The organism is Paraburkholderia sp. 31.1 (assembly GCF_014397645.1).
Lineage (GTDB): Bacteria > Pseudomonadota > Gammaproteobacteria > Burkholderiales > Burkholderiaceae > Paraburkholderia > Paraburkholderia tuberum.
Genome location: NZ_VZQN01000048.1, coordinates 1 through 54,402, shown reverse-complemented (window position 1 = coordinate 54,402; position 54,402 = coordinate 1). Strand labels below are relative to the sequence as shown.

Sequence of the window (54,402 nt, the reverse complement as noted above, 5' to 3'; positions counted from 1 at the left end):
GATCAGGATCGATGCGCATGCTGCCGCCAGTGCGATCGCGCAATCCGCGAGGGTCTAAAGGTGTCGCGGCGATAACACTCATTGCCGCATCGGCTCTTGCCATAATCATGTTCATGTTGTCCTTCGGGCGGAGGCGCCGGCCGAAAGCCGACTACGCTCATAGCTCGCTACACATGGCCGACCACCAATGTGCAGACCTGTGACCACTGGCCCACCCTCGCGCAGTTCTGCAAGCTCGAACACGTAATCGTGTCGCCCGATGGCGGCGGCTTTTTCGGCGTCACCGACGAGACGCTCGCGAAGGTGGGTCTCGCGCGCAAGGTCGTGCTGTCGGTGCCGCACTTTCTGTTCATGCAGTCGGTGCTCGCGAGCACGGATCTCGTGGGGATGCTGCCCGCGCGTCTCGTGCGCGGCACGGACGCGCTGCGGATGGTCGAGCCGCCCGTCGAGGTGCCGGGCTACGAGATGGCGATGCTATGGCACGAGCGGGTGTATCGCGATCCCGCGCATCAATGGTTGCGGGAGTTCATCGCGGCATCGGTGTAATCAGCCCTTTTCAGCGCCGATCGCATTCAGTTGATCGAGCACCTCGTCGCTGAGCTTCAACTGCGCCGACTGCAGGTTTTCACGCAGATGAGTCACCGAAGACGTGCCCGGAATCAGCAGAATGTTAGGTGCCCGATGCAATAGCCAGGCAAGAGCGACCTGCATCGGCGTCGCCTCGAGCTTGCGCGCAAGCTCCGACAGCTCCGACGATTGAATCGGCGTGAAGCCACCCAGCGGGAAAAACGGCACGTAGGCGATGCCCTGTTCCGCGAGCGCATCGATCAACGCATCGTCGTCGCGATGCACGAGGTTGTAGTGATTCTGCACGCACACGACCTTCGTGATGCGCTGAGCCTCGGCAATCTGCGCGGCCGTCACGTTGCTCAGGCCGACATGACGCACGAGCCCGCGCTGCTGCAGCTCGGCAAGCGCCGTGACCTGCTTTTCGATCGAGCCCTCGCTCGGCTCGTGCACGTTGCCCATCACGCGCATGTTGACCACGTCGAGCGCGTCGAGCCCGAGGTTGCGCAGATTGTCATGCACCGCGCGCTCGAGGTCGGCGGGCTCATGCGCCGGCAGCCAGGCGCCGGCGCCGTCGCGCACCGCGCCCACCTTCGTCACGATCGTCAGATCGCGTGGATACGGGTGGAGCGCCTCGCGGATCAACTGATTGGTCACGTGCGGCCCGTAAAAATCGCTGGTATCGATGTGGTCGACGCCCGACGCGACCGCCTCACGCAGCACCGCGAGCGCCGCGTCGCGGTCTTTCGGCGGCCCGAACACGCCGGGGCCGGCCAGCTGCATCGCGCCATAGCCCATGCGCCGCACCGGGCGGCCGGCTAGTGCGAAAGTGTCGATGGAGCTGAAGTTCGGCATGACGATCTCCTTGTGAAGTGATGAGCGGCAGTATCGCCGGAATTGCGTTGTTGAATAAAGCGGTCTAACGTGTACGGGTTGTTCAAAATTCTGCACAATCAATCGTCATGGAACTGAATGATCTTGCCGCCTTCGTTTCCGTCGCCCGCGCCGGCGGCTTTCGCGACGCGGCGCGCGTGAGCGGCGTGTCGGCGTCGAGTCTGAGCGTCGCGGTGCGGCGCCTCGAAACGAAACTCGGGCTGCGACTCCTGAACCGCACCACGCGCAGCGTCGCGCCGACCGAAGCCGGGCTGCGTTTGATCGAGAAGCTGACGCCGCTGTTCGGCGAAATGGAAGCGGCGCTCGACGTGCTGAACGGCTTTCGCGACAAGCCGACCGGCACATTGAAGCTCAACGTGCCGTCGAGCGTCGCGCGCATCGTGCTGCCCGACGTGCTTGCGCGCTTTCTGAAGCAGTACCCGGATATTCGCGTCGAAGTGGTGGTCGAGGATGGGTTCGTCGATGTGCTGTCGATCGGGTGCGATGCGGGCATTCGCTACGATGAACGCCTCGAGCAGGACATGATCGCGGTGCCGATCGGCGCGCGCGTGCAGCGCTTCGCGACCGCCGCGGCGCCCGCGTATCTCGACGCGCACGGCCGTCCGCACCATCCCGGCGAATTGCTCGCGCATGCCTGCCTGCGCGGGCAATTCGCCAGTGGCGCGATGCCGACCTGGTACTTCGAGCGCGACGGCGAGCTCCTGCAATTGAATCCGACAGGACCGCTGCTGGTGCGGCCCGGCGCCGCGATCGACCTCGCGGTCAGCGGCGCGGTCGCGGGCCTCGGCATCATTCACCTGTTCGAAGACATGCTGCGCCCGCATCTGGACAGCGGCGCGCTCGAAGCGATTCTCGAACCGTGGTGGCAGCGCTTTTCAGGGCCTTTTCTTTACTATCCGGGCCATCGTCATGTGCCCGCGCCGCTGCGCGCGTTCGTCGATTTCCTGAAGGCCGACTCAGCAAGTGTCCCGGACGATGACGTGGCACGGCGTTGACGTCATCGCACGACGGTGAACGCGGCGACGCGTGCCATATCAGCATCGTGGCGCGCAGAGCTGCGCGATCGTGGTCAGAAAGAGATCCGCGCCGATCGGCTTCAGCAGACATGCGCTGCAGTAATGCGCATCGCTGTCCGAAGGCGGCACCGCGGTATGGACCAGAATCGGTACGTTGACGGATAGCGGCATCGATTTCAAACGGCGGCATAACTCCGCGCCGTCCATGACCGGCATCATCCAGTCCGTAACAATCAGGTCGGGAACGTGAGCGACGACACAAGCGAGTGCTTCGGCGCCATTGCTCGCGCAACTCACCTCATACCCTGCGCTCTCCAGAATCAACCGCCATGCGGCTAGAATTTCCGGTTCGTCGTCGACCAGCAATATCGAATACATCATGTTTTGCGGACAAAATTTGCCTTCTCGTCTGATCAGAGTCCCGCAAGAGATGTTCCACGAACGGCAATTGCGCGGATAATGACGCGGGTTGCCGGCGCGCATCGGGTCGCCTGGCCGATCGGCAGCGAAACAGGTTTGCGGTGCCCGCGCAAATCGAGGCGTTCGAACCGTTCGCGCGTTGTATGTTGTAGAAACTCCATTCCGGTATCCATCATGACCGACAGACGCGTGAGCCCGCTGCGCAACTTCGCCAACTTCATCCGCGCGGAACGGGGCGGCCTGACGCGGCAATGGATGCATGCCGTCTCCGCCGACGCCGATCTCGTCGAAGCGGACAAGCTCACTTATCGGCAACTGGCCGACCATCTGCCGGATATTCTCGACGAGCTGTGCCGGGCGCTCGATGCAGAAGATCTCGAGCGCGTCGAAACGTCGATCGAACGCGACGCGAAGAAGCACGGCAAGGTCCGTTGGCAGCAGGGCTACCGGATCGAAGAGCTGGTGCGCGAACTGGACCTCTTTCAGCAGGTGCTCTTCGAAGCGCTCGAAGAGTTCGTCGAACGCGACCGGACTTGCACGCGCCGTCACGAGAGCCGCGCGCGCCGCCTGATCGCCGAAGCATTCAGCGTGGTCAGGTATGAGTCGATCAAGGAAGTGGTCGCCGAACGCGATCGCAAGATCGACGAATACACGGGACGGCTCGAACGCGCGAATCACGAATTGACGCTCGAGCAACGGCTGGTCGGCGATCTATATGCATCGCGGATGCAGATCACGCGCAGCGTCGTGCACGATCTGCGCAATTTCCTCAACGCGTTTTCGGTCGCGCTGCAACTGGTCGAGCGAGCGCCGTCGAAAGCCGATACCGCATTGACGCTCGCGAACCGTCAGGCTGCCGACATGAAGCAACTGGTCGACCAGATGGTCGAGTACTCGGTCGTGCTCGGAGACTCCGCGCCACTCGTGCTCGAAGACGTCGATTTGCGCGAACTCTTCGACGAACTCGTCGCGTCGACGCGACCGTCGATCGAGGCGAAAGGGCTTGCGTTGCGCAGCGCGTTCGACGCGGCGCTGCCGGTCGTCACGTCGAATCGGCTGAAGCTCAAGCAGATCGCGGTCAATCTGTTGACCAACGCGATCAAGTACACGAAGTCGGGGCAAGTCGAAATCCGGTTCGCGATGCATGGCGCCGAACACTGGGCGATTCGCGTCTCCGACACCGGCGTCGGCATTGCGCCCGCCGACGCGGAGCGCGTATTCGATGAGTTCGAGCGCGCGGCCTGCGACGAGATTCCGGGCACGGGGCTCGGGCTCGCGATCGTCAGGGAGCTATGCCGCGTGCTCGATGGGCAGATCGAGTTTGCGTCGCGCGAGGGCGTGGGGACCACGTTCGAGATCCGGTTTCCGCTGCGCCGAACCTTGGCCGCAATGTGATGCGTGGACGAGCGCTTCAACCAAGGCCGAATGTTTTCCTCAAGCTTGAATCGACGGGACCAGCAGGCATAAAGCGGCGTAACTTGCTCAGCAACGACGCCTGTCCGGCAGGCGTGCGACGCATCCGCCAGGCGCCAAGCGCCGCTTCGACAATAGTGTTTGCCACGCCCTCGGGCTCGGGGGCACCTTTGACACTGTTCACGACTGCGCTCATTGCAAGGGCACGCTCGCGGTCATAGTCGGCGATTTTCGAACCCGCCTGGGGCGCATTGATGTCGAGATTGGTCCTGGTAAAAGTCGGTTCGACCAGCGTTGCGCGTATGCCGAACTGGCGCACCTCATGATCGAGGGTTTCGGTCAGCCCTTCCACAGCGTGCTTGGACGCCGAATAGAGTCCCATGTAGGGCGCCGGGAGAAACCCGAGCACCGAACTGACATTGACGATCCTTCCACCGCGTTGTGCCCGCATGTGGGGGAGTACAGCCTGTGTCGCGCGCAGAATGCTGAATACGTTGGTATCGAACAGAGACGAGGCCTCGGCAGTCGACGTTTCCTCGACCGCGCCAATCATGCTCGTTCCTGCATTGTTAACGAGCACGTCGATTCGCCTGGCGCGATCGATGACGGACTGGATTCCAGCCTGGACCGAAGCATCGTTGCGAACATCCATCTCGACAAGCTCGACTCCCGAGATAGGCGCGGCTTTTGCGATGCTGCGCACGGTGCCAAATACGCGGCACCCCCGCCTGGCAAACTTCTCGGCGGCGGCGCGTCCGATACCCGATGACACGCCGGTAACAACGACAACAGTGGAATTCGACATGAACAGCTCCCTTCAGGTGAATTGATGGTGTTTTTTTAACTGTCCGCGTCGAGCGCGTCCTGCAGCGTTTGCTCGGAAGACTGCACCTGCTCATGCCGATCTTTGCGCAAGCCGGCGATACGCTCGGGTCGAATCCTGAACCAGATCGAATACATCGCCGGCAGGAAGACCAGGGTCAGAATCGTCCCGGCGAACGTGCCGCCGATCAGCGTGTACGCGAGGGTTCCCCAGAACACCGAATGGGTCAGCGGGATGAAAGCGAGGATCGCCGCCATGGCCGTCAGGATCACCGGTCTGGCACGCTGCACGGTAGCTTCGACGACCGCATGGAACGGATCCAGCCCCGCCTGCTCGTTCTGGTGAATCTGTCCGATCAGGATCAGCGTGTTGCGCATCAGGATGCCCGATAGCGCGATGAGACCGACCAGCGCATTGATGCCGAACGGCTGCCTGAACAGGATCAACGTCGGCACCACCCCGATCAAGCCCAGCGGGCTGGTCAGGAACACCATCACCATCGCGGAGATCGAGCGCACCTGGAAGATGATGATGATGAGCGTAACCGCCAGCATGATCGGGAAGAGCGGCAACATGGCTTTCGTCGCTTTAGCCGATTCCTCGATGGAGCCCGCCTCTTCGATACGGTAGCCGGTCGGAAGCCTGGCGATGATGGGTTGGAGCTGCCTGGTGATCGCCGTCGATACGTCCGGCGGCTGAAGGTTGTCGGCGATGTCGCCCCGTACCGTGATCGTCGGCACGCGGTCGCGCCAGCGCATGATTGGTTCCTCCATGCGCACGTCGACCTTGCCCACCTGCGACAGCGGAATGCGTTGCCCGTTCGCGCCAGCCAGCGTGAAGTCGCCGAGCCGAGCCGGATCGAGACGAACATCGCCGGCCGAACGCGCGATGACCTGCACGGTTCGAATATCCTCACGCACGGCGGTGACAGGCACACCGGTTAGCAGGAATTGCAGTTGTTGCGCCACGGCGCTGGATGTCAGCCCCACCGCCTGCAGACGGTCCTGCTGCAACGTGAAGTGCAGCGTGGGCGAGCGCGTACCCCAGTCAGCGTTGACCGTACGCATCATCGGACTGGAGTCCATCACCTGCTCAACTTCTCCCGCAATACCGCGCAGCTTGTCCGGGTCCGGACCAGAGATACGGTAGGCGACCGGGAACGGCGAATACGGACCGAACACGAGTTGCGTGACCCGCACGCGCGCCTCGGAGGCGAGACCGTTGGCGACTGCCTGACGCAGTCGCTGCTTCAATGCGTCGCGCTCATCCTGGCTGTCCGTGCGCACCACGATCTTGGCAAACGACGGATCGGGCAGTTCCGGCCCCATCGCCAGGTAAAAGCGTGGCGCGCCTTGCCCGATGTATGCGGTGACGATCCTGGCTTCCTTCTGCTTCGCGAGCCACGCTTCGACCTTCGTCGTCGCGGCGCTGGTTTGCGAGATCGACGTGCCATAGGGCATCTGCACCTCGACCAGCACTTCGGGACGGTCGGAGATCGGGAAAAACTGTTTTTTGACCACGCCCATGCCGAGGATGGCCAGCACGAAGAGGCCCACGACCGAACCGGCGACCAGCCATTTGCGCGCGATGACGCGCGTGAGCAACTGACGGAAGCGGTTGTAGCGCGGCGTGTCGTAGATCGCGTCGTGACCGCCTTCGACCTTTTTGAAGTCGGGCAGCATCTTCACACCCAGGTAGGGCGTGAAGACCACGGCGACGACCCACGATGCGATCAGTGCGATGCCAACGATCCAGAACATGTTGCTGGTGTATTCGCCGGCCGTGGAGCGCGCGAAACCATTGGGCATGAAGCCGACGGCGGTCACCAGCGTGCCCGCCAGCATCGGCGCGGCCGTATGACTCCACGCGTAGGCGGAGGCGGCGATGCGGCCGTAGCCTTCCTCCATCTTTACCACCATCATTTCGATCGCGATGATCGCGTCGTCCACGAGCAGGCCGAGCGCGAGGATCAGCGATCCGAGCGTGATGCGATCGAAGTTCTTGCCGGTTGCGGCCATCACCACGAACACCACCGCGAGTGTCAGCGGTACGGCCGCGGCAACGACGAGGCCCACCCGCCAGCCCATGCTGACGAAACTCACCAGCATGACCACCAGCAGCGCGACGAAAAACTTGAGCATGAACTCGTCGACCGCCGAATGAATGTTGACGGCTTGATCGGTGACTTTGGTCAGGCTCATGCCTAGCGGCAGCCCGGCGTTGATTGCGCCGACCTCGCTGTCCAGCGCCTTGCCGAGATCGAGCCCGTTCCAGCCGTCGCGCATGACGATGCCCAGCAGCAGTGCCGGTTCGCCGTTGTTGCGGATCATGAACGTCGCCGGATCTTCATAACCACGCGTAACGGTGGCAATGTCCGACAGCTTCAGCGTGCGGCCCTGCGCTACGACCGGCGTGTCGCGGATCTTCTGCAGGTTGTCGAAGGCACCGTCCAGGCGAATGAACACCTCCGGACCTTTGGTCTCCACGGAGCCGGCCGGCGTCAGGGCATTCTGACCGTTGAGCGCGGCGAACACGTCCTGGGGGCTCACGCCCAGCGTTGCCAGCCGGTCATGTGAGAGCTCGACATAGATCCGCTCCGCCTGCTCACCGATGATGTTGACCTTCTTCACGCCCGGCACGTGCAGCAGCCGTTGGCGCAGCGTCTCGGCATCGCGAACGAGCAGGCGCTGCGGTTCACCCTTCGCCTTCAACGCAAACAGCGCGAAGGTAACATCCGCGTATTCGTCGTTGACCATCGGTCCGATCACGCCGGATGGAAGATTGCCCGCCTCGTCGCTGATTTTTTTCCGGGCCTGGTAGAACTGCTCCTGCACTTCCGACGGCGGCGTGCTGTCGAGCAAGGTCAAGGTCGTGAAGGCCAGCCCAGGCCGTGTGTAGGTCTCGGTCCGGTCGTACCAGCGCAGCTCCTGCATGCGCTTTTCGATCTTCTCGGCGACCTGATCGTGCATTTCCTGCGCCGTGGCTCCCGGCCATGCGGTGATGATGGTCATCACCTTGACCGTGAACGCGGGGTCTTCCGCCCGGCCCAGCTTGAAGAACGAAACGAGCCCTGCCAGAGAAATCAGGCAGATCAGGAACAGGGTGATGGAGCGCTCGCGCACGGCGAGCGCCGACAGGTTGAAACGGCCTTCGCTCACGGACGGGCTCCCTCGGCCGTCATGGCGACGGCTTGACTTGTCACCCGGACCTGCTCGCCTTCGCGCAGCAGCTGCGCGCCGAGCGCGACGATCCGGTCGCCTTGCTTGATCTCACCGGCGACGCGAGCACTATCGTCGTCCAGATGTTCGACAGTAACCGGCCGCCAGGCAACCTTCGCCGGCTCGCCGTTGATGACCCACACCCCCGGTCCCTTGCCCGCGTCAAACAGCGCGCCGATCGGCACCTGCAAACCGCCTTGCACCGCGGAACGCGCGTCCGGAATCTGGACCGTGACGGTGGCGCCCAGTGGGGCGTCGGCCAGCTCTCCCTGCAGCACATACCGCGCTTCAAAGGTCCGGGTACGAGGATCCGCCGTATCCGAAAGCTGGCGCAGCGTCGCCGGCACGCTAACACCGCCGTTGCCGAACAGCGTGGCCTGGGCGACCGAACCGATTGCGGGGCGTAGGGTTTCGGGTAGCTGGATGACAGCCTCGCGGCGCCCGGCGTGCGCCAGGCGCACCACGGGCTGGCCGGCGCTGACGACCTGGCCCGGTTCGGCCAGCGTTTCCATCACGACGCCATCGTCGTCCGCCAGCAGTTCGGCATAGCCAGTCGCATTGCGCGCAACGTCGGCGTCAGCCACGGCCGCGCTGAGCTGCGCTTTGGCGGCATCGGCCGCCGCCTTGATCTGGTCGTAGGCCGATGCCGATATCGCGCCGGTGCCGCGCAGGTCGCGGTAGCGCTCTTCGTCCTGCGCGGTCTGCTGCGCCCGTGCTCGCGCGGCGGTGACCGCGTCCTGCCGGGCCTGCGCGGCAAGCCTCAGATCGATGGGGTCGAGGCGCATCAGCAGCTGGCCGCGTTTGACGGTTTGCCCGGCATCCACCAGCCGCTCGAGCACCTTGCCGGAGACGCGAAATCCCAGGTCGCTCTGCACGCGCGCGGCGACGGTTCCGGTAAACGAACGGGAGGCGGGGATCGCCGCCCGAGCGATGGCGGTACGCACCAGGGGCGCTTCGGTGCGCGGATCGGACGGTGCTTTTGCGCCGCAGGCGGCTAGCGCAAGTGCCAGTGCACAGACGACTGTAGAGGTAGCAAGGCGACGCCGGAGCATGAAAGACCCATTGACGGAGTGATCGGGGCTTTCATTATGGTTCTAGTGACCAAATTAGTCAATGGTCACAACCGAGATTTCCATCAAGGCGACAGACTGCGGAGCACGAGACCGGACAGTTGTGCAGGCGCGACCTTGGTGTAATCAAAGCTGTACTGCAGGAGCATTGGGTTGAGGTAGGGGCGCAACACCAGATAGATCGCCATCGCAGTCTCATCGAGGGGGGTTTTGCGCTCGAAGTCCCCGCTTTGCCGACCCTCCTGGAGGACATCCCGAAGCAGCTTCTGGACGCGCTCTTCATACGCAAGCACCGCCTGCCAGTTCTCCGTGGCCGCCGATGCGGCAATCTCGTAGAGCTTGCGGTCCTGGAAAAACAGACGGAGGCTCGCTTCCGTAAAGACGTTGAACATCCGCCGCAGCTTCTCCGGTGGCAGATCGGTCTGTGCGACGGCCGACCTGACCTCGGTTTCGATCTCGTGCAGGCAGTTCGCGCAAATCATCTCGCCAATGGCCTGCTTGGACTCGAAGAACTTGTAGATGTAGGCCTTGGAAAACCCGATCGCCTTGGCAAGGTCTGAGACCGTCGTTTTCTCGTAGCCATACCGGCTGAAGTGCTCGGTGGCGGCGACAACGATCTGATCCCGTACCTCGTGGTCAGCGGGGCCGCGCGCCGGGATGGGGGAACTGGTGGCTTTTTTCATGGGTATAGCATACAGGAATGGACAACCAGTGACTATTTGGTATTATAGTCACCACCGGAATCTTGCGAAGACGCTCATGCTACCCAAACCCATCCTTGCCGCGGTTATTGCCGCCAGTCTCTCGGCTGGCTGCGCTGTAGGCCCCGATTATGTCCGGCCCGATGTAGCCATGCCCGAGCAGTTCCAGGGCCAGGCCGCGGTGGATCACCGGCACGCGGCGGCCAGTGCCGGCCTTGTCACGTGGTGGACGGGTTTCGATGATCCGCAACTGACACGATTCGTCACGCTCGCACTGGATCAGAACCTGGACCTCGCGCAGGCCGCCGCTCGCGTCTCGCAGGCGCGCGCGGGACTTGGCGCGGCGAATGCCGCGCTGCTGCCGTCCGGCACTGTCAGCGGGCAGGCGGCGCGAGTCTACCAGTCGGTCGAAACCCCCTTGGGGCGAGTTCTGAATTCGACACCCGGTTTCGATCGCTACGGCAATGATTACGAGGCTGATTTCAACGCGAGCTGGGAACTGGATGTGTTTGGTGGCCTGCGTCGCGGGCGGGAAGCGGCACTTGCCGAATACCAGGCTTCGGAAGCCGGTGCGGTGGCCACGCGCCTGGCAGTGGCGGCGCAGACTGGCGATATTTACATCACGATTCGTGGATTGCAGGCCCGTCTGGAGGTTGCCCGGCGGCAGGTGCAGACGCAGCAGGATCTGCTTTCGACCATCAACCTCCTGTATAGCAAAGGATTGGCGGCCGACCTTCAGGTGAGCCAGGCCGAAGGTGCGCTGTCCCAGGTTCAGGCATCCGTCCCGGTCCTCGAGGCGGGTCTGGATGCTGCGATGAACGCGCTGGATGTAATGCTGGGTTCACAGCCCGGCACGCATCGAGCCGAACTGGTCGAAGTTGGCGACATCCCGGTCGCCCCGCGGATCGCGGACACAGGATCGCCGGGTGAGTTGCTCAGGCGCCGGCCCGACCTGATCGTGGCCGAGCGTCGCCTCGCCGCATCGAACGCGCGCATTGGCGTGGCCATCGCCGAGTATTACCCCAAGGTGTCGCTTAGTGGACTGCTCGGCAGCGCCACCTCGGTGGCCAGCGGCAACCTGTTCAGTACCGGCGCCAATCAGGCCGCTGGCGTGCTGGGGCTGCGCTGGCGTCTGTTCGATTTCGGCCGCATCAATGCGCAGATCGAGCAGGCCAAGGGGCAGCAGGCGGAAATGCTGGCCGCGTATCGGCTCGCCGCGCTTCATGCAACCGAAGACGTCGAGAACTCATTCTCGGCACTCGTGAAGCGCGAGCAAGAGGCCGCGGTGCTCGCCCAGGGAGTGAACTCGCTCGGCCGGGCGCGAGCCGCCTCGTTCGCAGCCTATCAAAAAGGCGTCGTCAGCCTGATCGAAGTCTTGCAGGCCGACGACAACCTGCTACGCGCCTCGGACGAGCGGGTGCAGGCGCAAACGGAATCCGCACGCGCAGCCGTTGCTGCCTTCAAGGCGCTCGGTGGCGGATGGCAACCTCGCGAATCCGAAGCGGTCGCCATCAAATAGCAACCCTACGCACCCAACGATTTGCGAGGAGCGTGGATTTTGGCCGTCGTTCTTTGCCAGATGAGCGCTTTGCCGCATGCCACACAAACGAATGACGCGAGCAGAAAGCCGCGAGCGAACCCGGCGGCGCTTGCTCGACGCAGCAGCGTCGAGCATCGCCGAAAAAGGGTTTGCTGCGACTAGCGTGGAGGATATCGCAGCCCAGGCCGGCTATACCCGCGGCGCGTTTTACTCGAACTTCAGCAGCAAGAGCGATCTATTCGTCGAACTGCTCCGTCTCGATCACCAGAACATGCAAGAAAACTTGCAGAAGCTGCGAGACGCCGCACCGTCCAGCGAAAACCTGCAAGTGCAGCTCACCTTGTTGTACGCGCAGTGCTATCGCGACGACAACAACTACATCATCTGGGCTGAGGCACGTTTGCATGCCATGCGTGACGCGGAATTCCGACAACATGTGAATGCCTTATGCCTGCAAAAGCGCGACATGATCGCGTACTTCATTGAGCAGCTATGCAAGCGCCTCAACATACAGTTGCCGGGCCCTTTCGCCGACCACGCGCTCGCCGTTATCGCATTGATCGACGGCATCCTCTACTTCAACATGATGATGCCCAATGATCTGTCGAACGCTTCGGCCGAAGCGATTTTGAGCAACGTTTTGACAAAGATGTTCTGCAATGCACCAGTCCTGACTGAAACATAGTTTGATCTTGCGCCTCCTCCACAGATACCCGGTCAAGCGATTCAATCCATTAGTTGGTATCAGCCAAGTCTCCTGGTTGTCGCGCGCGCGGAGGCGGCCAGAGAGTCAACGGAGAATGGCTGATAGAGTGTCCGTTCGGATTTCTTACCGGCCGTTGACCTGCGGAAGCGTCAAATGACCGGAGAGGGGACTGGCCGCCACTGCCGCCGCTGCACGATGTTGAAATTAGCTGGATGGGGCCTAACGGCTTCGTGCTCACCGGCATCGAGTTCATCGGCGATGTCGCGTATGCCCAGTCGTGGTGGTGCCGCTTGCCTGCATGACCTGCCTTTAAATGGCCCCGTCGAAACGGGTCGTTCAACCCGTTTTTATTGGATAGAGGTCGACACAAATTCATTGCGTCACTCTCGCAATCCTTTCTACTGACTTCTTCGAAGTAATTTATTGATCGCAGCACATTTTGGAATTTTTGATGTTTCCATATCTCCAGGACAAGCCAGCCACTTATAGAATTCCATTTCCTGCGACGCGATCTTCAACCGGCATTCCGCAACCTGAAAACCAGTATCAGGAGCATAGCGATCACTCCATTCGTTAAACGAATAAGCGATTAAAGTACAGTCCGATGATATTTTTTCATTCCATACTTCAAAATTCTTGTCTAGAGCAATTTGTTTATCTCCCGTCGTGATCTTCCTGATGCTTCGATACAGCTTCTCTGCGTCAGCGAGAATTTTTTCTGTGTCGGCGTTAGTGCAGGCAAGAAAATCGTTTCGCGTTTTTGCCTTTTCTTCACATGACGTATCCGCAAACACGGAAATAGATGCCGATACAATTAATACGGCCACGATGGCTTTAATGGCTGTGGTCATAATTTCCTTCTTTGAAAAGACTACCTTCTGAGCGACGTCGCTTGATCAGTCCACGCGGACGCACACCACCGGCCATCGTGTACTCCAAAAATTTTGCCGGCACGCGGCCATAATGACCCGAGTTAACAAGATTCAACAAGCCAGAATTACCACTTGGAAGATTATATACAAAGCAAACAAGTGCGTCGTACTCGAACTGATATAGTGGCACGTGAATTTTTTTATTTACAATGCGCTCCGGGTATTCAAGATCAAGCAGCAATAATTCTCGTGCCTCCGCAATTGTTATGCCATTACGAAACGGCGCTTCAGACGCCGCACCAGATATTGGCCCCATATGAACCAGATGCCCATATCCAACAGTTGCATTACCTCCCTTACCAGCCCCGTCATTGTCATATATATGCGGCATGAAAGCTTCCCAGCCTGCAATGAAAGTTATCCCTTGTCGCGATATCTTCCAGGGTTTGCCTAGCCGTCTGGATTGGACCACCATATTGGAATCCGGATTTGTATTCGTTACCGCTGTTCCAAGTGCGTCAGGCATTACGCCTCCTCTCTGTGACCAAGATAAATATGTATGGATTGAGCGCCGTTTGTTTTGTAGCGTTTAGTGCGCCCCAGACCATCCGTTACGCCATGGACGAGCGAACCGGACGGCAGACGAACCGTGTAATACGTGTCAGGCATAACGCGGCCGTCACCATCTTTGAGTGTGTATTGTTCGTCGTGAGTGCGATCCTTCGACGTTAGCGCTGGCGCTGCCTTCCGCTCGCGACAGTCGCACGCCCATGCGTAACCCAGGGCTTCGGCCATGTCGTAACCGTTTGAATACGATTTCAGCCTATCGAACGGAAACCATTCGCCGGTTTCGGCGTTCAGCGCCATGGCGGACGGCATTGGCGGGAAGTTTGAGTAGATTGAATAGGTGATACGGCAAAGCTGGCACTCTTCCTTGCCGCCGGTTTCATCCTGTTTCTGCTGTCCCATTTGACCTCTGCTGATTTTCCAGAACACACGCAGAGAATTAATCATCTAACACACGACACGGTCAACGACTTTAATTTGAGATAAAACCATTTTGACAAATATTTTCGATTCTGATGATTCCGGGCATCTCATTCAGTGCATTTTTCCGATATCACGGCCCAACACAAATGGCGGCATTGAGCCCTAATGCCGTTCAGTTAAGCGACTAAACGGCATTTTTGTTTCCTGCGCAAAGTAGTTGTAAACGGGGCGTGGCGATTACCGACACCAGTCAATCAGCGAGGTCGTCGATGAACTGGACCTTGCGTTACCTGTGGCCGATGCGTCGTTTGTCAGCAGGAGTGCCATCACCCAGGCGCGGTAGCGCGTCGGCGTGACGCCACTGGCGTGGCTGTTTCACGAATCAGCCAGAAACTGGGTTGCGCAGGATCAGGACCGATACCTCTTCAAGGGATTCTCGCTGTTCGCGATGGATGGCACCACGCTGCACCCCGCCGACAGTGCCGCCAACCGCAGACATTTCAGCGCCTCTGCCGCTGCTCATGGCCGCAGTGGTAGCTTACCCCCAACTGCGCGCGGTTACGCTCACCGCGCTTGCCACGCATCTGGTGCCGGGCTATCGCCGCATGCGTCTCGACACGCTGCCGACGATGCAAGCGGCGCTCGGCCTCTACGCATCGCTGGGATTCGAGCCCATCGACGCCTACGTGTTCAATCCGGTCCCCGGCGCGATTTTTCTGGAACGCGATCTGACGCGGCCGCGTTCAATGTCATGGCGGTGCAGGCCTGACCCGGCCTGCAGGTATGCACTCGCTCATTGCCCCGTTCTGCTGGCTCAAGCCACGCACGACCACCTCGGACGATTTGCCGTCACGCCGCGCGAGTTCGGCAAGATCGAGCAACGCGGCGTAGCGCGCGGAACAGTCGCTCGCCGCGCCGGCGTCGGGGTTCGCGCGAAGGTCGTCGTTGGCGTCGCCGGCTGCGTTGACCGCCAGCAACGTCGCCACGACGATCGTCGCGAGCGCGACCGTTTTGCGGAGCGCGCCCCGCCCAGCCCTTTGCGCTCGCGAGTGACGCTCCGCCTCAGCAGATGGTGGACACGAGCCCGCCATTTCGCACATCGCGTCGCACCGCGCGGCGCGACGTGAGCGCCACGATTCTACGCAGGTTCTGATTCTCATCGCCGCGCTCATCGTCACGCCCAATGCGCCGGCACCCACACGCGCCCGACCCAATGGCCCGGCACCCAGACCGCAGCCCGCGGCGCGACATACACGGGACGCGGCGCGACGTAGACGGCCGGCGGCGGGGGCGGCGCCACGACCACCACCGGCGGCGGAACATAGGCCGGCGGAGGCGTCACCACGACGGTCTTCGGCTGCACGTACACGACCGGCGGCGGCACGACGACCGGCGGGGGCGGCGCCACGACCACCACCGGCTTCGGCGCAACGACCACGGTCGTACCGGTCGCCGTCGTGGTCCCGCCCGCGACCACCACCCCGCCTGTTACCACCGTACCACTCGAGGTCACCGTGTGGCCTTGCGTGCCGGTCACGCTCGTCGAAGTCGTCACGACGCCGGGCGCGACCCGCGTCGCGGTGCCTGAGTGATAGACGTTGTTGTTGTCCGGACCCGTCACCGTGCCCGAGCGCGCGCAGGTCGAACCCGCGCAATTCGTCGACGCAGAATGATTGACCGTATTGCCGTTCGACCCGGTGATCGAGCCCGACGACGAATACTGGCCCGGCGCGGTGCGCGTCACGTCGCCGGACGTCGTCGCCGTTTTGCCGTCGGGACCGGTCAGCGTGCCGCTATGCGAGCAGGAGCCGCCCGCGCAGCTGGTGTCGCCCGAGTGCTGCACCGAGTTGCCATAGCGGCCCGTCGCGGTACCCGAGTTCGTGAACTGGCCGGGCGCCGTGCGCGTGACCGTGCCAGTGTTGCTCGCGACGCCGCCATAGGGACCGGCCACGCTGCCCGCATGCGAGCAGCTACCGCCGCCGCACGAGCCGTAGTGCGCGCCGTTATAGACGCCGCGCGACGTGTACGCGGTGCCGTGACCCGACCACGCGAACGCCGATGCGCTGCCGAGCGCGAGCACGGCGGCGGCCGCGCCGAACACCGCCTTGCGCAGCGCGCCTCGCGCCATGCTGGCGCAGACCCTGTCGGAACCTGCGAATGAACGATTTTTCACGGTATGTCCTTGCTGGATTCGGGCCACTTGCGTCACTGCCGCGTGGCGACGAACGGACTATAGAAGGACACTCCGCGGAAATCATCACGGAACATATGTCGCGCTGTTTCACCGCGACGCGGGCCGGCCAGGCAAGGTTTTGCGGGCATTCGGCGGGAGCCGCGACATATTTCGACATAGTTTGCGAAACAGATGCGGCCGCCGGAATCGACTGCGGCCCCGCCGCTCACTGCCCGACCGGCGTCACCTGCACCGCGGCGGCCGACACGAACGCCGCATGCACGGTGTCGCCGACCTTCACGTCGCTCAAATCGACGTCGGGCGCGGCTTCGAAGGTCTGGGTCTGATACGCGCCGCGCAGCGTCACGAGGCGCTGCTTGCGATCGATCTTCAGCACGGTCGCGAGCACCTCGGTCTGCCGCGCCGACTCGTACCCGCCCGACGCCGGCGCATAGCTCCGCCGGTCGACCCGCTCGCGAATCCCCTTGCCCGCGCTGCTTGCCTTCTCGACCTTGGTGAGCAACGCATTCTTGTACAGCACGTCGACGCGATCGCCGATCTTCAGCTGATCGAAACCGGCAACCTGCTGGCTGACGAGCACGATCGCGACGTCGCCATGCGGGCCCTTCAATGTCAGCGAGCGGTTGCCCGCATCGATGGCGACGATCTCCGCCGTCATATGCACCGGCTGCGCCGCGCTGAGCACCGCTTGCGCGGTGCTCGCCATGTCGTCCTGCGCTCGCGCCGGCGGGGCCGCGGCCACCACCGCGATGACCAATGCTGCAGCTATCGTCGCTGTTTTCATCCGCGTTCTCCTCCTGCAAGGTATCGATACGGCTTGACGGTCGGTCATGCGCGTCGAGCGCATTCGCTTCGTGCTACGCAGCATTCGTGCCCGGCGTCATGAACTCCGCGGCTACAGGACAACCACGGCCAACAGTATGACGCGAACGATTTGCCGACGTATGCATCGGCATGGCCGCCGACAGCCATCAGAAACGCCATCTCGGCACCGTGCTATCCTATATACCCATAGGGGGTATATGTATGGCACATCTAAGCACACACAAAGACGGCTTATTGAAGCGCGTTCGTCGCATCGCGGGCCAGGTTCAGGCTATCGAGCGTTCACTGGAGTCGGACGCCGATTGCGAAAAAGTCCTGCACCTGGTGGCCGCGACCCGCGGCGCAATGAACGGCCTGCTCGACGAGATCGTCGAGGCGCACGCGCGCGAACATGTCGCGCATCCGGACCTGACGGCCAGCCAGCGCAAGAAGGGAGTTGATGCATTGATCGGCGCAATCCGCCGCTATTCGAAGTAAGTTTGTATGACTGACCATCTGATCCACAAACACGAGCACTCGTTTCTCGGCAGCTCGCACGACGACAACGCGCGCCGGACCCGCTTCGTCGTCGCGCTCACCGTTGTCATGATGATCGGCGAAATCGCGGCCGGTTACGTGACCGGCTCGATGGCGCTGCTCGCCGATGGCTTCCACATGGCGACGCATGCCGGCGCGCTTGGCATTGCCGCGCTCGCGTATGCGTTCGCGAGACGCAACTCGGCAAACCGCGCGTTCAGTTTCGGAACGGGAAAAGTGGGCGAGCTTGCCGGCTTCGCTTCGGCGCTGATTCTCGCGCTGGTGTCGCTTGGCATCGGCATCGAATCGGCGATCCGGCTCGTTCATCCCACCGGTGTCGCGTTCGGGCAGGCCGCGGTGATTGCGGCGATCGGGCTGGTCGTGAACATCGTCAGCGCGCTGCTGTTGTCGGGCGGCCATGCACACCATGGGCATCACGATCATCACCATCATCACGACCATGCGCATGGGTCCGACAACAACCTGCGCTCGGCCTACGTGCACGTGCTCGCCGATGCGCTGACCTCGGTGCTGGCGATCGTGGCCATGCTGGCCGGCCGCTATCTCGGGTGGGTCTGGACGGACCCGCTGATGGGCATCGTCGGATCGATCGTCATCGCGCGCTGGGCATGGACGCTGATGCGCGACACGGCCGACGTGCTGCTCGACAGAACCGACGAGCACGTGGCCGGCGAAATCCGCGAGATCCTGGATTCGCACGGCGACGCCGAGATCGCCGACCTGCACGTCTGGCAGATCGGCCCGCAGGCGCGAGCGGCGATCGTCAGCGTGCGCACGCATGGCGGCGTTACGGCCGAGACGATCCGCGCGCGGCTCGCACCGGTGCATGAGGTCATGCATCTGACCGTCGAAGCGGCGTCATAACGCCTGCGCCCGGCGCAACAAGGCGCGATCAAAACAAAGGGCCGGCGTGTCTCGACGCCGGCCCTTCTGCTTTTTACTATTCAGCTTGCGCGGAGACCCGCCTGGCGCGGGGACCGAAGCTGGCGCTAAACCAGCTCACGCATCACACGCGCTCGATCGCGATCGCGATGCCTTGGCCGACGCCGATACACATCGTGCACAGCGCGAAGCGGCCCTGCGTGCGTTGCAGCTGATACGTCGCGGTCGTCACCAGACGCGCGCCGCTCATGCCGAGCGGGTGGCCGAGCGCAATCGCGCCGCCGTTCGGGTTCACGCGGGGATCGTCGTCGGCGACGCCGAGGGCGCGCAGCACCGCGATACCTTGCGAGGCGAACGCTTCGTTCAGTTCGATCACGTCGAACTGATCGATCGTCATGCCCAGACGCGCGAGCAGCTTCTGCGTGGCGGGTGCCGGGCCGATGCCCATCACGCGCGGCTCGACGCCGGCGGTGGCCACACCGAGCACGCGGGCGCGCGGCGTGAGGCCGAAGCGCTTCGCGGTCTCTTCATTGGCAAGCAGCAACGCCGCCGCGCCGTCGTTCACGCCCGATGCGTTACCGGCCGTCACCGTGCCGTCCGGACGCACGACGCCCTTCAGCTTCGCGAGCGTTTCGAGGCTCGTTTCGCGCGGATGCTCGTCCTGCATGACCGTGATCGGATCGCCCTTCTTCTGCGCGATCGTCACGCCGACGATCTCCTGCGCGAGCGTGCCGTCGCGTTGCGCGCGCGCCGCCTTCTGCTGGCTGCGCAGCGCGAATGCGTCCTGGTCGGCGCGGCTGATGTTGTAGTCGGTCGCGACGTTTTCGCCGGTTTCCGGCATCGAGTCGACGCCGTACAGCTTCTTCATCAGCGGGTTCACGAAACGCCAGCCGATCGTCGTGTCGTAGACCTCGTTCTGACGCGAGAACGCGCTGGTCGCCTTGGGCATCACGAACGGCGCGCGGCTCATGCTTTCGACGCCACCGGCAATCATCAGCGCGGCCTCGCCCGACTTGATCGCGCGCGCGGCGATGCCGACCGCATCCATGCCCGAGCCGCACAGACGGTTGACCGTCGAGCCCGGCACGTCCTTCGGCAGACCCGCGAGCAGCAGCGACATGCGCGCGACGTTGCGGTTGTCGTCACCGGCCTGGTTCGCGCAGCCGTAGATGAGGTCGTCGATCGCGGTCCAGTCGACGTTCTTGTTGCGCTCCATCAGCGCCTTGAGCGGCACCGCGCCCAGGTCGTCGGCGCGCACCGACGACAGCGAACCCGCATAGCGGCCAATGGGGGTGCGAATCGCGTCGCACAGAAATGCTTCGGTCATGGGATGTCTCCAGTTGAGATGCTGCGTGCGCTGCGCCTCGGCCGGCTTCGCACCGATGAGGCCGGTTCGAGGCGCCGAGGCATCGGCCCTGGGCGCCAACGGCCGCGGACGGGCAACTGCAAAATGGCGGCGGCGTAGCGCGCCGACACGTCGAAGCAGCTTAGCGCAGGATCGTGAACGATGGGCTTGGGATTGACGACCGATACGGCTGTCGCCTCTTCTTCGCCCTGCCTCGTGTTCTATATACGAACACAAGGTCATATATCGAACAAAACAGCCTCGATAATAGGCGGGGGCGCGAAAGCATGTCAAGCACGGCCGCAGCCGTGCCAAGCGACACCAGGGAATACGCGGAGGGGGTGATCTTCAGCGAACTTCGATTCCTTCATCGGCGATGTAGTCGCGAATCACGTCCGCGAAACTGCGCTCGGTCGCGAGCCCGAGCCGTTCGGCGCGCGACGTATCCCACGCGCCGGGCCAGCTGCCGACGATCTTCTCGATGCGCTCGTCGGGCTGCCGCACAATGCGGTTCGCGACCGCCTCGCCCGCGACCTCGCGCAGTGCCGCGATCATCTCGTCGACGCTGACCGACAAGCCCGGCAGGTTCAGCACGCGTTGCTTGCCAAGCGCGGCGCCATCGAGTTCGAGGCCGGCGATAAGACCCTCGATCGCCTTGCGCGGCGACAGCAACCACAGCCGCGTCGAACCGGCGACCGGACACACGGCCTCCTCGCCATTGAGCGGCTCGCGGACGATGCCGCTCGCGAACGACGACGCCGCCGCATTCGGCCGCCCCGGCCGCACGCTGATGGTCGGCAGCCGCAGCACGCGGCCGTCGACGAAACCGCGCCGCGAATAATCGTTGAGCAGCAGCTCCGCGATCGCCTTCTGCGCGCCGTACGACGACTGCGGATTGAGCGCGGTGTCGTCCTGCACGACCGCAGGCAGATCGCCACCGTAGACCGCGACCGAACTGGTGAACACGACGCGCGGTTGGTGCCCGCGCTGCCGGCAGATTTCGAGCAGCAGCCGCGACGCATCGAGATTGATGCGCATGCCGAGATCGAAGTCCGCCTCGGCCTGGCCGCTGACGATCGCGGCGAGATGAAAGATCGCCGAGGTTTGATCGTCGATCACGCGTTCGAGCACACTGCGCTCCGCGATATCGCCGACTTCGGTGCGCACGCGCGCATCGCCGTAATCGTGTGCGCGCACGACGTCGAGCAACACGAGCCCGGTAATCGCTTGCGGCGCGCCGTGCGCATCTTTCAGTGCGCCGCGCGCGAGCAGTTCGCGCGCGAGACGCTGGCCGAGAAAACCGGCACCGCCGGTGATCAGTACTTTCATGGTTACGTGTGCGTCAGTGGTTGTCGGAAAGAGTCAACGCCCCGCATCGAGATAAGGCTTCAGCCAGCCAAGCCCCGCCGAGGTCCCCGCGCGCGGCCGGTATTCGCAGCCGATGTAGCCGTCGTAGCCGAGCGCATCGATCAGATCGAACAGGTACGGGTAGTTCAGCTCACCGATGTCGGGCTCGTGCCGCTCGGGCACACCCGCAACCTGGATGTGACCGATGCCGGCCATATCGCGTTTGAGCTTCGTCGCGAGATCGCCCTCGACGATCTGGCAGTGATAGCAATCGAACTGCACCTTCAGATTCGGCGCGCCGACTTCGGCGCAGATCGCTTGCGCGTCGTCCTGTCGATTGAGGAAATAGCCGGGCATGTCGCGCGTATTGATCGGCTCGATGACGACCGTGATCTGTTCGGCTTGCGTGGTCCGCGCGGCATAGGCGAGGTTGTTCAGGTACACGTCGCGTTGTGTTTTGCGCTGCGTTTCACCCGCTTGATCGCCGGCGATCAACCCCGCCATCACATGCAGCTTGCGATTGCCGAGCACGCGCGCGTACTCGAGTGCCGTGTCGATGCCGCGGCGGAACTCGTCCTCACGGCCCGGCAACGACGCAAGGCCGCGCTCGCCGCCGCTCCAGTCGCCGGGTGGCGCATTGAACAGCGCCTGCGTGAGGCCATGCGCGTCGAGCCGCGCCTTCAGCTCACCCGGGCGGAACTCGTAGGGAAACAGGAATTCGACCGCGTTGAAGCCGTCGCGCGCGGCGGCGGCGAAGCGATCGAGGAACGCGTGCTCGTTGTACATCATCGACAGATTGGCGGCGAAGCGAGGCATGGTGGCAACTCCTTCAAGACAGTGCGATACGGTGCGCGGCGTTCATCGGCAATGCGCGCTGCTACCAGCGCGCGCCGAACGCGGCACGGAGTTCTTCGATCGCGGCGGCGTCGAGCGGCGCGGGCCGCGGATTCGTCATCAGCCACAGGCGCGCGGTCTCCTCGAGTTCTTCGAGCGCATACGACGCGTGCGCGACCGAGCGCTCCCACACTACCGGCCCCAGACGTTCGAGCAACACCGCGCGCACCCGATCGGCCAGCGCGGCGATCTGCGCGGCCACTCGGGGATCACCCGGGCGTTCGTAGCGAATCAGCGGTACGTGGCCCACTTTCATCACGTAGTACGGTGTGATCGGCGGCAACACGTCCGCTTCGCTCCACACGCCCGCGAGCGTCAATGCGACCAGATGCGTCGAATGGGTATGGACGATGCCGCGCGCCTCGCCGTTGCGCGCATAGATACCGCGATGCAGCGCCAGCGTTTTCGACGGCTTGCCGCCCGACACTGCGTGGCCGTTTGCATCGACCTTCGCGATGTCGGCGGGATCGAGGCGGCCGAGGCACGCGTCGGTCGGGGTGATCAGCCAGCCGTCGTCGAGCCGCGCGCTGATGTTGCCGGCGCTGCCGACCGTATAGCCGCGCTGATACAGGCTCGCGCCGACCGCGCAGATTTCCTCGCGAACGCGCGCTTCGGCGCAGGTGTGAAGTGCCGGTGCGTCGCTCATTGCGCGGCTCCGTCGAGATGGCGCAGGGCCTTGTCGAAGAAGTCCGTGGTGCCGAAATTGCCGGATTTCAGCGCGAGTGCGAGCGGCTCGGCGCCGGTCGTCGCCGTGGCCGGCACGCCCGGATCGATCTGCGCGCCGATGCGCAGCATGCGCACGTCGAGCGCCTGCACGACGGCGCCCGAAGTCTCGCCGCCCGCGACGACGAACTTGCGCACTCCCCGTTCGCGCAGACCGCGCGCAATCGCCGCCAACGTCTTCTCGACCAGATGCCCGGCCTCGTTGACGCCGAGTTCGCGCTGCACGGCCTGCACTTCGTCGGGCGATGCGGTCGCATAGACCAGCACCGGTTCCGCGTGCACGAAGCGCTGTTGTGCGAACGCTAGCGCCTCGCCGACGACGTCCTCGCCGCGCGCCGCCGCGAGCGGATCGATGCGGAACGCGGGCCGTGTCGCGCACCAGGCGGCGACCTGCGCGTTGGTCGCCGTCGACGCACTGCCCGCGAGCACCGCCGACAAACCTTCTATACGCGGCAATTGCGCGGCATGGGTTTGCTCGCCGAGCAGACCCGCGCGCCGGAAGTTAGCGGGCAAACCAAGCGCGACGCCGGAGCCGCCGGTGATCAGCGCGAGATCCGCGCAGGCCGCGCCGAGCGTGTGCAGATCGGCGTCGGACACCGCATCGGCAATCGCGATGCGCACGCCGTCGGCGCGCAACGCGGCGAATGCGGCACGCACGGCCGCATCGCCTTGCGCGAGCTGGTCGTAACGCACGAGGCCGACCTTCGATTGCGTTTGCCGCCGCAGCACGCGCACGAGGTTCGCGTCGCGCATCGGCGTCAGCGGATGGTTTTCCATGCCCGACTCGTTGAGCAGCGCATCGCCGACGAACAGATGAGCGCGAAAAATCGTGCGGCCGTTCTCGGGAAACGCGGGACACGCGATCGTGAACGACGCGCGCTCAGCGAACTCGGCGGACAGCGCATTCAGCAACGCATCGGTCACCGGGCCGATGTTGCCCGCATCGGTCGAATCGAAGGTCGAGCAGTACTTGAAGAAGAATTGCCGACACCCTTGCGCGCGCAGCCAGGCGAGCGCGGCCAGCGATTGCGCGACCGCGTCGGCGGCCGGGATCGTGCGCGACTTCAGCGCGACGACGAGCGCGTCGGCGCCAAGCGCTGCGTTGGAGGTGGGCACGCCGATCGTCTGCACCGTGCGCATGCCACCGCGCACGAGCATGTTGGCGAGATCGGTGGCGCCGGTGAAGTCGTCGGCGATGCAGCCGAGCAGCGCGGGTTTCGTTTGAGTCGTCATGACCTCTCCCTCGCCTATTGCTTCGTCGGCAATTCGATGCCTGGGAAAATCTTCACGACCGCCGAGTCGTCTTCGCCACCGTGGCCCGCCGTCGACGCCATCATGAACATCTGATGCGCTGCCGCCGACAGCGGCAGCGGAAACTTCGTGCGACGCGCGGTATCGAGCACGAGGCCGAGGTCCTTGACGAAAATATCGACCGCCGACAGCGGCGTGTAGTCGCCCGCGAGAATATGCGGCACGCGGTTCTCGAACATCCACGAATTGCCCGCGCTATGCGTGATCACGTCGTACAGCGCGTGCGGGTCGACACCTTCGCGCAGGCCGAGCGCCATTGCCTCGGCGGCCACCGCGATATGCACGCCGGCCAGCAGCTGGTTGATGATCTTCACTTTCGAGCCTGCGCCATGCGTGGCGCCAAGCCGATACACGTTGCCGGCGATCGCGGCGAGCACGTCTTCGCACGCGGCATAAGCGGCCGCGGGACCGGACGTCATCATCGTCATCTCGCCCGACGCCGCGCGCGCCGCGCCGCCCGACACCGGCGCGTCGAGCATCTGCAGACCGGCCGCCTCGACGCGCTTGCCGAGATCGCTCGCGAACTCCGGCGCGACCGTGGCACTCGCGATCACGACGCCGCCCGGCTTCATGGCCGCGAGCGCGCCGTGCTCACCGAACAGCACGGCCTCGGTTTGCGCCGCATTCACGACCAGCGTGATCACGACCTCGCACTGCGCGCCGAGCTCCGCGGGCGTCGCACAGCCGATGCCCCCTTCATCGACGAACGCCTGCTGCGCGTCGCGCCGCAAGTCGCACGCGTGGACCCTGAAGCCCGCGCGCAACAGCGAGCGCGCGACGCCGAGCCCCATGGCCCCCAAGCCAATGACACCGACAGTTCTCGACATGCATGACCTCTATGGATGGGTGCCGCATTCGTGGGTTCGCGCGCGTCGGAATCACCGCGCGCCTTCAGCGCGTCAGACGATGCCCGCCTCGGCAAGCCGCCGCGCCGCGTTGTACAGATGCGTCTGCGCGGCGTTGCGCGCCGCCATCGGATCGCCGGCGCGAATCGCCGCGGCGATCGCCGCGTGCTCCTCGCGCACCTGCCGCGAGAAGTCCTCGCGCAGCGCCTCGTTGCGGCGCGTGACGACCGTACCCGCTTCGAGGTACTGATTGAGGAACGTCAACGTCTTCAGGAAATACGGATTGCCCGTAGCCGCCGCGATCGCGCGATGAAACGCGACGTCTTCGGCGACGCCGTCTTCGCCAGTGCCGACCGCGTGCTCGATGCGCGCGAGCGCGGCGTCGATCGCGGCCATGTCGGCATCGCTGCGGCGCATCGCGGCTTCGGACGCGACCTCCGCCTCGATCGCGCGACGCAGCGCGAGGATCTGCACGACCGAGCCCGGCTCCACGGCTTGCGCGTAGTCGATTCGCAGCGGGCGGATCGCGCCGTGCCCGGCGACGAACACGCCACTGCCCTGGCGCGGCTCGACCACCCCCTCGTTCTTCAGCCGCGACAGCGCCTCGCGAATCACCGTGCGGCTTACGCCGAACTGTTGCGCGAGCACGGCTTCGGTCGGCAGCCTGGCGCCGCGCGCAAAGGTGCCCTTGTCGATCTGCTTCAGCAGTTGCTGCGCCACGGTGTCGCTCAAAGCGCGCGCGGGAATCTTGTCGAACATGGCGGATCGGTTGGACAGGGTGTCGCGAACTAGTCAGGTTATCGGGTCATCATACAAATTTGGAGTGGGGAATCGCATCCACGCAAACCCTGGGGTTTTTGCACGAATCGGCGTTATTTGGCGAAATAGAAGGCTTAAGCTATCGTCTCGCCTTTGCGCCGCAACGCAAAACGCGTCGCCGCATCGAAACGAACGCGCGTCGCGTGTCCTTCGCACGCACTCTTCCGAACCCACGATCAAGGTCCATGAGCAAAGCCCTGCCGCCGTCTTCCGTCGCGCCCGCCAACGCCGAACCGGCCCCGGAGAAACCGGGCGACTCGTACGTGCAGTCGTTCGCGCGCGGCCTCGCGGTCATCCGCGCGTTCGACGCGACCCGGCCTGAGCAGACGCTCACCGACGTTGCCGCGGCGACTGGCCTCACGCGCGCCGGCGCGCGCCGGATCCTGCTGACGCTGCAAACACTCGGCTATGTGGAAGCCGAGGGACGCCTGTTTCGTCTGACGCCGAAGATTCTCGACCTCGGCTTCGCGTATCTGACCTCGATGCCGTTCTGGAATCTCGCCGAACCGGTGATGGAAAGCCTGTCGGCGCAGGTGCACGAAAGCTGCTCCGCGGCCGTGCTCGATCGCACCGAGATCGTCTACGTGCTGCGCGTGCCGACTCACAAGATCATGACGATCAACCTGTCGATCGGCAGCCGCCTGCCCGCGTACTGCACGTCGATGGGCCGCGTGCTGCTTGCCTCGCTCGACGACGAGACGCTCGACGCCACGCTGAACTCGACGCCGCTCTACGCGCACACGCCGCGCACCGTCACCGACAAGCAAGAGTTGAAGAAGCTGATCGAGCAGGTGCGTCGCCAGGGGTGGGCGATCGTCGATCAGGAGCTCGAAGGCGGCTTGATTTCGCTGTCCGCGCCGATTCGCAATCGCCAGGGCCGCGTGATCGCCGCGATGAACATCAGCGGCAACGCACAGCGCAATTCGGCCAAACAGATGGTGAAGGCGTTCCTGGAACCGCTGCAGCGAGCCGCGCAGACAGTCTCGGAGATGGTCGCGCGGCGCGGCTAATGAACGCTTCGTGGCTCTGGCCGCGCGGTGATGAGCAGCCGGGCGCGCACGCCTCGTGCGCGCCGCGTCGTTTGCATCAAGCGCTCACTGCGCGAGATAGCGCTCCACCAACCGCGCCCAGAACGCCGCGCCGATCGGCAGACTGCGGTCGTTGAAGTCGTAGTGCGGGTTGTGCACCATGCAACCGTCCTCGCCGACGCCATTGCCAATGCGCAGGAACGTGCCCGGCCGCTTCTGCAGCATGAATGCGAAGTCCTCGCTACCCATCAGGATGTCGGTCTGCTCGACCACCTTGTCGTCGCCCACCAGTTCGCGCGCGACCTGCACCGCGAAATCCGTTTCGGCATCCGTATTGATGACGACCGGATAGCCTTCGATGTACTCGACGTGCGCTTTGCCGCCATAGCTTGCGGCCTGCGACTCGGCCAACTCAGTGATGCGCCTCTTCAGCAATGCGCGCACCTCGGGGCTGAACGAGCGCACGCTGAGCTCGAGCCGCGCGCTGCTGGAAATCACGTTGTTCGCGGTGCCCGCGTGCATCGAGCCGACCGTCACCACGGCGGGCTGCGACGGATCGACGTTGCGCGCGACGATCGTTTGTAGCGCCATCACGATGCTCGCGGCGACCACGACCGGATCGACGGTCAGATGCGGACGCGCCGCATGGCCGCCGACGCCTTCGATCGTGATGATCGCCTTGTCGCCCGCCGACATGAACGGTCCCTTGCGGAACAGCAACACGCCCGGCTCGGCTCCCGGATGGTTGTGCAGGCCGAACACGGCGTCGCACGGGAAGCGCTCGAACAGGCCGTCGTCGATCATCTTCAGCGCACCGCTGTCGATGCCGCTTTCCTCGGCCGGCTGGAAATACAAATGCACGGTGCCCGAGAAATTGCGCGTGGCCGCGAGACGTTGCGCGGCGCCGAGCAGGATCGTGGTGTGACCGTCGTGGCCGCACGCGTGCATCTTGCCGTGGGTGCCGCTCGCGTACGGCAGGCCGGTCTGTTCGATGATCGGCAACGCGTCCATGTCCGCGCGAATGCCGATGCTGCGCTTGCCGTCACCCTCTTTCAGCGTGCCGACCACGCCGGTCTTGCCGACCCCGCGCGTGACCTGCCAGCCCCACTGTTCGAGTTTTTCCGCGACGAGCGCCGCGGTCTGCACTTCCTCGTACGCGAGTTCCGGATGGTGGTGAATCTGATGGCGAATCTCGCGCAGGCTCGCGGCGGCGGGTTCCAGATCGGACACTTCGGTCAAACGCGGGGTCTCGTTCATAGTTTGTATCGCTCCAGTGAGTAGCCTCGCACTATAGCCACGCTGTTTTGTTCGAATAAGATGCTATTTTTTTCACCCTGATTAACAGGCCTTATATACGGGGTTACCCTTATGAAGCTGCAGCAGTTGCAGGCCTTCGTCGCCGCCGCGCATCACCGCAGTCTGCGCGCCGCCGCGCGTGAGCTTGGCGTCACGCAGCCGGCCGTCACGCATACGATTCGCGAGCTGGAAAGCGCGCTCAACGCCGAGCTGATGGTGCGCAGCGTGCGCGGCATCGAGCTGACCGCGTGCGGGCTCGCGCTGTTGCCGCGCGCCGAGCAGTTGCTCGGCGACATGCGCCGCACGGTCGAGGCCGTCGAGCAGGTCAAGGGCGAACTGGCCGGCAAGGTCAGCGTCGGCACGATGCCATCGCTCGCGCTGACGGTACTGCCGCATGCGGTGTCGAGCTTTCGCGAGCGGATGCCGCTCGTGAGTCTGCATCTGGAGGAAGTGACGGTGCCCGACGCGCTCGCGCGTCTGCGCAACGGCGCGCTCGATCTCGCGGCGATCCATCACGTTCTGGCATTGGATAACGATCTGGTGCAGGTGCCGCTGTACTCGACGCAGTTCGTCGTCACGATGCGCGCCGGCCATCCGCTCGCGAACGTCACGCGTCTGTCCGAGCTGCTCGACGCCGAGTGGATCGTCACGGTCGGCGCCGATCACTTCCCGCACAGCGTGATGATGGCGATGTTCAGCGCGCACGGCTTGCCGGTACCGAAGCGCTTGCTGCGCGCGCCCTCGTCGTTTGCAGTCACGCTCGGGCTCGTGTCGCAGACCGACGTGATCAGTTGCTTCACGCGGCCGCTTGCGCAGAGGGTCGCGCCGCTCGGCATTCGCGTCGCACAGATCGAAGACGCGCTGCCGAACTACGATCTGAGCATCATCTCGCGACGCGATCTGCTGCCGACGCCGGCCGTGCAGCAGTTCGTCGCATGTTTGCGGCAGGTGACGCGGGAGCGGATGGGAGCCGTGCGGTAAGGCCGCGTGCTTGCGCTACGCGCTCACCTGCTCCTTGAGCACCGTGATCAATGCGTGCCCCGCTTCTTCGAGCGCGCCGGAGTTGTCGATCGTCGTGCAGCGCACGCCGGCCGGCAACGCAAACGGCGCGCGCCGCGCGAGCCGCGCCGCGACCTGCTCCGACGATTCGCGCGCCCGCGCGCCGAGCCGTGCTTCGAGAATATGCGGCGCGGCGCTCACGTGCACCACCTCCGCGCGTGGATAGCGCGCGAGCGCATGCTGCAGGTACTGCCGCGAGCCGTTGACGACCACCGTGCAGCCGCGCGCGAGCCACGCATCGAGTTCGATGCCGATGCCATAGCGCAGCGAATGGCTCGACCATTCGAGCGCGAACAGGCCAAGCACCGAGCGCGCGGCGAACTCCTCGACGCTTAGTGCAACATGCACCTCGCCATTGCCGCTCGGCCGCGTGATGTAACGATGCGCGAATACGAGCGGCTCCCCGGCGAGCCGCATGCGCGCGAACTGCAGCAGCGAATCCTTGCCCGCGCCCGACGGCCCCATCACATAGATCAAACGCCCAGTCATTGGCTGCTCACCTCGTCTTGCTGCTTGTTCGTGCGATCGCCAGGTTGCGCGCCGTGGCTGAACGGCAGCGGCTGCCAAAGCACGAACGGCTCGCCCGCCGCCGGCTCGACGAACAGCGCGGCCTGATCGACAGCGAGCGGCCCGAGCGCGGGCGTGCGCTCCCGCCACCATGCGATCAGCGTCGCGCGCTCGTCGGCATCGGCGAGCGAACTGGACAACGTCATATGAAAACGGAACTCGTCGAACACGTACGGATAGCCCCATTGCAACAGCAACGCACGTTGGCGTTCGCTGAGCGGCGCGGCGAGCCGTCGCTCGAGATCGGCCGCCGACGGCCGCGCGCGCAGCCTGTCGAGCGACTGCAGCGCGTTCGACGCGAGCTCGCCAATGCGCGTCTCGCCATCTGCATCGGCCGGTCGCAACGCGACGAAGTCGCCCAGCGTGGCCGCTTCTACCGGCAACGTGAACGGCCGCTGCGCGAGCGCCCAGGCTCGCGCGGCCGCGAGCACGTCGGGCTGCGTGACGCCGGCGCCGAGCCGGAACGGGGCGACCAGCGTGCCATGCCAGCCATAGCGGCGCGGCGCGTCGGTCAGCGCGGCGAGCGGGCGCGTCAGGCCTGGCGGCTGCGGCTGCGCGCGGCGCTCGCCGCTGTGCGCGTCGCGGCCGAGCCATGTCGAGCCGGCCTGCCACCACGCCGATTCAACCGACGGCGCGTAGTACAGCGCAAAGCGCGCTTCGGCACTCCATACGGGGCCGCTCACAGGTCATGCTCCACGAGCAGTTGCACGCGATCGGCCGCGAAATGCGTGAAGCCGTATTTGACCGGCGTGCCCTGCAGATCGACGTCGACGTTCTCGACCCACAGCACCGGCTGCTGACGGTTGATGTTGAGCCGCCGCGCGACTTCCGGCTCGGGCAGCACGCTGCCGATGCGGCTCCACTTGCGCAGATAATCGTCCACGCCGAATTCGGCCAGCGCTTTCGTCGTGCCGCCGAGGCGTTGCACGACCTCCGGCAAATCCGGAAAACGCGCGGCCGGATACCAGCTGCGCGCGTACGTGAGCGGCACGCCGTCCGACTCGTTCAGCGATTCGATGCGATAGACCGCCGCGCCCGCGCGCAGACCCAACGCCTTCGCGACACTGGGCTCGGCCTTCACGCGCGCGGCCGACAGCATCGTGCCCGCGGGCGAGTGGTGTTGTTGACGCAGGTTTTCGGTGAAACGCGTACGGCGGCCGATCGAATAGTCGATCGCGCCGGGCTGCACGAACGTGCCACGCCCCTGCTCGACGCTGACGAGGCCGAGCGCGGCGAGGCCGAGCATCGCGCGGCGCACCGTGTGACGGTTGACGTCGAAGCGCTTCGCCAGCTCACCCTCGCTCGGCAGCCGCCCTTCTTCGCCGAACCCGCTTGCCGTGATCTCTGCGGCGAGAATCTGTTCGATCTGTCTCCAGACGGCCACGCCCGCGCCGCGTTCGAGCGTCGTGGCCGGCGCCGCGCTGTCGTTCGATGTCATGGTGCTGTCATTCCCTTCGGTTCAAATGATCGCCATGACGTGCATTGTAGTGCGCGAGCCGTGATGAAAATATGAACGTCCGCCGCGCACAACAGTCCAGACAACTATGCTTATAAACGTCTAGACGTCTAGACGTTTATAAGCATAGATGCTTCAATGCCCACTCGCTGGATCGACAGGAAATCCGATGAGCCCGAGTTCCGTTCCGCCCCGACCATCCTCTTCGCCGTTGCCGGCCGTGTCTTCGGCGGCGCGGCGCGCCTGGATGGCCGTGCTGGCGCGCACGCCGCGCGCCGACCTCGAAGCCGCGCTGCAACGCGCGCTGCAAGGCCGCCCCACCCCCGCCTACGACTGGCTGCGCCCCCCTGAAATCGGCCTCGCGATGGTGCGCGGGCGCATCGGCGGCAGCGGCGATCCGTTCAATCTCGGCGAAGCCACGGTTACGCGCGCCACGCTGCGTCTGCATGCCAGCGGCGACGCCGAAGCCACCGTCGGCGTCGCCTGTCATCTGGGACGCGACCGCCGTCGCGCCGAACTTGCCGCGCTCGCCGATGCCTTGCTGCAGATGCCCGAGCATCACGACAGCCTGCATCGTCAATTGATCGAGCCATTCGCCGCGCAACAGCAGGCCCGGGGCGCGCAACAGCAACAGGACGTCGCGGCGACGCGCGTCGAATTCTTCACGATGGTGCGAGGCGACTGATGGAACGTTCACCGATTGCGTTGTCCACGCTGACGCCGGGTTTCGCGGACCCGGTCCACGATACCCAGGCCGTGTTTCGCACGCTGCTCGACGCGTTGTCGCGGCCCGGCACGATCGGCGTGATCCGCGACGTGCTGCCCGAGTTGCGCAACACGCCGGTCGAACCCGCCGCGTTTGCCGCACTGCTGACGCTCTGCGACTACGCGACGCCGGTGTGGCTCGCGCAGCCTGATCCCGCGCTCGCGTCGGCGTTGCGTTTTCATACCGGCGCGCCGCTCGTCGATGCGCCCGGCAACGCCGCGTTCGTGTATGTGCACGATGCCGACGCGTTGCCGTCGCTCGAAAGCTTCGCGCCCGGCAGCGCCGAGTCACCGGAACAATCGGCCACGTTGCTGATCCGCGTCGACGCGCTGACGGGCGGCGCAGCGGTCACGCTGAGCGGCCCCGGCATTCTGGATGCCGAAACGATTTCGCCGGTCGGTCTTCCCGCGCGGTTCTGGCAAGAACGCGCAATGCTCGCGCCGCTGTTTCCGTGCGGCATCGACTGTTATCTGGTTTGCGGCCCGCGCGTGATCGGCCTGCCGCGCACAACCGAAGCGAAGGTGAACTGATGTACGTTGCCGTCAAAGGTGGAGAACGCGCGATCGAAGCGTCGTGGCGCCTGCTCGACAAAGCGCGCCGCGGCGATACGCGAATCGCCGAACTGAGCGTCGCGCAGATTCGCGAGCAGTTGCGGCTCGCGGTCGCACGCGTGATGACCGAAGGCTCGGTCTACGACGAGGAGCTTGCGGCGCTCGCAATCAAGCAGGCGGCCGGCGATCTGGTCGAGGCGATTTTCCTGCTGCGCGCGTATCGCACCACGTTGCCGCGCTTCGGCTATACGCGCGCCATCGATACCGAAACGATGCAGGTCGAGCGGCGCATCTCGGCGACCTTCAAGGACCTGCCCGGCGGCCAGTTGCTCGGCGCGACCTATGACTACACGCAGCGTCTGCTCGATTTCGCGTTGCTGGCCGATGGTGAGGACGCGCAGCAAGACGTGACGCGGGGCAGCGGGCCGGTTCCGCAAGAGCCGCCCGAGGCGGAATCGATGCCGCGCGTCGTGTCGCTGCTCGACAAGGAAGGCCTGATCGAACAGGAGCGCCCGACACCCGACGGCGCGGAACCCGGCGACCTGTCGCGTGAACCGCTCGCGTTTCCGGCGAGCCGCGCGACGCGTCTGCAAAATCTCGCGCGTGGCGACGAAGGCTTTCTGCTCGCGATGGGCTATGCGACGCAACGCGGCTACGCGCACTCGCATCCGTTCGCGGGCGAGATCCGCTTCGGCACGATCGCGGTCGAGATGGACCTCGACGAACTCGGCGAAGCGGTCGACATCGGCGATATCGACATCACCGAATGCCAGATGATCAACCAGTTCGCGGGCAGCGGCACGGTGCCGCCGACCTTCACGCAGGGCTACGGCCTCGCGTTCGGCCACTCGGAGCGCAAGGCGATGGCGATGGCGCTCGTCGATCGCGCGTTGCGTGCCGAAGAACTCGGCGAGACGCTCGCGTCACCGACGCAGGACATCGAATTCATGCTGTCGCATAGCGACAACGTCGAGGCGTCGGGCTTCGTGCAGCACCTGAAGCTGCCGCATTACGTCGACTTCCAGGCGGAGCTGGAACTGGTGCGGCGTTTGCGCGCGCAGCATCACAGCAACGATGAAACAAGCCGCGCCACCGACAAGGAGCAGGCAGCATGAACGCGCCCGACACCGCTGTTGCCAATACCTCATACGACACCGCCGCGCACGGCTACAACTTTGCGTATCTCGACGAGCAGACCAAGCGCATGCTGCGCCGCGCGCTGCTGAAGGCAGTCGCCGTGCCGGGCTACCAGGTGCCGTTCGCGTCGCGCGAAATGCCGCTGCCGTATGGCTGGGGCACCGGCGGCATCCAGGTGACGGCCGCGATCATCGGCAGGACGGACACGCTGAAGGTCATCGATCAGGGCTCCGACGAAACCACCAACGCCGTCAACATCCGCCGCTTCTTCGCGCGCACCACGGGTGTGGCGACCACGCGGCACACGAGCGAAGCGACGATCATCCAGACGCGGCACCGGATTCCCGAAACGCCGCTGACCGAGCGGCAGATCCTCGTCTATCAGGTGCCGATGCCCGAGCCGCTGTACCGGCTCGAACCGCGCGTCGCCGAATGCAAGAAGCTGCATGCGCTCGCCGATTACGGGCTGATCAGCGTGAAACTGTACGAGGACATCGTGCATCACGGCAGCATCGCGACCACGTACGACTACCCGGTGATCGTCAATCATCGCTATCTGAGCTCGCCGTCGCCGATCCCGAAGTTCGACAATCCGAAGATGCATATGAACGCCGCGCTGCAACTGTTCGGCGCGGGCCGCGAGCGCCGCATTCACGCGATTCCGCCTTATACGCCGGTGCGCAGCCTCGACTTCGACGATCATCCGTTCGAAGTGCAGAAGTGGCAGCACGCGTGTGCGCTGTGCGGATCGAAGGAAAGCTTTCTCGACGAGATGATCGTCGACGATGCGGGCACGCGCATGTTCGTGTGCTCGGACAGCGACTACTGTCACGGGCGGCGCGGCGATGGCGATAGCGACGGCGACGGCGCTATCGAAGCGCAAGCGCCGCTGCCCCACGCCACGCGCGAAGGAGAATCCGCATGACGCCGCTTCTGAGCGCACGCGCGCTCACCAAACAATATGGCGGCCGCAACGGTTGCCGCAACGTGAGTTTCGATCTGTATCCGGGTGAAGTGCTGTGCATTGTCGGTGAATCGGGTTCGGGCAAGACCACGCTGCTCAACACGCTGGCGCTGAAGACCGAGGCCGATAGCGGCTCGCTGCACTACACCGCATCGCATGGCGACTCGCTCGATCTGCGCGCGCTGTCCGAGCCGCGCCGCCGTCTGCTGACGCGCACCGAGTGGGGCTTCGTGCAGCAGAATCCGCGCGATGGCCTGCGCAGCGGCGTATCGGCCGGCGCCAACATCGGCGAGCCGTTGATGGCGGTCGGCGCGCGCCACTACGGCGAGATTCGCCGCACAGCCACGCAATGGATGGAGCACGTCGAGCTCGACCCCACTCGCATCGACGAATTCCCCGCCGCGTTTTCGGGCGGTATGCAGCAACGTCTGCAGATCGCGCGCAATCTCGTCACCGGTCCGCGTCTGGTGTTCATGGACGAACCGACCGCCGGTCTCGACGTGTCCGTGCAGGCGCGTCTGCTCGATTTGCTGCGCACGCTGAGCTCGACGCTGCATCTGTCGGTGCTGATCGTCACGCACGATATCGGCGTCGCGCGTCTGCTCGCGCATCGGCTGATGGTGATGCAGGCGGGCGAAGTCGTCGAGGCGGGTCTGACCGATCAGGTGCTCGACGATCCGCAGCACCCCTATACGCAAACGCTGGTTTCCTCGGTTCTGCCGGTTTGAGGCTCACGATGCAATCCACTGAGGTAGTCACTGAGGTAGTCAATGAAGCAGGCAGCGATGCACGCCACGGCGAGCGCGCTTTCGCCGACAACGCGGCGCTGATGCTGCGCGCCATCGGCATCGGCAAGACTTTCACGCTGCACGGCCAGGGCGGCGTGCGGATCGACGCGCTCGCGAACGTGTCGCTCGAGGTCGAGCGCGGTGAATGCGTGGTGCTGGTCGGGCCGTCGGGTGCGGGCAAGAGCACGCTGCTGCGCTGTCTGTACGGCAACTATCTGGCGAGCACCGGCTCGATTGCGATTCGCGACACTAGCGATCACGGTCGCCCCATTGCAATCACCCGTGCCGAACCGCGTGACATACTGCGGCTGCGCCGTCGCGTGGTCGGCTATGTGAGCCAGTTTTTGCGCGTGATCCCGCGCGTGCCGACGCTTGCGCTCGTCGCCGAGCCGCTGATCTTGCACGGCGTCGCCGAACCTGAAGCAAACGCGCGCGCCGCTGAATTGCTCGCGCGGCTCAACGTGCCCGAGCGTTTGTGGTCCCTCGCGCCCGCGACGTTTTCAGGCGGCGAGCAGCAACGCGTGAACATCGCGCGAGGTTTGATCGCCGAACATCCGCTGTTGCTGCTCGACGAACCGACCGCTTCGCTCGATGCGGAAAACCGCGACGTTGTGGCCGATCTGATCGTCGAGGCGCGCGAGCGCGGCGCGGCGATCGTTGGTATCTTTCACGACGAAGAGACCCGCAACAAGGTCGCGACGCGCCGCCTGGAACTGCGGCCGCCGCTGCGGCACTAAATTGACACCAGTCCCGACTGACTACGGAGCAAGTCGATGTTGATCAGCAACACTCGCATCGTGACGCGAGACGAAGAATTCATTGGCACCGTGCGCGTGGAAGACGGCGTGATTCGCGACGTCGAACGCGGCGCGGGTTTGGCGCGTGACGCCGAAGACTGGGACGGCGATTATCTGCTGCCCGGTCTGATCGAACTGCATACGGACAACCTCGAGAAGCACCTCGTGCCGCGTCCCGGCGTCGAATGGAATACCGACGCGGCCTTCGTGATTCACGACGCGCAGGTCGCCGCAGCCGGCATCACGACGGTATTCGACGCGCTCGCCATCGGCTCGCGCTCGAGCGTTGGGCTGCGTAACCGCGATGTGCAAACGCAATGCGCCGATTCGCTGCTGCGGCTGTCCACGCGTCGACTACTGCGCGCCGAGCACTTTCTGCATCTGCGCTGCGAGATCGCGACCGCCGACGTGCTCGAGGTATTCGATTCGCTGTGCGCGCATCCGCTGCTGCGGCTCGCGTCGGTGATGGACCATACGCCGGGCCAGCGCCAATGGCACGACCGCGAGCAATGGCGCCGCTTCCAGGAGCGCAACGGCAAGATGAGCGACGAGCGTGTCGCGAGCACGCTCGCCGAACTCGCGGTCGAACAGGAGCGTTACGCGGACGAGCACCGCCGCGAGATCGTCGCGCGTTGCCGGCGGCTCGGCATTCCGGTCGCGAGCCACGACGACACGCTGATCGAGCACGTCGAACAGGCGAAGGCCGAGGGCATCGTGCTCGCCGAATTCCCGACCACGCGGATCGCCGCGCAAGCCGCGCGCGAGCATGGCATCGCGACGATCATGGGCGCGCCGAACATCGTGCGCGGTGGCTCGCATTCGGGCAACGTGTCGGCGCTCGAACTCGCGCGCGCGGACCTGCTCGACATTCTGTCGTCGGATTACGTGCCGTCGAGCTTGCTGACCGCGGTGTTCGATCTCGTCGAAAAAGCGGGCTGGTCGCTGCCGCGCGCGATGGCAACGGTCTCGGCCGAGCCGGCGCGCACCGCCGGTCTCACGGACCGCGGCGCGATCGAGCCCGGCCTGCGCGCGGATCTCGTGCGCGTGACGATGCTCGACAAGCTCCCGGTGCCGCGCGCGACTTATCGCGCAGGGGTGCGGATCGTTTGAGTGGGCTGGTTGAGCGCGCCTGACGCTCGATCACGCGTTGCTACAGTTGCAGCAAGAAGGCGCTCGCGGCGCGATCGCGGCGTGGCAATAGAAAACCCTCAGCGGCGCGGGTAAAACCGCGTCACGCGGTGGGCTCCGCCTCGCGCCCCTCGGTCGCATCGCGCGCGGCGTGCGCCTGGGCGAGCTGGGCCTGGGCAGCCCTCGCCTGCCCAGCCTGTTCGTCGAGCCGCATGGCGAGCAGATCCTGATAGCGCAGATACGCGCAACGGCCACCCGATTTCGCCGCATACATCGCGGCATCGGCGTTCAGCAGCAGTTCCTCGGCATTGCCGCTGTCGTGCGGGAACTCGCTGATGCCGATGCTCGCGCCGACCGTCATGCTATTGCCGTCGACGGTCAGCGTTTCGTTCAGCGCGTCCATGATGCGCTCGGCGATTTCTGGCGTGACCTCGGCCGCGCGCTGCCCTTCGATCAGCACGATGAATTCGTCGCCGCCCAGCCGCGCGACCACGTCCCCGGCATACAGCACGTCCTTCAGACGGCGTGCGACCGCGACCAGCACCTTGTCGCCGACCGAGTGACCGAACTGATCGTTGATCTGCTTGAAGCGGTCGAGGTCGACGAACAGCACGGCGAGGCCTTCGCGGCGGAAGCTTGCCTCCTCGATCGCGTTCTCGAGCTTCTGCATGAACAGCATGCGGTTCGGCAAGCCGGTCAGCACGTCGTGCGAGGCCAGATGCACGAGCTCGCTCTGCTTGCTGTGCAGCGTATCCATCTGCGCGCGGATTTCGCAACGCAAACGCTCGAAGCAGCGCGCGAGCACGCCGATTTCGTCGGTGCGTTTGAGCGGCAAGGTGTGCATCGCGTGGTCGGCGAACAGGTGCGTCGCCGCATACGCGAGCAGATGCAGCGGCTTGGTCAGCGCTCGCGCGAACAGGATCGCCAGCAGTACCGACAATGCGCTGAACACCAGCACCATGCGAATGATCCGCGTGCCGAGCTGATTGGCGCCGGTCAGCACGTCCTCGAGCGGCTTGGCGAGACCGAGCACGATGAAGCGGTTGCCCTCGGAACCGCCGAACGGCCGCCGCACGAACGCGAGCACACGGCCGGCCGCCTCGCCGGGTCTCGCGAGACCGTTGATGAGCACCTCGCTTTGGCGTTGCTCGAACAGCTGCTTCGTGGCCGGGAAGCTGTCCTGCATCAGCACGCGACGGCCGCGGTCGAAACCGAAGGTTTTCGACGCGTCGGGATGGATCAGGAAGTCGCCCCACTCGTTCGCCAGATAGACCTGATAGTCGCTCGGCAGATCGCTCTGCAAACGCCGCAGCATGCCGGCCAGATCGACATCGATTACGACGACGCCGACCACCGTGCCGCGCGCATCCGCGATCGGCGTGCCGAGACGCAGCGTCGGCTTGCCTTGCGCCGCATGCGTGCCGGATTCGTGATTGACCGAAATCGGCGACGTGTAGATGCGGCCCGGCGAAAACGCGAGCGTTTCGAATACGTAGGGAAACTGAGCTTTTTCCTGTAAATCGTCACCCTCTACACGCACGAGGCCATCGCTATCGCGATCGAAACGGATCAGTTCGAGACCGTGATGCTGCCGCGTGATCAGCCGCACCTGCAGATACTCCGGGTGGTGCAGCATGAAGCTCGAATACACCTGCGCGAGCCGCTCGCGGCCGAGGTTCGGGCCGATACCGTCGTCGGTCTGCGCGACGCTCACCGACGACGGCATCGTCGCGAGCACGAGCGCGTCCGCCGCGACGTCGTCGATCGATACCGCGATGCGCTGGCCGAGCAGCTCCGTCGACGTCTGCAGGCTGTGCTCCGCTTCGTTGACCAGCATCGTGCGATTCGCGCGATACGCGTAATAGCCGGTCGCGCCCGACGCCAGCACGCCGATGCACGCGAGCAGCACGGATAGCTTGAAGGTCAGGCCGCGATGCAGCATCAGAAGCGCTCCGAACGGTCGCCCGACACGATGCGCGTCCACAGTTGCTCGCGGCGCTCGATATCTTCCACCGGACTGATCCAGACGATGTGCGCGTTGGCGCTGCCTTCGGCCGGCTCGGTCAGCGTGTTCGCGAGCCCCTGGCGCTGTGTCAGCAACGCGCTCACGCTCGGCTCGAGCATGTAGTTGATCCACTCGAGCGCGAGCGGCTGGTCGCTCGCCGCGCGCGTCATCGACCAGCAATCGAGCCACGCGAGCGCGCCTTCGTCCGGAATCACGTAGCCGACGTCGGCGCCCGCACTCCGCAGCAACTGCACCTGCTGCGTGCCGTAGTTGCCGAACATCAACGCGACCTTGTGCTGGATGAAGAACGCGGTCGCCTCCTCGGGCAGCGTGTAGTAGGTCAGCAGGTTGCGGCGCAGATCGACGAGCTTGTGCGCGATCGTGCGCATCTGCGCGGGGTCGAGTTGAAACGGATGCGGATAGCCGAGCGCAAGCGCGGTGAACGAGAAGTTGTGCTGCGCGCTATTGAAGTCGAGCACCTTGCCACGATAGCGCGGGTTCCACAGTTCGAGCATCGAATGCGGCGCAACCGGAATCTGCTTGCGATCGTAGATGAGTCCCATCGACGAATACGTGAACGGAATCGCGTATACCTTGCCCGCCGAGGTCAGGCCGTCGATCGAGCCGAGCGCCTGGAAACGCGGCAACTGCTTCTTCGTATTCGGCAGACTCGCGAGATCGAGCGGCGCGAGCAGATTCGCCTGCGCATAGCGACGGATTTCGGCGGTGTTGGCGGCGAGTACGTCGAACGGCGGCGCGCCCTTGCTGTGCATCTGCGCCCACAGCGCCTCATCGGAATCGACGAGCGTGACCTCGACCTTCGCGCCGTAGCGCGCTTCGAACGCCTTCACGACGTCCGGGTCCGCATAGCCGGGCCATGCGAGAACGTGCAGCACTTTCTCGGCGGCCGCTGCGGGCGTCGCCGCGCCGAAACCCGCGCACAGCAATGCGCCTATCAGAACGCGCGACACGCGGGGCAAAACCCCGGAAAAAACGTCGCACGAAAATCCGGATGAGCCAATCGATGAAAATCCCGATGTAACGCTCGACAAAAAACCGTCAAAAAACCGGCGCTGCAATAATGCCGCGCATGCCGCGCGAGCCCGCACGCCGGCGCTCGCGATTCGTCGCTTGAAAGTCTGTTTGCAACAGCCTGTTTGATCCGCCGTGAACAACATCGTGTGCATGCATAACACCGTTGAGCAGAAAGGCCATGTGAGCGAGCGCAAACGCGCGGAATTTGAATCTTGACGGCCGTCCGACGACCTGCGCCCGAGCGATCCCCGCCTGCGCGGGCGGCCGGCGTCCAGCGCAGGGAGCATCGATGATAGCGCCAAAGCCTTTGTTTTTTGCACCGGTTCGAAACGGCCGGGCAAAAATATCGGTGCTGGTAATAACGTGCAAGGCAATAGCCTCGAGGCCGTTCTTAATTAACGGCAAATTCAGCCGCGAGCTTTAACGATCCGTCCACGTTTCAAACTCGCGTTTCAAACCGGTTTTCGGCGAACTCGCGAGAAAACCGGCGTAAATCCCAGTCGATTACGCTCGCCGGCCCTTCGTATTACCGCTCGTGCATTGCATCCGCGTTACGCAAACCCTACCAACGGTGTACGATCCGGTCACACCGGCTGGGGCGCAAGCGTTGCTCTAGAGGGCATCCTCCCGCGCCATCCGGTGTTTTACTAGCTTCCCAATATTTTTGAACTGATAAGCTTGGCGCGCGTTGCAGGCCACCCCGGCTTGCATCCTGACCAGAAGCCCGTTTGCGAGACGCGCCGGGCGTCCCAAGGCGGCACAACCGCCGAGGGCGTAATTGAACTACACCGAGGAGTAAAAACAGTGAAAAAACTGCTAGCGGCTTTGACGGTTGCTCTGCTTGCCACCGTCTCGATTGGCGCACACGCTAAAGATTGGTCGACGATCCGTTTTGGTGTTGATGCCAGCTATCCCCCGTTCGAGTCGAAAGGCGCGGACGGCAAGCTCGTTGGCTTCGATATCGACCTCGGCAACGAAATCTGCAAGCGCGTCGGTGCGAAGTGCGTGTGGGTGGAAAACGACTTCGACGGCATGATCCCGGCACTGAAGGCGAAGAAGTTCGACGGCGTGCTGTCGTCGATGTCGATGACGCCGCAACGCGCCGAACAGATCGCTTTCTCGTCGAAGCTGTTCAACACGCCGACGCGCCTCGTCGCGAAGCAGGGCTCGGGCATCCTGCCGACCGCTGAATCGCTGAAGGGCAAGACGGTGGGCGTCGAGCAGGGCACCATCCAGGAAACCTACGCGAAGACCTACTGGGAACCGGCGGGCGCGAAAGTCGTGGCGTATCAGAACCAGGACCAGGTCTACGCCGACCTGATCTCGGGCCGTCTGGACGCAGCGCTGCAAGACGCGGTGCAGGCTGACCAGGGCTTCCTGAAGACGCCGCGCGGCAAGGGCTTCGCGTTCGTCGGCAAGGATCTCGACGATCCGAAGATCCTCGGCAATGGCGCCGGCATCGGCATGCGCAAGGAAGACACCGATCTGAAGGTGAAGGTCGACAAGGCGATCGCCGACATGATCAAGGACGGCACCTACAAGAAGATCGAGAAGAAGTACTTCGACTTCAACGTGTACGGCAGCTAAATCGCCCACGCGCGCCGCACGGCGCGCCGGCAGCTTGTCCGAAACGGGCTCCGCGACGCGGAGCCCGTTTTGTTTTGCGGCTCCACATCTAGCCGCATCAAGCCACATCGTGTGGCATATCGGCTAAGATCGTGCGAGACGCGGCTCCCCTGAGACAGGTTGCCGCAGTCCGCGCATGCGGACCACGCGCGCTGCCGGCGCGCATCTTTCCCCTTGCAATCAACCACCTAGCGCGGCTGCTCCGAACGGGCCGCGAAGCCAAAACCATGCAAACCCAGACCCATCCGCTGATTGCCCCGTCGCTTGGCACCGCCCGTGAACTGACGAGTTTCCACTACGGTCCCGGCGGCGGCCAGAAAATCTATATCCAGTCGTCGCTGCATGCGGACGAACTGCCCGGGATGCTGGTGTCGTGGTCGCTGCGCCGCAAGCTGGCCGCGCTCGAAGCCGCGGGCAAGCTGCATGGCGAAGTCGTAGTCGTGCCGGTGCCGAATCCGATCGGCCTTAATCAGCATCTGCTCGGCCAGATGCTCGGCCGCTTCGAAACCGGCAGCGCGCAGAACTTCAACCGCAACTTCTACGACCTCGCGGAACTCGTGCAGCCGTTCATCGAATCGCGTCTGACCAGCGACATCGACGCGAACCGCGCCGCCATCCGCGCGGCGATGCGCGAAGCGCTCGACGCGCAGCAGCCGACCACCGAACTCGGCTCGCAACGCCTCGCGCTGCAAAAGCTCTCGTACGACGCCGACGTCGTGCTCGATCTGCATTGCGACTGGGAAGCCGCGATGCACCTGTACACCAATCCGGACCTGTGGCCCGAAGTCGAGCCGCTCGCGCGCTACCTGGACGCGAAGGCGTCGCTGCTCGCGCTGAATTCGGTCGGCAATCCGTTCGACGAGATTCACAGCTTCTGCTGGTCGGATCTGCGCGGCCGTTTCGGCGAACGCTTCCCGATCCCGAACGGCGGCATCTCGGTCACGATCGAGCTGCGCGGCCAGCGCGATGTGTCGCACGAACTCGCGGAAAAAGACGCGCAGGCGATCATCGAGTATCTGACCTCGCGCGGCGTGGTCGACGGCGAGCCGGCGCCGATGCCGGCGCTCGAATTCGCGGCGACGCCGCTCGCAGGCGCCGAGCCGCTCGTCGCGCCGATCAGCGGCGTGCTCGTCTACCGCTGCGCGGTCGGCACGTGGGTGGACGTGGGCCAGCAAATCGCGGACATCGTCGATCCGTTGACGGACCGCGTCGTCACGATCAAAAACACCGTGGCCGGCGTGCTGTACGCGCGGCATCTGGCGCGTTTCGCGACGGCCGGCCTCGAATTCGCGCGCATCGCCGGCCAGACGCCGTTCCGCAGCGGCTCGTTGCTGAGCAACTGACGCCAGAGCCGCTGCGACCGTCGCTGCTGTCGCGGCCGGCCATGTAACTGAATTTTCACGCACCAGCTGAAATAACCGATCGCCCGCCGCCAGGCGGGCGATTCGCTGCCACGCGTCCAGCCTCGCTCCAGGGTCCACCGACCCGCCCCGCCACCGATACACCTGCCTCCGGCGCACACGCAAAGTGTCGCGCCGACACGACACCGTGAAAATAATTTTTCAGTGTCACAGACCTTACTCAGCGTTCCCTTAAATTGCCGGCCATCGCGCGACGTTGCCGCAGAGCAGCGCGTCGCGATCGCCAAAATTTGCTAACTCGGAGAAGTATGTTGAACAAGAAAATCCTGACCGCCGCTACGTTTGCCGTCTTCGCCTCCGCAGCTCACGCACAAAGCAGCGTCACGCTGTACGGCCTGATCGATGCCGGTATCAGCTACGTGAACAACTCGAAAACGGCCACCGGCCACAGCAGCCTGACCAAGTACGACGACGGCGTCGCGAACGGCAGCCGTTGGGGCCTGCGTGGCACGGAAGACCTCGGTAACGGCCTGAAGGCGCTGTTCGTGTTGGAAAACGGCTTCAACAGCGGGAACGGCACCGCCGGCCAGGGCGGCGCGATGTTCGGGCGCCAGGCGTACGTCGGCGTGTCGCAGAACAACGTCGGCTCGCTGACGTTCGGTCGCCAGTACTCGTTCTCGACCGACTACCTCGGCTCCAACTACGCGACCGGCGGCCAGACCGTCGCGGGCAACTACGCTTACCACATCAACGACGTCGACCAGCTCACGTCGAGCCGTATCAACAACTCGGTCAAGTTCAGCAGCGCGAACTTCTCCGGCCTGACCTTCGGCGCGATGTACGGCTTCTCGAACACGGCAGGCGGCTTTGCCGGCACGCCGGGTACGGGCACGTCCACTGCCCCGGTGGCAGGTTCGTCGCGCGCTTACAGCTTCGGCGCGAACTACGCGAACGGCCCGTTCGGTATCGGCGCGGCGTACACGGACATCCGTTATCCGGGCCAGGCATCGCCGGCCTTCTCGACTTCGCTGGCAAACGTCAGCTTCCCGACGATCGGCACCGGCCAGATCCAGGATCTGCGCACGGTCGGCGTTGGCGGCCGTTACGCTTTCGGCCCGGCGACGCTGTGGGCCCTGTACACCAACACGCGCCTTGCACCGATCTCGGGTGGGTCCACCACGTTCGCCGCCTACGAAGCAGGCGCGAAGTACGCGGTCACGCCGGCTATCACGGCAGGCGCGGGCTACACGTACATGCACCTGAGCGGCGCGAACGTCGGTCACTGGAACCAGGTGGACCTGAGCGGCGACTACGCGCTGTCGAAGCGCACGGACGTGTACGTGCTGGGCATCTATCAGATCGCGTCGGGCCGCAACGGCACGCAGGATCTGCAGGCACAGATCGGTTCGAGCACGAGCTACTTCAGCACGTCGGGCGTCGGCGCCGACAATCAGCTGGCGTTCCGTGTCGGTCTGCGTCACAAGTTCTAAGCGGACGGTTCGCGGTGGGGAACACCTGTGTTCCCTGGCTGATTGAATCAATGGAAAGCGCCCTGCGGGGCGCTTTTTCTTTTGCGGCGCGAAATCGGTCGAGCAACGCCGGATTCTTGATCGCGCCCGTCAGCAATTCGACGAACGCCGGATCGAACGCGAGGCCTTCGAGACTGCATGCGATATCGAATAGCTGGGTCAGCTCGATTCCGCTTTGCCGTTTCGGCAACGATATCTGCCAAATATTGTAATTGTCTATAAATATCGTCCACCCCAACATCGGGTCACACGCTTCGATCTCGCGCCCGCGCCGCTCACGCGACACTGCCGGCGCGCCTCCCAATGCCGCCAGAGGATTTCGTCATGAGCATGGACTCCGTCACCACCGCCGACGCGCTCGCGCGGCACACTTCGCGCTCGAGCGTATCGCGGCTGATTCTCGCGACCTCGATCGGCAACGCACTGGAGTTCTACGATCTGGTCGTGTACGGCTACTTCGCGGCCGTGCTGTCGCGCACGTTTTTTCCGGTGCACGACCGCACCGTATCGCTGCTGCTCACGCTCGGCACCTTCGCGCTGTCGTATCTCGCGCGACCGATCGGTGCGCTCGCGCTCGGCTCGTTCAGCGACCGCAAAGGCCGCAAGGCATCGTTGACGCTATCGATTGCGATGATGACGCTCGGCACCAGCATGATCGCGTTGATGCCGTCGTATGCGGCGATCGGCGTGCTCGCGCCGATTGGCGTATTCGCGTCGCGGCTGTTGCAGGGATTCTCGGCGGGCGGCGAGTTCGGCAGTTCGACCGCGTTTCTGATCGAACATGCGCCGGAGCGCAAAGGCTTCATGGCGAGCTGGCAGTTCTCGAGCCAGGGCGCGAGCACGGTGCTGGCGTCGCTGTTCGGCGCGGTGTTGACGAGCACGCTGACGACCGCGCAACTCGAAGGCTGGGGCTGGCGCATTCCGTTCCTGTTCGGCATGCTGATCGGTCCGGTCGGGCTCTACATTCGCCGCCGCATCGACGAAACGCCGGAGTTCGAGCGCGCGGAAAAATCCGCCGCGCCGGTGCGAGAACTGCTCGCGACGCAAAAGGAACGGGTGCTCGTGTCGATCGGCGTGCTCGTGCTGACCACCACGGCCAACTACATGCTGCTCTACATGCCGACCTACGCGGCGCGGCAGCTCGGACTCGCACCGTCGTCGGGCTTCATCGCGACGCTCGCGGCCGGTCTGATCATGATGATGCTCACGCCGCTCGTCGGTCATCTGTCCGACAAGGTGGGCCGCGTGCGCATCATGCTCGGCGCCGGCGTGCTGTTCTTCGCGACCGTGTATCCCGCCTTCGTGCTGATGAACGCGCGCCCGTCGCTCGGCTCGTTGCTTGCCGCGGTCACGTGGGTCGCGTTGCTGAAGGCGACCTACTTCGCGCCGATTCCGGCCTTGATGTCCGAGTTGTTCCCGACCCGCACGCGCACGACCGGCATGGCGTTCGGCTACAACATCGGCACCACCGTGTTCGGGGGCTTCACGCCGCTCGCCGTTGCCGCGCTGATCGCGGCGACCGGCAATAATCTCGCGCCCGGACTCTATCTGATGCTCGCGGCCGTGCTCAGCCTTTTCACCGTGATGTGGGCACGCGTGCGACTGCACGCACGCTGAGTCTCTGCCTCGCGGGCTTCGTTGAACCGACAGGAACTTATCCATGCAAGACCGTTTGCAGCAAGCCGTGCAGTTCGCGGTGGATCATGAATCGCTTTGGGACCGCCATGTGGGTGGCGCATGGGGTGTGCACGTGAACGACCCGCCGCCGTGGAACAGGCTGCTCGGTCCCGTGCATGATCGCGGGCCGGTGTCGGGCGCGATCGCCGTCGACGGCCGCGTGCTGACGAGCTGGGGCGAACCGGATCGCGCCGACCTGACCTTCAGTGTCGCGAAGATGTACCTCGCGCTGCTGGCCGGCGTCGCTCACGATCGCGGCCTGTTGCCCGACGTCGACGAACCGGTGCGCGTGCGCGTACCCGACATCGGCTTCGACGACGAACACAACGCGCCGATCAGCTGGGCGCATCTACTGCAGCAAACGAGCGAATGGCGCGGCACGTACTTCGGTTTGTCGGATCAGGCGGATCACTACCGTGCGGTCAATTTCGCCGCGCCGCCCGATGGCAAAAAAGGCGATCTGCGTCCGCCGCAACGGCCGGGCACGTACTGGGAATACAACGACGTCCGCATCAACCAGTTCTCGCTCGCGCTGCTGCATCTGTTCCGTCAGCCGCTGCCCGAGGTGTTTCGCGAAGCGATCATGCGGCCTTCGGGCGCGAGCGAAAACTGGCAATGGGTCGGCTACGACAATGCGTGGGTCGAAATCGACGGGCGACGCATGCAGTCGGTGCCGGGCGGCACGCACTGGGGCGGCGGCGTATCGGTCAGCGCGAACGATCAGTTGAAGGTCGCACAGATGCTGCTCAACGACGGCGTCGCGAACGGCCACCGCCTGCTGTCGTCCGAATGGATCGCGCGCATGCGCACGCCGTGCGCGATCGCGCCGTTCTATGGCTACCTCGTGTGGCTCAACACCGGGCGCAAGGTGTTCCCGAACGTGCCGGAGTCGAGCTATTTCGGTGTCGGCGCAGGCAGTTCGTTCACGTGGGTCGAACCGGAGCGGCGCATGACCGTGGTCGTGCGCTGGCTGAATCCGGCCGCGGCGAACGAGTTCTTCGGACTCGTGCTCGACGCGGTCGACAACCTCGGCCAATAGCCATTAGCGGCGCACCTTCCAAGGCAGCTGCGCCGCGAACGCCAACGACAGGTCATAAAAAAATGCGGGCGATGCACGAATGCATCGCCCGCACGGTCATGGGCCGAGCCGTTGCCGTTGCAACGGCGCGTCAGTGCGAATGCCGCGGCACCGCGGAACCTCGACACCCCACGAGGAAGTCGAGGTCGCAACCCTCGTCGGCCTGCAGCACGTGATCGATATACAGGCGCCGGTAGCCGCCGCCTTCCGGCGGCGGGGGCGGCACATGCTGCGCGAGACGGCGCTCGAGGTCCGCGTCGCTGACATCGAGGTGCAGCGTGCCCGCGTCGCAATCGAGCTCGATCCAGTCGCCGTCCTGCACCGCGGCGAGCGGGCCGCCGGCCGCCGCTTCCGGCGTCACGTGCAGCACCACGGTGCCGTAGGCGGTGCCGCTCATGCGCGCATCGGAAATGCGCACCATGTCCTTCACGCCCTGCCTCAGCAGCTTCGGCGGCAAGCCCATGTTGCCGACTTCGGCCATGCCCGGATAACCCTTCGGCCCGCAGTTCTTCATCACCAGCACCGAATTCGCGTCGACGTCGAGCGTCTCGTCGACGATGCGCGCCTTGTAGTGCTCCAGGTTCTCGAACACGACCGCGCGTCCGCGATGCTTGAGCAACTCGGGTGTCGCCGCCGACGGCTTCAGCACCGCGCCGCGCGGCGCGAGATTGCCGCGCAGCACGCGGATCCCGCCATCGGCGACGAGCGGCTTGTCGAGTGGACGGATCACTTCGTCGTTGGTGTTGGGTGCATCCTTCACGTTGTCCCACAGCGACTTGCCGTTGACCGTCAACGCGTCCGGATGCGGCAGCAGGTTCCCTTCGCCAAGCCGGCGCAGCACGGCCGGCAGGCCGCCCGCGTAATAAAACTCTTCCATCAGGAAACGGCCCGACGGCATCAGGTCGACGATCGTCGGCGTGTCGCGGCCGATGCGCACCCAGTCGTCGAGATCAAGATCGATACCGATGCGCCCCGCGATCGCCTTCAGATGAATCACCGCGTTGGTCGAGCCGCCGATCGCCGCATTGACGCGAATCGCGTTGACGAACGCCTCGCGCGTGAGGATCTTCGACAGCTTCAGGTCTTCGAGCGCCATTTCGACGATCCGGATTCCCGACATATGCGCAAGCACGTAGCGGCGCGAGTCGACCGCGGGAATCGCCGCGTTGTGCGGCAGCGACGTGCCGAGCGCCTCGGCCATGCAGGCCATCGTCGACGCGGTGCCCATCGTGTTGCAGGTGCCCGCCGAGCGCGACATGCCCGCCTCGGCCGACAGGAACTGATGCAGATCGATCTCGCCGGCCTTCAGCGATTCGTGCAGCTGCCAAACCGCGGTGCCAGAGCCGATGTTCTTGCCGTCGAGCTTGCCGTTCAGCATCGGGCCGCCGGTCACGACGATCGCCGGCACGTCGCAGCTCGCCGCGCCCATCAGCAGCGCGGGGGTCGTCTTGTCGCAGCCGGTCAGCAGCACGACCGCGTCGATCGGATTGCCGCGGATCGCCTCCTCGACATCCATCGCCGCGAGATTGCGCGTGAGCATCGCGGTCGGACGCAGATTCGATTCGCCGTTGGAAAACACCGGGAACTCGACCGGGAAGCCGCCCGCTTCATAGACGCCGCGCTTCACGTGCTCGGCGAGCTTGCGAAAGTGCGCGTTGCACGGCGTCAGCTCGGACCACGTGTTGCAGATACCGATCACGGGACGCCCGTCGAACTCATGATCGGGAATGCCCTGATTCTTCATCCAGCTTCGATACATGAAGCCGTTCTTGTCAGCCGTGCCGAACCACTCGGCCGAGCGCAATTTCCGCTTTTTTTCCGACATACTAGGTCCTTGATGCATGTGCCGGGACCCCTCACCGGCCAATTTGACTGAAGCGGCCCGCCCGACGCTACGGCGCAAGGTTGCCGCTCAGTGTCCAGGGATGGTGAAGTGTACGGAGCGAGTTGATATCTTTCCAATTATATTTTGGGTGATATCGATATCAATTCTGGTATCGACCCACCGGGGTTCGCGGCGCGGCGGGGCTGGCGAGCAGACTGTGCCGGCCTCAGGCGTCGCCGGACGCCCGCTTACGGCCGGCTTTCGGTAGTGCGCCGCGCATGTTCTGCTTCAGATGATTCTGGTTATAGTCGATTGCGGCGCGCACCAGCGCTTTCAGTGCGCGCTCGTCGACCCCGTCGCTCTCGAAGAAGTCGATAGCGCGCCGCGCGTTGCCTTCGAGGCCTGCGTTGAACAAGCCGTCCGGGTCGGCCAGGCCCGCCCCATGCGCGAAGGTCAGCTTGACCTTGCCCTTGTGGGCGTTGGCGACCGCGATCATGCCGTCGCGCGACCATACCGGACTACCCATCCACTTGAATTCCTCGACGATGTCCCGATCCGCTGCGAGCACGCATTGACGGATGCGAGCGAAGGTCGCGCCGCGCCAGTCGGTGAGTCCCGCGATCAGTTCGTCGATACGTTCGGATGCGTTCATTGGAGCGAGGTCAAAACGGCAGGAGGCCGTAACAATCTGGCCATTGTAATCTCCGGTCGTGTTCGCGGTTGGCCCGCACGCGTATTGACTTCGATAAGCTCGCGGCCGGCCATTCCGCAGAAAAAGTCGCGTCGTCGCTCGCAATGTCCAAGCCGGGGCGCTTCTGGAACCACCTCGCACCGCTACATTGCGGCGCGCCCCTCGCCAACGCCAAAACCCAGGACGCTCTGCACGGCTTCGATGCGCGAGCTCACGTTGAGCTTTTCGAAGATGTTCTTCAGATGCCATTTGACGGTCTCGGGCGCCAGTTTCAACGATCGCCCGATTTCCTTGTTGGAAAGTCCGAGCGCAACGCAGTTGAGGATCTCCAGCTCCCTGACACTCAGGATATCTGACGATGTTGTCATGACCCTGACAGACCTCGGGGGAACGGATTGGGAACCATCGCGTGCGTCGAACGCCGCGAGCAATCTGTCGGCATAGGCCATTTCCGCGGTCACAATGCTGCCCGATCCTCGGCGAAACCGTTGCAATAGTGCGCGCACGGGCTGCCCTTCATCGACGAAGCTGTTGACGATGCCGATCGCCCCCCCAATGCTCAGCGCGCGGCCGAGTATAGCGAGCGCCCTGTCGGTTTCCCCGCATTGTTCAAGCGCACGGGCAAGCAGAAGCGAAACGAGCGCCTCGGAACCACGCCAGCCCATTGCTGCGACCGTATCGAGCGAGCGTTCGAGAAGCACGACAGCTTTGGCAGCGAAGCCTTCGGCCATCTGAACGCGGGCCTGCAGGATGCAATAGTTCGTCCAGCTCTCGATAGCCGATCCTTTCCGCCCTTCACATAGCGCTGGGACGCTCCCGCTCAGCTCGTCGGCGATCCGCTTCGCTTGCGCCAGGTTGCCGGCTTCGATCAGAAATCGCACCGCTTCGGCATCGCAGGTAAGCTTCAGACGCAACCATTGCCGGGTCAACGCGACCTGACGGCCGTCTTCGAGAACGGCCAGTGCCGAACCCGTCTCCCCGTCACGCCACAGCAGGCGTGCCGCGGCAAGTATGTGCCGCACCAGCGCACCCATCGGAGCGCTCTCCAATACGATGTTCGTGCGGCCGGCAATCATCTCCCGCGCTTTCGGCAGCTCATTGCACTCGTAGCAGATGTATGCAACACAACCGGCGATGCCCGCCACGCCAGCCGCCGAAGCCCCCAGATCACGCTCGGCGCGCCGCAACGTCGCTTCGAACGTTCGTCTCGCCTCGGCCAGCTCGCCATGCATCAGCGCGGCGAAACCATACATCGAGTCTCGCAGCAGGTCCGAGTGGTGCGGCTCGGGATTGGCTTCCGTGCGGTCTTTGACGAGGTCCCATATACGAAGGATCTGGTCGAATCTGCCCCGATAGATCAACCCGAAGAATTGCACTGTTTGCGAGTAATGCTTGACCCACGGTGCAACTGCCACACCGCAAGCGTCCACCGCGCATCCCAGTTCAAGCGCACGCTCGCTGTCGTCACCGATACCGGCGACCAGTGCAGCAACCACGTTGACCTCGGCCAGCATCGCTTCGTCGATCACGCCACCATCCGCGTGATGCTTCCGGTTGAATTCGTCGACAATCGTGCCGATTTCCTTCGACGCTCGGATGATCTGAAGCGAGAACGCAAGCGCCCATGCTTTGGCAAGGCGCAAACGCAACCGTCCACGAACGGCATCGGGCGGAAGCTTGTTGATCCAACCGAGCAGCGCGTAGGGGTCGCCGCGCTCCAGCATGTCTATTGCGCAGTTCTCCGCCCACTGCGTCGCCAGTTCGAAATCGCCGGCGGCGAGAGCATGACGGACCGCCTCGGGCCACAGACGTTGCGCCGCAAACCATTGGCATGCGCGACGATGCAGCACCGGAATCTGTTGCGGCATCTGGCGCATGAGACGCCGTCGCAGCGCATCGGATAGCACTGCGTGATAGCGAAACCAGTCTTGCCTTTCGTCCAGTGGTCGGATGAAGACGTTGTGCCGTTCAAGCCAGTCGAGCTTTTCTCCGCTTTCACCGTCTTCATCCCCCATGATCGCATCGCATACACCGGGACTGAGCCGCTCGAGAATCGATGTGTGCAGCAGGAACGTCAGAATCGGCGGCGGCAAATGCGTGAGGACCGTATCGTTCAGGTAGCGGTCGATTCCTGAACCCGGGCCCGCCAGATTGTCGGCGAGCCTGGACGCGTCACGCATCTGACCTAACGCAAGCGAGGCCAGTTGGAGACCCGCGACCCATCCTTCGGTCGTTTCGTTCAACAGCTCGATGTGGCTTCGTTCGAGCCGCACAGTACCTGTCCGGTCAAAAAACGACTGTGCATCGTCTATCGAAAAGCGCAGATCCTCGGCGTCGATTCGCATCAGCTTCTCCGGCGTTCGAAGTTGCCCGAGCGTCAACGCGGGTTCGGCGCGCGCGCCAAGCATGACGTGCATGTTCTCAGGCGCATAGCGCAGCAGACGAGAGATCACCGCCAGCACCGGTTTCGCGGTCACACGATCGACGTCATCGAGTACGAGGAAAACGCAGCGGCCGCATCCGGCAATGCCATTCAACAGCACCGAAATGACTGTTCTGATCGGCGTCAGTGAATCGAGTTTCAGCAATTGCTGCGCTTGCCACGCGATGTCCTCCGCCACGCGGGACAGCGCCGCCACCAGATAGGCGACGAACAGTTGCGGGTCATCGTCTTCTCCGTCGAGGCTGAGCCACGCGACCGGGTGCTTTTCCTCCGACAGCGCTTCGCTCCATCCGGTCAGCAACGTGGTCTTGCCAAAGCCCGCCGGCGCCGTCACGACGACGACGCTGCCTGGTCGTCGCTCATCGAGCCTGTTGAGTAAAGCAAGCCGTTGCACGCAGCCGGACGGAATACGCGGCGCGATCATTTTGGTCTGGATCAATGACACGCTCCACTCGCGATCGGCACTGTTTGAAGAGGCTTCCATGACTATTCCCCATCCCGACGAACCACCGCCCCAAAGGACGTCTCCATTGCCTGCACGGGGGACGTTTTATGTATACTTTGAATTGCTTTAGTACTAGACACGAATTGCTCGCTATCTTAGAAGCTGTTGCGAAATTAAGTTTTGGGTCTGTTAACTTTTCCGGCTTGGTGTTAACTTTCTGTCTTGTTTTGCCTGACAGGAAGCGATGCCTAAAGAACTGATAGACGACGAATTGTGGTCACTCATCGAACCACTGCTACCTGCGCGAGCACCACGCAATCGCCAGTATGCGGGCCGTAAACCGACACCCGACCGGGCGGTGCTGACCGGCATCGTGTTCGTGTTGCGCTCAGGCATTGCGTGGAACCTTCTGCCGCAAGAAATGGGATGTGGTTCTGGCACCGCCTGCTGGCGACGGCTCGTCGCGTGGCAAGAAGCAGGTGTCTGGCAACATATCCACGAAACGTTGCTGGCCGAACTGCGTCGCCGTGGCGAAATCGATTTCTCACGTGCGCTCGTCGACAGTTCATCGATTCGCGCCATGCTGGCGGGAAAAAAACCGGCCCGAATCCCACGGACCGGCGCAAGCTCGGCAGCAAACACCACCTCATCGTCGACGCGCAAGGCATCCCGCTCGCGATCATCCTGAGCGCGGCGAACCGGCACGACATTACCCAGCTTGACGCGCTGGTCGACGCCATTCCACACATCCGGGGCAAGCGGGACCTACCCTGCACAAGCCGCAAATCGTTCAGGGCGACCGGGGCTACAGTTCCGAACCCCATCGGCAACGCTTGCGCGAGCGAAGCATCACGCCATGCTCGCAAAAATCGGCTCGCCGCATGGCAGCGGGCTCGGGAAAACGCGTTGGCCAGTCGAGCGTTCGATTGCCTGGCTTCACTCGTTTCGACGGCTCAAGATTCGTTACGAACGCTATGCTCACGTTCACGAAGCATTCCTGTCTTTGGCTTGCGCCTTAATTTGCTGGACGCGCCTAAAGCCTCTATTTAACTAATTTCGCAACAGTTTCTAAGTATGTGCTCGACGTATTGCGGAGTTTGCGGTTGAGCTAGCGGGCTGTGTTACGTCGCCGACGCTTTCCGCCTCTCCTGCTCCTCGCGATAAAGCACGAACTCTTCCGCCAACGCTTTTGCAACGG

At 64.1% G+C, this 54,402-nt stretch carries 50 protein-coding genes and 3 pseudogenes; 25 read left to right on the top strand and 28 right to left on the bottom strand.

Features of this window, described 5'->3' with window-relative positions; genetic code table 11:
- Positions 1-210 precede the first annotated feature (210 nt).
- Positions 211-546, top strand: a pseudogene (locus F6X37_RS29775) (LysR substrate-binding domain-containing protein); the annotation flags it as partial.
- On the opposite strand, the gene F6X37_RS29770 reads toward F6X37_RS29775, so the two are convergent.
- The gene (locus tag F6X37_RS29770; RefSeq protein ID WP_184060694.1) at positions 547-1,422 is read right to left on the bottom strand and encodes an aldo/keto reductase family oxidoreductase; all 876 of its coding nucleotides are present in this window, start codon (positions 1,420-1,422) and stop codon (positions 547-549) included.
- A 107-nt stretch (positions 1,423-1,529) separates the two neighbouring features.
- Between F6X37_RS29770 and F6X37_RS29765 the strand changes: the two genes are divergently transcribed.
- A complete protein-coding gene (locus tag F6X37_RS29765; RefSeq protein ID WP_187613773.1) occupies positions 1,530-2,456 on the top strand; it encodes a LysR family transcriptional regulator in 927 nt (308 codons plus the stop codon).
- Positions 2,457-2,495: 39 nt separating this feature from the next.
- On the opposite strand, the gene F6X37_RS29760 is transcribed toward F6X37_RS29765, so the two are convergent.
- The gene (locus F6X37_RS29760) at positions 2,496-2,960 is read right to left on the bottom strand and encodes a PleD family two-component system response regulator (protein ID WP_244145179.1); all 465 of its coding nucleotides are present in this window, start codon (positions 2,958-2,960) and stop codon (positions 2,496-2,498) included.
- Between the two features lie 111 nt (positions 2,961-3,071).
- On the opposite strand from F6X37_RS29760, the gene F6X37_RS29755 reads away from it, so the two are divergent.
- Complete coding sequence (locus F6X37_RS29755) at positions 3,072-4,292, top strand: sensor histidine kinase (RefSeq protein ID WP_187613772.1); 1,221 nt, start codon at positions 3,072-3,074, stop codon at positions 4,290-4,292.
- 16 nt (positions 4,293-4,308) lie between these two features.
- Here F6X37_RS29755 and F6X37_RS29750 read toward each other — a convergent pair whose 3' ends face one another.
- The 4 genes from F6X37_RS29750 to F6X37_RS29735 form a co-directional block, all read right to left on the bottom strand.
- Positions 4,309-5,115, bottom strand: a complete 807-nt coding sequence (locus F6X37_RS29750; RefSeq protein ID WP_184060687.1) for an oxidoreductase — start codon at positions 5,113-5,115, stop codon at positions 4,309-4,311.
- A gap of 35 nt (positions 5,116-5,150) precedes the next feature.
- Positions 5,151-8,291 (bottom strand): efflux RND transporter permease subunit, encoded by a 3,141-nt coding sequence (locus F6X37_RS29745; RefSeq protein WP_187613771.1) that lies wholly within the window; start codon positions 8,289-8,291, stop codon positions 5,151-5,153.
- Entirely contained in the window at positions 8,288-9,403 is a 1,116-nt protein-coding gene (locus F6X37_RS29740) for an efflux RND transporter periplasmic adaptor subunit (protein ID WP_187613770.1), read from the bottom strand. The genes F6X37_RS29745 and F6X37_RS29740 overlap by 4 nt, the downstream gene beginning before the upstream one ends.
- 83 nt (positions 9,404-9,486) lie before the next feature.
- Complete coding sequence (locus F6X37_RS29735) at positions 9,487-10,104, bottom strand: TetR/AcrR family transcriptional regulator (protein WP_184039356.1); 618 nt, start codon at positions 10,102-10,104, stop codon at positions 9,487-9,489.
- A 76-nt stretch (positions 10,105-10,180) separates the two neighbouring features.
- Here F6X37_RS29735 and F6X37_RS29730 point away from each other — a divergent pair, with 76 nt between their 5' ends.
- Both F6X37_RS29730 and F6X37_RS29725 read left to right on the top strand, forming a co-directional pair.
- Positions 10,181-11,641, top strand: coding sequence for an efflux transporter outer membrane subunit (locus F6X37_RS29730; RefSeq protein ID WP_187613769.1), 1,461 nt, complete (start codon positions 10,181-10,183; stop codon positions 11,639-11,641).
- A 76-nt stretch (positions 11,642-11,717) separates the two neighbouring features.
- Positions 11,718-12,347, top strand: coding sequence for a TetR/AcrR family transcriptional regulator (locus F6X37_RS29725; protein WP_262420074.1), 630 nt, complete (start codon positions 11,718-11,720; stop codon positions 12,345-12,347).
- Between the two features lie 419 nt (positions 12,348-12,766).
- Here the strand turns inward: F6X37_RS29725 and F6X37_RS29720 are convergent, their stop codons facing one another.
- Genes F6X37_RS29720 through F6X37_RS29710 form a run of 3 tightly spaced genes read right to left on the bottom strand, consistent with a single transcriptional unit; the run spans position 12,767 to position 14,209 of the window.
- Complete coding sequence (locus F6X37_RS29720; protein ID WP_187613768.1) at positions 12,767-13,219, bottom strand: hypothetical protein; 453 nt, start codon at positions 13,217-13,219, stop codon at positions 12,767-12,769.
- Positions 13,203-13,766, bottom strand: a complete 564-nt coding sequence (locus tag F6X37_RS29715; protein ID WP_187613767.1) for a lysozyme — start codon at positions 13,764-13,766, stop codon at positions 13,203-13,205. Before F6X37_RS29715 ends, F6X37_RS29720 begins: the two co-directional genes overlap by 17 nt.
- Complete coding sequence (locus F6X37_RS29710) at positions 13,766-14,209, bottom strand: hypothetical protein (protein ID WP_187613777.1); 444 nt, start codon at positions 14,207-14,209, stop codon at positions 13,766-13,768. The genes F6X37_RS29715 and F6X37_RS29710 overlap by 1 nt, the downstream gene beginning before the upstream one ends.
- 542 nt (positions 14,210-14,751) lie before the next feature.
- On the opposite strand from F6X37_RS29710, the gene F6X37_RS38080 reads away from it, so the two are divergent.
- On the top strand, positions 14,752-15,357 hold the full coding sequence (locus F6X37_RS38080) for a hypothetical protein (RefSeq protein WP_410451440.1): 606 nt from the start codon (positions 14,752-14,754) through the stop codon (positions 15,355-15,357).
- Between the two features lie 47 nt (positions 15,358-15,404).
- Here F6X37_RS38080 and F6X37_RS29700 read toward each other — a convergent pair whose 3' ends face one another.
- A complete protein-coding gene (locus F6X37_RS29700; RefSeq protein ID WP_187613776.1) occupies positions 15,405-16,358 on the bottom strand; it encodes a hypothetical protein in 954 nt (317 codons plus the stop codon).
- A 271-nt stretch (positions 16,359-16,629) separates the two neighbouring features.
- Positions 16,630-17,208 carry a hypothetical protein gene (locus F6X37_RS29695; protein ID WP_187613766.1) on the bottom strand — a complete coding sequence of 193 codons (579 nt, stop codon included), beginning with the start codon at positions 17,206-17,208 and terminating at the stop codon, positions 16,630-16,632.
- Between the two features lie 242 nt (positions 17,209-17,450).
- Between F6X37_RS29695 and F6X37_RS29690 the strand changes: the two genes are divergently transcribed.
- Both F6X37_RS29690 and dmeF read left to right on the top strand, forming a co-directional pair.
- Positions 17,451-17,726, top strand: a complete 276-nt coding sequence (locus tag F6X37_RS29690) for a metal/formaldehyde-sensitive transcriptional repressor (RefSeq protein ID WP_026226594.1) — start codon at positions 17,451-17,453, stop codon at positions 17,724-17,726.
- 6 nt (positions 17,727-17,732) lie between these two features.
- On the top strand, positions 17,733-18,650 hold the full coding sequence (gene dmeF / locus F6X37_RS29685) for a CDF family Co(II)/Ni(II) efflux transporter DmeF (protein ID WP_187613765.1): 918 nt from the start codon (positions 17,733-17,735) through the stop codon (positions 18,648-18,650).
- Between the two features lie 142 nt (positions 18,651-18,792).
- Here the strand turns inward: dmeF and pcaF are convergent, their stop codons facing one another.
- The 7 genes from pcaF to F6X37_RS29650 all read right to left on the bottom strand — a co-directional run bounded on the left by pcaF (position 18,793) and on the right by F6X37_RS29650 (position 25,892).
- The gene (gene pcaF, locus F6X37_RS29680; RefSeq protein ID WP_184039328.1) at positions 18,793-19,995 is read right to left on the bottom strand and encodes a 3-oxoadipyl-CoA thiolase; all 1,203 of its coding nucleotides are present in this window, start codon (positions 19,993-19,995) and stop codon (positions 18,793-18,795) included.
- Between the two features lie 366 nt (positions 19,996-20,361).
- Positions 20,362-21,342, bottom strand: coding sequence for a D-erythronate dehydrogenase (denD, locus tag F6X37_RS29675; protein ID WP_187613764.1), 981 nt, complete (start codon positions 21,340-21,342; stop codon positions 20,362-20,364).
- A 33-nt stretch (positions 21,343-21,375) separates the two neighbouring features.
- Positions 21,376-22,176, bottom strand: a complete 801-nt coding sequence (gene otnI / locus F6X37_RS29670) for a 2-oxo-tetronate isomerase (RefSeq protein WP_187613763.1) — start codon at positions 22,174-22,176, stop codon at positions 21,376-21,378.
- Between the two features lie 61 nt (positions 22,177-22,237).
- Entirely contained in the window at positions 22,238-22,900 is a 663-nt protein-coding gene (locus F6X37_RS29665; protein WP_184060667.1) for an aldolase, read from the bottom strand.
- The gene (gene otnK, locus F6X37_RS29660; RefSeq protein ID WP_187613762.1) at positions 22,897-24,210 is read right to left on the bottom strand and encodes a 3-oxo-tetronate kinase; all 1,314 of its coding nucleotides are present in this window, start codon (positions 24,208-24,210) and stop codon (positions 22,897-22,899) included. Before otnK ends, F6X37_RS29665 begins: the two co-directional genes overlap by 4 nt.
- Positions 24,211-24,224: 14 nt before the next feature.
- Positions 24,225-25,115: an L-threonate dehydrogenase gene (gene ltnD / locus F6X37_RS29655; protein ID WP_187613761.1), complete on the bottom strand. Its 891-nt coding sequence runs from the start codon at positions 25,113-25,115 to the stop codon at positions 24,225-24,227.
- Positions 25,116-25,187: 72 nt separating this feature from the next.
- Complete coding sequence (locus F6X37_RS29650) at positions 25,188-25,892, bottom strand: FadR/GntR family transcriptional regulator (protein ID WP_187613760.1); 705 nt, start codon at positions 25,890-25,892, stop codon at positions 25,188-25,190.
- A gap of 245 nt (positions 25,893-26,137) precedes the next feature.
- Here F6X37_RS29650 and F6X37_RS29645 point away from each other — a divergent pair, with 245 nt between their 5' ends.
- Positions 26,138-26,962 (top strand): IclR family transcriptional regulator, encoded by an 825-nt coding sequence (locus F6X37_RS29645; RefSeq protein ID WP_018424811.1) that lies wholly within the window; start codon positions 26,138-26,140, stop codon positions 26,960-26,962.
- An 84-nt stretch (positions 26,963-27,046) separates the two neighbouring features.
- On the opposite strand, the gene F6X37_RS29640 is transcribed toward F6X37_RS29645, so the two are convergent.
- Positions 27,047-28,237 carry a M20 aminoacylase family protein gene (locus F6X37_RS29640; RefSeq protein WP_187613759.1) on the bottom strand — a complete coding sequence of 397 codons (1,191 nt, stop codon included), beginning with the start codon at positions 28,235-28,237 and terminating at the stop codon, positions 27,047-27,049.
- 111 nt (positions 28,238-28,348) lie between these two features.
- On the opposite strand from F6X37_RS29640, the gene F6X37_RS29635 reads away from it, so the two are divergent.
- Entirely contained in the window at positions 28,349-29,257 is a 909-nt protein-coding gene (locus tag F6X37_RS29635) for a LysR family transcriptional regulator (protein WP_187613758.1), read from the top strand.
- Positions 29,258-29,272: 15 nt separating this feature from the next.
- Here F6X37_RS29635 and phnN read toward each other — a convergent pair whose 3' ends face one another.
- The 3 genes from phnN to phnF are packed head-to-tail and all read right to left on the bottom strand — an operon-like array spanning position 29,273 to position 31,340.
- On the bottom strand, positions 29,273-29,824 hold the full coding sequence (gene phnN, locus F6X37_RS29630; protein ID WP_090809526.1) for a phosphonate metabolism protein/1,5-bisphosphokinase (PRPP-forming) PhnN: 552 nt from the start codon (positions 29,822-29,824) through the stop codon (positions 29,273-29,275).
- A complete protein-coding gene (locus F6X37_RS29625) occupies positions 29,821-30,585 on the bottom strand; it encodes a DUF1045 domain-containing protein (protein WP_187613757.1) in 765 nt (254 codons plus the stop codon). Before F6X37_RS29625 ends, phnN begins: the two co-directional genes overlap by 4 nt.
- Complete coding sequence (gene phnF / locus F6X37_RS29620; RefSeq protein ID WP_090809521.1) at positions 30,582-31,340, bottom strand: phosphonate metabolism transcriptional regulator PhnF; 759 nt, start codon at positions 31,338-31,340, stop codon at positions 30,582-30,584. Before phnF ends, F6X37_RS29625 begins: the two co-directional genes overlap by 4 nt.
- 187 nt (positions 31,341-31,527) lie before the next feature.
- On the opposite strand from phnF, the gene phnG reads away from it, so the two are divergent.
- Genes phnG through F6X37_RS29585 form a run of 7 tightly spaced genes read left to right on the top strand, consistent with a single transcriptional unit; the run spans position 31,528 to position 37,471 of the window.
- Positions 31,528-32,043: a phosphonate C-P lyase system protein PhnG gene (gene phnG, locus F6X37_RS29615; protein ID WP_187613756.1), complete on the top strand. Its 516-nt coding sequence runs from the start codon at positions 31,528-31,530 to the stop codon at positions 32,041-32,043.
- Positions 32,043-32,654: a phosphonate C-P lyase system protein PhnH gene (gene phnH, locus F6X37_RS29610; RefSeq protein WP_184060655.1), complete on the top strand. Its 612-nt coding sequence runs from the start codon at positions 32,043-32,045 to the stop codon at positions 32,652-32,654. Before phnG ends, phnH begins: the two co-directional genes overlap by 1 nt.
- Positions 32,654-33,790, top strand: a complete 1,137-nt coding sequence (locus F6X37_RS29605; protein WP_090809515.1) for a carbon-phosphorus lyase complex subunit PhnI — start codon at positions 32,654-32,656, stop codon at positions 33,788-33,790. The genes phnH and F6X37_RS29605 overlap by 1 nt, the downstream gene beginning before the upstream one ends.
- Positions 33,787-34,737, top strand: coding sequence for an alpha-D-ribose 1-methylphosphonate 5-phosphate C-P-lyase PhnJ (locus tag F6X37_RS29600; protein ID WP_187613755.1), 951 nt, complete (start codon positions 33,787-33,789; stop codon positions 34,735-34,737). The genes F6X37_RS29605 and F6X37_RS29600 overlap by 4 nt, the downstream gene beginning before the upstream one ends.
- Positions 34,734-35,504, top strand: a complete 771-nt coding sequence (gene phnK / locus F6X37_RS29595; protein WP_090809511.1) for a phosphonate C-P lyase system protein PhnK — start codon at positions 34,734-34,736, stop codon at positions 35,502-35,504. Before F6X37_RS29600 ends, phnK begins: the two co-directional genes overlap by 4 nt.
- Positions 35,505-35,512: 8 nt before the next feature.
- Positions 35,513-36,301, top strand: coding sequence for a phosphonate C-P lyase system protein PhnL (gene phnL / locus F6X37_RS29590; protein ID WP_187613754.1), 789 nt, complete (start codon positions 35,513-35,515; stop codon positions 36,299-36,301).
- A gap of 36 nt (positions 36,302-36,337) precedes the next feature.
- Complete coding sequence (locus F6X37_RS29585) at positions 36,338-37,471, top strand: alpha-D-ribose 1-methylphosphonate 5-triphosphate diphosphatase (RefSeq protein ID WP_187613753.1); 1,134 nt, start codon at positions 36,338-36,340, stop codon at positions 37,469-37,471.
- Between the two features lie 121 nt (positions 37,472-37,592).
- On the opposite strand, the gene F6X37_RS29580 is transcribed toward F6X37_RS29585, so the two are convergent.
- From F6X37_RS29580 to F6X37_RS29570, 3 genes are all read right to left on the bottom strand, one after another.
- Entirely contained in the window at positions 37,593-39,431 is a 1,839-nt protein-coding gene (locus F6X37_RS29580; protein ID WP_187613752.1) for a diguanylate cyclase domain-containing protein, read from the bottom strand.
- Positions 39,431-40,474, bottom strand: a complete 1,044-nt coding sequence (locus F6X37_RS29575) for an extracellular solute-binding protein (RefSeq protein ID WP_262420072.1) — start codon at positions 40,472-40,474, stop codon at positions 39,431-39,433. Before F6X37_RS29575 ends, F6X37_RS29580 begins: the two co-directional genes overlap by 1 nt.
- 79 nt (positions 40,475-40,553) lie before the next feature.
- Positions 40,554-40,934: a hypothetical protein gene (locus tag F6X37_RS29570; RefSeq protein WP_187613751.1), complete on the bottom strand. Its 381-nt coding sequence runs from the start codon at positions 40,932-40,934 to the stop codon at positions 40,554-40,556.
- Positions 40,935-41,333: 399 nt separating this feature from the next.
- Here F6X37_RS29570 and F6X37_RS29565 point away from each other — a divergent pair, with 399 nt between their 5' ends.
- The 5 genes from F6X37_RS29565 (at position 41,334) to F6X37_RS29545 (ending at position 47,761) form a co-directional block, all read left to right on the top strand.
- Positions 41,334-42,116: an ABC transporter substrate-binding protein gene (locus F6X37_RS29565; protein ID WP_090809506.1), complete on the top strand. Its 783-nt coding sequence runs from the start codon at positions 41,334-41,336 to the stop codon at positions 42,114-42,116.
- Positions 42,117-42,382: 266 nt separating this feature from the next.
- Complete coding sequence (locus F6X37_RS29560) at positions 42,383-43,498, top strand: succinylglutamate desuccinylase/aspartoacylase family protein (RefSeq protein ID WP_187613750.1); 1,116 nt, start codon at positions 42,383-42,385, stop codon at positions 43,496-43,498.
- 329 nt (positions 43,499-43,827) lie between these two features.
- Positions 43,828-45,006 carry a porin gene (locus F6X37_RS29555; protein ID WP_187613774.1) on the top strand — a complete coding sequence of 393 codons (1,179 nt, stop codon included), beginning with the start codon at positions 43,828-43,830 and terminating at the stop codon, positions 45,004-45,006.
- A gap of 363 nt (positions 45,007-45,369) precedes the next feature.
- Complete coding sequence (locus tag F6X37_RS29550) at positions 45,370-46,662, top strand: MFS transporter (protein WP_090809498.1); 1,293 nt, start codon at positions 45,370-45,372, stop codon at positions 46,660-46,662.
- Positions 46,663-46,705: 43 nt separating this feature from the next.
- Positions 46,706-47,761 (top strand): serine hydrolase domain-containing protein, encoded by a 1,056-nt coding sequence (locus F6X37_RS29545; RefSeq protein ID WP_187613749.1) that lies wholly within the window; start codon positions 46,706-46,708, stop codon positions 47,759-47,761.
- 130 nt (positions 47,762-47,891) lie between these two features.
- Here F6X37_RS29545 and F6X37_RS29540 read toward each other — a convergent pair whose 3' ends face one another.
- The 3 genes from F6X37_RS29540 to F6X37_RS29530 all read right to left on the bottom strand — a co-directional run bounded on the left by F6X37_RS29540 (position 47,892) and on the right by F6X37_RS29530 (position 53,243).
- The gene (locus tag F6X37_RS29540; RefSeq protein ID WP_187613748.1) at positions 47,892-49,625 is read right to left on the bottom strand and encodes an IlvD/Edd family dehydratase; all 1,734 of its coding nucleotides are present in this window, start codon (positions 49,623-49,625) and stop codon (positions 47,892-47,894) included.
- Positions 49,626-49,851: 226 nt separating this feature from the next.
- On the bottom strand, positions 49,852-50,277 hold the full coding sequence (locus F6X37_RS29535) for a DUF1801 domain-containing protein (protein WP_187613747.1): 426 nt from the start codon (positions 50,275-50,277) through the stop codon (positions 49,852-49,854).
- A gap of 182 nt (positions 50,278-50,459) precedes the next feature.
- On the bottom strand, positions 50,460-53,243 hold the full coding sequence (locus F6X37_RS29530; protein ID WP_187613746.1) for a LuxR C-terminal-related transcriptional regulator: 2,784 nt from the start codon (positions 53,241-53,243) through the stop codon (positions 50,460-50,462).
- Between the two features lie 205 nt (positions 53,244-53,448).
- On the opposite strand from F6X37_RS29530, the pseudogene F6X37_RS38075 reads away from it, so the two are divergent.
- The 3 genes and pseudogenes from F6X37_RS38075 to F6X37_RS38065 form a co-directional block, all read left to right on the top strand.
- A pseudogene (locus F6X37_RS38075) lies at positions 53,449-53,691 on the top strand (transposase); the annotation flags it as partial.
- Positions 53,631-53,894: pseudogene (locus F6X37_RS38070) on the top strand (hypothetical protein); the annotation flags it as partial. The pseudogenes F6X37_RS38075 and F6X37_RS38070, both read left to right, overlap by 61 nt.
- A 28-nt stretch (positions 53,895-53,922) precedes the next feature.
- A complete protein-coding gene (locus tag F6X37_RS38065; protein ID WP_410451439.1) occupies positions 53,923-54,258 on the top strand; it encodes a transposase in 336 nt (111 codons plus the stop codon).
- Positions 54,259-54,402: the final 144 nt, after the last annotated feature.

Bases quoted from the DNA above. Each gene is read 5' to 3' on its own strand.
- F6X37_RS29770 (WP_184060694.1), bottom strand. From the start codon at position 1,422: ATGCCGAACTTCAGCTCCATCGACACTTTCGCACTAGCCGGCCGCCCG.
- F6X37_RS29765 (WP_187613773.1), top strand. From the start codon at position 1,530: ATGGAACTGAATGATCTTGCCGCCTTCGTTTCCGTCGCCCGCGCCGGC.
- F6X37_RS29760 (WP_244145179.1), bottom strand. From the start codon at position 2,960: ATGCGCGCCGGCAACCCGCGTCATTATCCGCGCAATTGCCGTTCGTGG.
- F6X37_RS29755 (WP_187613772.1), top strand. From the start codon at position 3,072: ATGACCGACAGACGCGTGAGCCCGCTGCGCAACTTCGCCAACTTCATC.
- F6X37_RS29750 (WP_184060687.1), bottom strand. From the start codon at position 5,115: ATGTCGAATTCCACTGTTGTCGTTGTTACCGGCGTGTCATCGGGTATC.
- F6X37_RS29740 (WP_187613770.1), bottom strand. From the start codon at position 9,403: ATGCTCCGGCGTCGCCTTGCTACCTCTACAGTCGTCTGTGCACTGGCA.
- F6X37_RS29735 (WP_184039356.1), bottom strand. From the start codon at position 10,104: ATGAAAAAAGCCACCAGTTCCCCCATCCCGGCGCGCGGCCCCGCTGAC.
- F6X37_RS29730 (WP_187613769.1), top strand. From the start codon at position 10,181: ATGCTACCCAAACCCATCCTTGCCGCGGTTATTGCCGCCAGTCTCTCG.
- F6X37_RS29725 (WP_262420074.1), top strand. From the start codon at position 11,718: ATGCCACACAAACGAATGACGCGAGCAGAAAGCCGCGAGCGAACCCGG.
- F6X37_RS29720 (WP_187613768.1), bottom strand. From the start codon at position 13,219: ATGACCACAGCCATTAAAGCCATCGTGGCCGTATTAATTGTATCGGCA.
- F6X37_RS29715 (WP_187613767.1), bottom strand. From the start codon at position 13,766: ATGCCTGACGCACTTGGAACAGCGGTAACGAATACAAATCCGGATTCC.
- F6X37_RS29710 (WP_187613777.1), bottom strand. From the start codon at position 14,209: ATGGGACAGCAGAAACAGGATGAAACCGGCGGCAAGGAAGAGTGCCAG.
- F6X37_RS38080 (WP_410451440.1), top strand. From the start codon at position 14,752: ATGGCCGCAGTGGTAGCTTACCCCCAACTGCGCGCGGTTACGCTCACC.
- F6X37_RS29700 (WP_187613776.1), bottom strand. From the start codon at position 16,358: ATGGCGCGAGGCGCGCTGCGCAAGGCGGTGTTCGGCGCGGCCGCCGCC.
- F6X37_RS29695 (WP_187613766.1), bottom strand. From the start codon at position 17,208: ATGAAAACAGCGACGATAGCTGCAGCATTGGTCATCGCGGTGGTGGCC.
- F6X37_RS29690 (WP_026226594.1), top strand. From the start codon at position 17,451: ATGGCACATCTAAGCACACACAAAGACGGCTTATTGAAGCGCGTTCGT.
- dmeF (WP_187613765.1), top strand. From the start codon at position 17,733: ATGACTGACCATCTGATCCACAAACACGAGCACTCGTTTCTCGGCAGC.
- pcaF (WP_184039328.1), bottom strand. From the start codon at position 19,995: ATGACCGAAGCATTTCTGTGCGACGCGATTCGCACCCCCATTGGCCGC.
- denD (WP_187613764.1), bottom strand. From the start codon at position 21,342: ATGAAAGTACTGATCACCGGCGGTGCCGGTTTTCTCGGCCAGCGTCTC.
- otnI (WP_187613763.1), bottom strand. From the start codon at position 22,176: ATGCCTCGCTTCGCCGCCAATCTGTCGATGATGTACAACGAGCACGCG.
- F6X37_RS29665 (WP_184060667.1), bottom strand. From the start codon at position 22,900: ATGAGCGACGCACCGGCACTTCACACCTGCGCCGAAGCGCGCGTTCGC.
- otnK (WP_187613762.1), bottom strand. From the start codon at position 24,210: ATGACGACTCAAACGAAACCCGCGCTGCTCGGCTGCATCGCCGACGAC.
- ltnD (WP_187613761.1), bottom strand. From the start codon at position 25,115: ATGTCGAGAACTGTCGGTGTCATTGGCTTGGGGGCCATGGGGCTCGGC.
- F6X37_RS29650 (WP_187613760.1), bottom strand. From the start codon at position 25,892: ATGTTCGACAAGATTCCCGCGCGCGCTTTGAGCGACACCGTGGCGCAG.
- F6X37_RS29645 (WP_018424811.1), top strand. From the start codon at position 26,138: ATGAGCAAAGCCCTGCCGCCGTCTTCCGTCGCGCCCGCCAACGCCGAA.
- F6X37_RS29640 (WP_187613759.1), bottom strand. From the start codon at position 28,237: ATGAACGAGACCCCGCGTTTGACCGAAGTGTCCGATCTGGAACCCGCC.
- F6X37_RS29635 (WP_187613758.1), top strand. From the start codon at position 28,349: ATGAAGCTGCAGCAGTTGCAGGCCTTCGTCGCCGCCGCGCATCACCGC.
- phnN (WP_090809526.1), bottom strand. From the start codon at position 29,824: ATGACTGGGCGTTTGATCTATGTGATGGGGCCGTCGGGCGCGGGCAAG.
- phnF (WP_090809521.1), bottom strand. From the start codon at position 31,340: ATGACATCGAACGACAGCGCGGCGCCGGCCACGACGCTCGAACGCGGC.
- phnG (WP_187613756.1), top strand. From the start codon at position 31,528: ATGAGCCCGAGTTCCGTTCCGCCCCGACCATCCTCTTCGCCGTTGCCG.
- phnH (WP_184060655.1), top strand. From the start codon at position 32,043: ATGGAACGTTCACCGATTGCGTTGTCCACGCTGACGCCGGGTTTCGCG.
- F6X37_RS29605 (WP_090809515.1), top strand. From the start codon at position 32,654: ATGTACGTTGCCGTCAAAGGTGGAGAACGCGCGATCGAAGCGTCGTGG.
- F6X37_RS29600 (WP_187613755.1), top strand. From the start codon at position 33,787: ATGAACGCGCCCGACACCGCTGTTGCCAATACCTCATACGACACCGCC.
- phnK (WP_090809511.1), top strand. From the start codon at position 34,734: ATGACGCCGCTTCTGAGCGCACGCGCGCTCACCAAACAATATGGCGGC.
- phnL (WP_187613754.1), top strand. From the start codon at position 35,513: ATGCAATCCACTGAGGTAGTCACTGAGGTAGTCAATGAAGCAGGCAGC.
- F6X37_RS29585 (WP_187613753.1), top strand. From the start codon at position 36,338: ATGTTGATCAGCAACACTCGCATCGTGACGCGAGACGAAGAATTCATT.
- F6X37_RS29580 (WP_187613752.1), bottom strand. From the start codon at position 39,431: ATGCTGCATCGCGGCCTGACCTTCAAGCTATCCGTGCTGCTCGCGTGC.
- F6X37_RS29560 (WP_187613750.1), top strand. From the start codon at position 42,383: ATGCAAACCCAGACCCATCCGCTGATTGCCCCGTCGCTTGGCACCGCC.
- F6X37_RS29550 (WP_090809498.1), top strand. From the start codon at position 45,370: ATGAGCATGGACTCCGTCACCACCGCCGACGCGCTCGCGCGGCACACT.
- F6X37_RS29545 (WP_187613749.1), top strand. From the start codon at position 46,706: ATGCAAGACCGTTTGCAGCAAGCCGTGCAGTTCGCGGTGGATCATGAA.
- F6X37_RS29540 (WP_187613748.1), bottom strand. From the start codon at position 49,625: ATGTCGGAAAAAAAGCGGAAATTGCGCTCGGCCGAGTGGTTCGGCACG.
- F6X37_RS29535 (WP_187613747.1), bottom strand. From the start codon at position 50,277: ATGAACGCATCCGAACGTATCGACGAACTGATCGCGGGACTCACCGAC.
- F6X37_RS29530 (WP_187613746.1), bottom strand. From the start codon at position 53,243: ATGGAAGCCTCTTCAAACAGTGCCGATCGCGAGTGGAGCGTGTCATTG.